This is a genomic window from Mycobacterium sp. 3519A, from assembly GCF_900240945.1.
GTDB lineage: Bacteria > Actinomycetota > Actinomycetes > Mycobacteriales > Mycobacteriaceae > Mycobacterium.
On the sequence record NZ_OESG01000012.1, the window covers coordinates 278,190 to 335,860 of the forward strand.

The following is a 57,671-nucleotide window of genomic DNA, read 5'->3' on the forward strand; positions in this document are numbered from 1 at the left end:
GGCGACGAACGCCTGCGCGTAGGCGGCCAACCCCTGTTCGGCCGCATCGCGCAGCGGCTGCAGCTCCGCCTCATCGACGACGCCGAGCGCGCGCATCAGTCGCGCCCAGATCTCGGGTTCGGGCAGCGTGCCCTCGAGCGGTTCGAGCAGCCGATGCCGAAGGTGGAATGTGTTGTGCGGGAACTCCAGGTTAAAGAACGTCGCCTCGCACTTTTCGTACTGACTGGCCGCAGGCAGCACATAGCTGGCCAACCGCGCGGTCTCGGTCATCGCGACGTCGATGACCACCATCAGCTCGAGTGATTCGAACGCCTTGCGGCATGCGGCCGAATCGGCAAGGGAGTGTGCCGGATTGCTGCTTTCCACGACCATCGCGCGGAACCGGTCCGGGTGATCGGTGAGGATCTCCTGCGGCACTGAATTGCTGGGGATCAGGCCGCCGACGATCGGCGCACCGGTCACCGGGGTGCGGCCGACGCCACGGGTGTGACGGAACAGCGGTCCGAACCACGAATGCAGATGTTGCCCACCGCGTTTGGCGAAGTTGCCGGTCAATATCCACAGCAACTTGTTCAGATACGAGCTCAGCGTGCTGTTGGGCGCCTGCTGGATGCCGAGATCCTCGAACACGGACACGCTTTCGGCGCCGGCGATGCGCCGCGCCGCGGTGCGGATCAGTTCCTCGTCGACGCCGCATCGCGCGGCGTAATCCGCGATCGGTACGTCGCGCAGTGCGGCACGTACGGGCTGGACGCCGTTGACGTGTTCGGCGAGAAATGTTTCGTCACAGAGGTTTTCCTGCTCGAGCACGGCGGCCAGCGCGGCGAGGCACCACGCATCGGTGCCCGGTCGCACCCGCAGGTGGATGTCGGCCATCTTCGCGGTGTCGGTGAGCACCGGGTCGATCACGATCATCGCGCGAGCAGGATCCTTGGCGATCTCGTTGAGCACGGTGCGGGCCCGCGGGAAACTCTGCGACATCCACGGGTTCTTGCCGACGAACACCGAAACCTCGGCATGTTCGAACTCGCCGCGGGTATGACCGCCGTAGAGGTGCGCGTCCACCCACGCTTCTCCGGTCTTCTCCTGCGCCAGCGCGTTGGAACGATAATGCGAACCGAGCGCGCCGAGGAAGGCGCCGCTGTATGCGCCGCCGAGATGATTACCCTGCCCGCCGCCGCCGTAGTAGAAGATCTTGTCGCCGCCGTAGCTGTCGGCGATGCGCTTGAATCCCGCTGCGATCTCGGAAATCGCTGTATCCCAGTCGATTTCCTCATAGCTGCCATCCGGCCGCCTGCGCATCGGGGAGGTCAACCGGTTGCCGCTGTTCTGATAGTGGTCCAACCGCAGCGCCTTGTTGCAGGTGTAGCCCTGCGAGGCGGGATGGCTCTTGTCGCCGCGGATCTTGGCGAACTTCCGGTCGTCCAGTTGCACGACGATTCCGCAGTTGCACTCACAGAGGATGCACGCGGTGGCCTGCCACTCAGCGCTCACGGGATTTCCTTTCCGACGTCGCGGCCGAAATCAGGTCGCGCAAATGGTTGTGGACGAGGTCGAGGGGTTTGACGTCGCGGGACGCGCGGGCGACGACGATCGCACCCTCGATCGAGGCGGTGATCAGCATCGCCAGTTCGGCGGCCTGCTCGGCTGAGGTGCCCTCCGACGAGAGTCGCTGGGCGATCAGGCCGGTCCACCGGGTGAAGGCGGCCGCGGCGCGGTCGATCACGGCTGACGCCTCGTCCGGTTTCGCCGGGTCGCCCGCCTCCACCGTCACGGCGACGACCGGACAACCGGCGCGGTAGTCGGAGCGAAGCAGTTGCTTGCGGTAGTACTCGACGAGGACGTCGAGCGCGTGTAGCCCGGATTCGGCATCGGTGATCTTGGCGGCGATGTAGTCGGCTGCGTAATCGATTGCCTCGCAGAGCAATTGCGTGCGTCCGCCGGGGAAGTAGTGATACGCCGAACCACGCGGCGCACCGCTGTGCTCCAGCACGTCGGCGATCGCCGTGGCTTGCGCCCCGCGTTCCCGGATCAGCAGCGCGGCCGAGATGACCATCCGCTCGCGGGGGCTGGGCATGCCGGGATCCCTTCGTCCGACCTGGCTATGTATGACACCTTACATAATGGGTCGGCGCGCCACCAGACCCCCTGCGGGCGGTTTCGGTCAGCCGGGCGGGGGAGTGGGCAGCCCCAACCGGTCCTTGATGTCGTCGATCTTGGCCTCGATGCGTTCGAGGTCTTCGGCATCGACACCGAACAACCAATGCTTGGCGCACCGCGGGTCAGACGCTCACCCAGAACGCGAGAAACGCCGACATGAGGACCAGACAGACCACGTGATCCAGACAGATCGCGCGCGCCAGCCGGGTCAGCTCACGTTGGCTCGCGGCGCCGGCTCCGAGTCGAACGGCGTTCGGCACGGTGCGGGTCAATGCCAGCATGATCGGCACCCCCGCCAACACGGTGAGCGCGACCATCAGCCATACCGGCTCACCCCCGGTCATCCAGTGAAACCCCAACGCGCCCAACAAAATCAGCATGACGACCGCGATGAGCAGGCTCATCGGCCGCGTGGTGGCGCGACGGTAATAACTGCTGACCGACGCAATCACGGTTTCAGGCAAGACGTCGGCGCCGCGGTGCCGGAGGACCTGACTGTCGAAGATCAGGTCCATCCACAACACGGCCAGCAGGAAGCCGGCCGACGCGGAGGCGATCAAACAGACGCAGCCTCGTTGAGTTCGTTCAGCGTGTTGGTCGCCTCGAGGTACTCCTGCACCCAGCGCTCGATCACCGCCGCGGACTTCTCCACCTTGGTGAACTGACCGACCACCTGGCCGATCGGGTTGAACGCGACGTCGACGCTCTCGTTCGGGTACTTGTGCGTGGCCGCGACGGCCATCCCGGACACCATGTACTGCAGCGGCATGCCGAGCGGCTTCGGGTTGTTCGGGTCCTCCCACGCCTCGGTCCAGTCGTTGCGCAGCATCCGGGCCGGCTTGCCGGTGAACGACCGACTGCGGACGGTGTCCTTGCTGGTGGCCTTCGCGTAGGCGGCATGCTGGACGTCGGTGTGCTCGGACTCCTCGACCATCACCCACTGCGATCCGGTCCACGCGCCCTGTGCGCCGAGCGCCAGCGCCGCGGCGATCTGCTGGCCGCTGCCGATGCCGCCCGCGGCGAGCACGGGTTTCGGCGCGACCTCCTTGACGACCTGCGGCCACAACACGATGGAGCCGATGTCGCCGCAGTGGCCGCCCGCCTCGCCGCCCTGCGCGATGATGATGTCGACGCCGGCGTCGGCGTGCTTTCGGGCCTGCGACGGCGAACCGCACAGCGCCGCGACCTTACGGCCGGTGTCGTGGATGTGCTTGATCATGTCGGCGGGCGGCGTGCCGAGCGCATTGGCGATCAGCGTGCACTTCGGATGGCCCAACGCGACCTCGACCTGCGGGGTCGCGGTCGCCTCCGTCCAGCCCAGCAGTTGCAGCGCATCGTCGTCGCTGTGTTCGACGGGCACCCCGTGGTCGGCGAGGATCTTCTTGGCGAAGTCGATGTGCTCCTGCGGAACCAGGTCGTTCAGCGTCTTCTTCAGCACCTCGGGATCCATGTCGGCGGAGTCCATGCCCTCGTACTTGTTCGGGATCACGATGTCCACGCCGTACGGGTGATCGCCGATGTTCTCGTCGATCCACTTCAGCTCGATCTCGAGCTGTTCCGGTGTGAAGCCGACCGCGCCGAGCACCCCGAATCCGCCGGCCTTGCTGACGGCGACGACGACGTCACGGCAATGGGTGAACGCGAAGATCGGGAACTCGATGCCGAGCTCGTCGCAGATGGGGGTGTGCATGCCTGCTCCTCGGGTGGGGCGGTCGCGAAACTGAAACGTGTTCTAGTTTAGTACGTCGCGGGCCATGATTTCAAAAGAGTCCAGGTCTGCGTCATCCGGCCAGTCCAGGACGAAGTCATCGATACCGATCGCCGCGAAGCTCGCGAACACCTCTTCGTAGGTGTAACGCCCCGCGGGCGGGTCCCACGGACCGAACAGCGTGTAGGAGCGGCGTATCGACGCGGGCTCCCGGCCGGCCCTTGCGGCGACGACGTCAATGGTCTGCGACTGTGCTGCGGTGGTGGCGAGGACTTCATCGGCCGACGCGCCCGGCCTGCCATGGGTGTTCCAGACATCGGCGCACTGCGCGGCGACGCGAATCACTGTCGGCGACTGCCCACCGACGGTGATCGGCAGCCTCGGGGTTTGCACAGGTCCTGCTTGGCCAATTGCGCTGGGGCGCGCAGGATCTGGTTGGCGACCAGGACGCCAAGCCTGATGCGCGACGTGTTCATCGCGCCCGCCGCGAGCACGGCCAGCTGTCGAACCACGGCGCTCGGCGGTCCTTCAGGTTGGCGCTGTGATCGGGAAGGAACACCTGATCGAAACCGAGACTTTCGAGCCAGACGATTCGCTCGACCAGCACGTCTATCGGTTCGTCGGGGTACAGCATGACGCCGAACATGCCCGGTGCAACACACCGGTGGCCGATTCGTTCCCGAAGTAGGGAACATGACATCCGTCATGTTCCCTACTTTCGGCCAGCGGGCGGCGCGGCTTACAGCGGCCGCGTCGAGTAGTACCCGCCGTCGGCGTAGTAGTCGCGGAAACCGTTGCCCTCATTGTCCTTGTAGTCACAGGTCGAGAAGCGCGTACCACCCTTGACGACCGAGGTGTACGTGCCACCGGCGGACTTGCATTCGCTCTTGATGGTCTTCTCCGAGATCTTCTCGGCGTTGGCGATGGGCGCGGTCGCAGATACCAATGCGCCCAACGCAATAGCGGCGGCGGCGGTCAATGCGCCAAGACGGGAAAAGTGCATGACGTGTCTCCTTGAGGCGGTGGCGGCCCGGCGGGCCACCCGGTGCAAGCCATTCTGGAGACCACGCGCATGCTGCGGGAATGGGGCGCGCACCGGCATTTGCCAACCCCGCATTGGGGATTGCCGACTGTGCACCGATAGGGGGATAGGGGCGGTCTAGTCGTAGCCGACCAATCGGCGCAAGGAGCGCCGCCTGCGGCCGCCTGTCCCGGTCACCTGCAGCACCGGCCATCCGTGTTCCGCCGCGGCCGCGGCCAGACCGGGCCGCGGGTTCACCGGGCGCGGCTGGCCGACCAGTTTCATCAGCGCCGCATCCTCGTCGCCGTCCGCATAGAAGTAACTGCGTTGCAACTCGACGTCGTTGGCGTCGCAGAACTGCGAGACCGCGGTCGCCTTGTTGCGGCCCCAGACAACAGGTTTGGCGATCCGACCGGTGAGCCTGCCGTCGTCGTCGACCTCGAAGTGGTTGCACAACACGTGACCGATCTCGAGGTAACGGGCCACCGGTTCGGCGTGGATGGTCAACGCCGACGAGCTCAGCACCACCGTGTGGCCGCGGGCCTGATGCGCCTGCACGATCTCGTGCATCGTCGGGAAGACCCGCGCCGCGACGCGTTCGACGAACAGCCGTTGGCCCAACTCGTCGAGTTCGGCCAGCGATTCGCCGCGCAGGTAACCGGCCGCCCGCGTCAACAGGTGCTCGAAGCGCATCCTGCCCAGTCGGTAGCGCATCGACGCCTCGATGACGCCGAGCACTTCACCGATGCGGGCCTGCCTACGTTTGATCCGGTCGCTGGCGTGTGCGGTGGCGGTGAACCCGTCCACCAGCGTGCCGTCGAGGTCGAAGAACGCGCCGATCTGCGGTCCGGCCTTGGCCGCGCTGATCTCCGCGATCGGGTCTGCTACCGGGGGCTCGACGGTCATCGCGCACCAGCCTACTTAGCCGGTGTACACACCTTTCCCTGTCACCAGCGGCATATCGAGTGTGGTCCGGATGCCCGGTGCTGCGGCCACCACGTCGGGAATGGCGTTCACGATCCGCCCGGCCGCCGCGAGGATGGCCGCGTAGTTGTGGTCGCCGTTGCGGCTGGTGGGGCAGATGTCCATCACGTACGACGGCTCGCCGGTGATCTCGACGCGGTACGACCCGCCGGGCTGCGCGGGCTGCGCCCAGTCCGGCCGCAGATCCGGACGTAACCGGGTGATGTGCTCGACGACGATCGCCGGCTTGCCGCGCACCATGCCCTCGATCTGGAAGCGGACCGCGGCGACGGTGCCCTTCTTGATGGTGCCGACGGCGACCTCGAAGTCCTCTGGCGCCGGCTCCTGTTCGACGGAGTCCTTGATCTCGTCGACGTCGATGCCAAGACCCGCCGCCAGCTGCCGGATGGCGGTGCCCCACGCGATGCTGAGCACGCCGGGTTGATAGAGCATCGGCAGATCGCCGATCGCGTTGCCGAAGCCCATCACCTCGAACATCACGGTCGCGCCGTCGTAGGTCGCGTAGTCGGCGATCTCCATCGTGCGCACAGCCTCGATGCTCTGACAGGTTCCGGCCAGCGCGAACGGCAACAGGTCGGTGGCGAACCCGGGGTCGACGCCGGTGAAGAACACCGTCGAATTGCCTTCTCGCGCAGCGTCTTCCACGCGCTGGATGTACTTGTCGGGGATCACCTGCCACGGGTACTGCAGGACGCCGAGGCCGGACCCGACGACGTCGATGCCCGCCGCGAGGATCTTGCGCACGTCGGCCATCGCGTCGGGCAGTCGGGTGTCGCCCATCGCGCAGTAGACGATGCAGTCGGGCTGGGCGGCGATGACCGCGTCCAGGTCGTTGGTCGCCGCGACACCGGTTGTCACGTCGAGCCCGGCCAGCTCGCCGGCGTCGCGGCCCACCTTGGCGTCGGAGGACACCCAGACATCGGTCAACTCGAAGCGCGCGTCGGCCACGAGTTGCCTCAGTGCGAGGCTGCCGCAGTTGCCGGTGCCGATGAGCGCGACACGGATCGCCATCCTGAGGGCTCCTCTCGCCCAAGAACTGGAACAGGTTCTACTTGTAGCACGCCCGCACGGTAGCCTGACCCCCCATGGGACGCGTGGACGGAAAAGTTGCACTCATCAGCGGTGGGGCCCAGGGCATGGGAGCCGCGGATGCCAAGGCGCTGGTCGCGGAGGGCGCCAAGGTGGTGATCGGCGACATCCTCGACGACAAGGGCAAGGCGCTGGCCGACGAGATCGGCGACTCCGCGCGCTACGTCCACCTCGACGTCACGCAGGCCGATGACTGGGAGGCCGCCGTCGCCACCGCGGTCAACGATTTCGGCAAGCTCAACGTGCTGGTGAACAACGCGGGCACGGTGGCGCTGGGCCAGATCGGCTCGTTCGACATGGCCAAGTGGCAGAAGGTCATCGACGTCAACCTGACCGGAACGTTCCTCGGCATGCAGGCCTCGGTCGAGGCGATGAAGGCCGACGGCGGCGGCTCCATCATCAACATCTCCTCGATCGAGGGGCTGCGCGGCGCCGTGATGGTGCACCCCTACGTGGCGTCCAAGTGGGCGGTGCGCGGGCTGACCAAATCGGCGGCGCTGGAACTCGGCCAGTTCAACATCCGGGTGAACTCGGTGCACCCGGGCTTCATCCGCACCCCGATGACGAAGCACTTCCCGGACAACATGTTGCGGATCCCGCTGGGCCGCCCGGGGCAGCCGGAAGAGGTCGCGACGTTCGTGGTGTTCCTCGCCAGCGACGAGTCCCGCTACTCCACCGGCGCCGAATACGTCATGGACGGCGGTCTGACGAACGACGTGCCGCACAAGTAGCGCTATCGGTGCAAGACTTCGGGTGTGCACGAGGTCGACCAAACCACCGAACAGATGGTGCGCAGTGTGCTGGCGTACGCCGAGAATCGGCTGCGGATGGATCCGGTGCCTCTCGACAAGGGTCTGCTGCCCGCCGACGAACTCTACGACCGGCTCGACGGGGTGATCCGTGCTCAGCCGCGGCCACCTGACGAGGTGCTCGGCGTCTACACCTCGGTGATCGCTCCAAGCGTGATCTCGGCCGACAGTCCACGGTTCCTCGGTTTCATCCCGGCCGCGCCGACCAAGGCCAGCCTGCTGTTCGACATGTTGGTGTCCTGCGCGTCGATCCAGGGCATCTCGTGGCTGGAGGCCTCCGGCGCAATCGCGGCCGAGAACAGCGTGCTGCGGGTGATCGCTCACGAGGCCGGCCTGCCAACCACCGCCGGCGGCTGCTTCGTATCGGGCGGCTCGGCAGGCAACCTGTCGGCCTTGGCCGTCGCGCGTGAGACCGCCAAGAAGCGCGGAGCCACCGGCAGGCTGCGCGTGGTGGTCGGCAGCGATGCGCATTCGTCGATCGTCAACACGCTGCGACTGCTGGAAATGGACGCGCTGGTGGTCGAGACCCCGGACCACCGGCTCACCGCGGACACCGTCCGCCAGGCGGTACCCGCCGATGCAACCAACGTCGCCGCGGTGGTGTGCACATCGGGTACGACGAATGCGGGCATCATCGACGACCTGGCAGGCGTCGGCGCATTGGCCCGTGAACGCGGTTGGTGGTTTCACGTCGACGGGGCTTACGGCGGCTCCGGCATCTTCGCGCGCTCGCTGAAGCCGAAGTACGTCGGCCTCGAGCAGGCGGACTCGTTCATCCTCGACCCACACAAGTGGTTGTTCACCCCGTTCGACTGCTGCGCATTGCTCTACCGCAACCCTGAACTGGCGCGCGCCACCCACACCCAAGACGCGTCGTATCTCGACGTCATCCATCCCGGGCAGGGCGAGTGGAACCCCTCCGACTACGCCTACCACCTGACCCGCCGCGCCCGCGGGTTGCCGCTGTGGTTCTCGATGGCGGTGTACGGGCTTGACGCATACCGGCAAGCCATCGAGGTGGCGGTTGCGCTGGCGAGGCAGACCGCCGAGCTGATCAAACAAGCCCCGCAACTTGAGTTGATCCGCGAACCCGACCTCGGGGTGGTGCTGTTCCGCAGGCTGGGGTGGAAGCCCGAGGACTACGACGCCTGGGCACAGCGGCTGCACGACGACCAGGTGGCCTTCATCCCGCCGACGAAGTGGGAAGGCGAAACGGTGGGCCGGTTCGCTTTCCTGCATCCGGGTACCCAGCTGGAGCTGGTGCGGGAGGTGTTGGCGCGCACGAAGTGACGGGCACCAATTCCGTTGCGCTGCTTGGCTGAGCCTGCACCACAGGCTGCAGGTACGGTGATGCGGTGGACGAGCAGAGGCCGGTGCGACGACGTCGACACATCGTCCTTCGAATCCTGCTGTCCATTGCGTTGCTGCTATTGCTCTGCGCGGCCGACTTCCCGGATTTCGCCAAGCCGGGACCCCCGCCGGGACAGATCGAGTTGGCCCGGGGCTGGAGCCTGGTCTCGGCGCGCGACGTGCACGCCGACGGCGCCGCACTGTCCCGGCCCGACTACAAGGCGACGGGTTGGCATGCGATTCCTCGGATGCCCGCGACCGTCCTGCAGACCCTGCAGCAGGACGGCACCTACCCCGATCTGTATTACGGCACCAACATGGCGACCGTCCCGCAGGACCTCTACAAGCAGGACTGGTGGTATCGCACCACGTTCGCCGCGCCCGCGGGTCACACCACCTATCTGCTGGAGTTCCCCGGCATCAACTACCGCGCCGAAATCTGGTTGAACGGGCACCTCGTCGCGGGCAGCGATCAGATTGTGGGCATGCACGTCAGCCACGAGGTCGACGTGTCGCGATGGGTGAACCAGGGGCAAGGCAACGCATTGGCGGTGAAGGTCACCCCCGAGCGCGCACTGCAGGACATCGACGGCGTGGAACTCGCCGACAGTTGGTACGACTGGATCAACTGGAACTACATCGGCTATCAGGGTCCCGGAAAGAATCCCGCGAACGGCAATTCATTCGTCCCCGACCGCAATGCGGGCATCTGGAAACCGGTGTACCTGAAGACCTCCGGCGCGGTGGTGCTCGGTCCTTCGACGGTCAACTCGCAACTTCCGCTTCCACGAACGGATTCCGCGAAGCTCACCATCTACAGCAGCCTGCGTAACGCATCGGCCCAGCAGGTGCGGGGCGTGTTGCGGGCAACCATCAGCAGGCCGGGCAAGCCCGATGTGGTGGTCGAGCAGCCCGAAACCCTTGGCGCAGGCGAACATCGCGACGTCAGCCTGACTCCCGACAAGTTCGCCCAACTCACAGTGCGCAAACCCGACCTGTGGTGGCCGTACACGATGGGCAGGCCAGATCTCTACGATCTGCGGTTGGAGTTCCGCCAATTCAATCGCCCGGTCGACACCAGCAGTCTGCGGTTCGGCATCCGCTCCGTACAGCAGTTCCGCGACAACGACGAGCAGTTCCCCGATGTCGGAAAGGGCGGGAACTTCTACCTCAAGGTGAACGGCAAGGACTTCCTGGTCCGCGGTGCGGCCTACACCCCGGACCTGCTGTACGCCAGCGACCCCAACCGCGACGCGGCGATCCTGGGCTACGTGAAAGACCTCGGACTCAACATGATTCGCCTCGAGGGCAAGTTCCCCGGCGACCGTATCACCGAGATGGCCGACGAGATGGGCATCCCGTTGATGTACGGGTGGATGTGCTGCAACCAGTGGGAGAAGTGGAACCAGTGGGACGACGAGGACAAGCGCGTCGCACAGGACAGCCTGCGGTCGCAGATCGAGGAACTGCGCAGCCACCCGTCTGCGTTCGTCTGGGCGAACGGCAGCGACGGCAAGCCGCCGCAGGACGTTCTCGCCGAATACCATGGCATCCTGTCGGATCTGCACTGGCCCAACGCGATCGTTGACACTGTCTCCTCATTGGCGGTCGACCCACACACCGGCGATCGCGACTGGGACGGCATACAGATGCTGGGGCCCTACAGTTGGCGGCCACCCAGCTACTGGTTCTCCGGCCGCTATCCGGCCGCCAGAGGGGCGACCGCAGAACAGGGCGACAACGAACAGATCCCGCCGTTCGCCAGCCTGAAGAAGTTCATCCCGCCCGACAAGCTCTGGCCGATCAACGACACCTGGTACTTCCACGCCGGCTCGGACGACAGGAACTCCAAGCTGACCAGCATCCGGCGCGCCGTCGACCGTAGGTACGGAACGGCCACCGGCGCCGAGGACTTCGCGCGCAAGGCGCAACTGGCGGACTACGAGTCGACCAGGGCCCAGTTCGAGGCGTTCGCCGCGGGCGGCTGGGACAACCACAAGATGACGATCTACTGGATGCTCAACAATCACTGGCCGTCGTTCTTCGGGCACATCTTCGACTACTACCTGCGGCCGGGCGGCGCGTATTACGGCGCGAAGAAGGGTTTGCGCCCGCTTTCGGTCGTCTTCGACTCGTACGCCACCGGCGACCACGACCACGCCAACGTCACGGTGGTCAACCAAACGCCAAGAGAACAAACGAATTTGACGGTGCGGGTGCGCACCTACGACTTACAGGGCCGGCTCCGTGACGACCGAAGCGCGGACAATATCAACGTGATCGCCGGGGGAGTGACACAAGCGTTGACGCTTCCGCGTCTGGCACGCGATTCCAGCGTGGTGTTCGTGCGCGCCCAGTTGCTCGACAAGGCCGGAAACCCTGTCACGGAGAACGTGTATTGGCAGTCCCAACAACTCGACGACATCGGCGATCCGAGTAACGATTTCGCGTTCGAACTGAAGCAGGCCAGTTGGGCCGACATGACCGGGCTGAATTCGATGCCGAAGGTGGCGCTGGACGTGTCGGCGTCCAGGGCCGCCGACCCGAGCGACAACCGGGTGACCATCCGCCTGCACAACCCGTCGCCGAACGTGGCGTTCTTCGAACGCGCCGAACTCGTCTCGACGCCCGACGGCGACGAAATCCTGCCGGTCGAATACAGCGACAACTACGTCACCGTATTCCCCGGAGAGACAGTCGAACTGCACGGCCAGGCGTGGACCGGTGTGACGCCGCACTGGGTGCGGGTGACGGGCTACAACACCCCGCCGCAACTGGTACCGGTCACCTGAGCCCGCCCTCGCGACGAACGTTCGTTACCGCTCGAAATTTTCGCGAAATTTCGAGCGGTACGGAACGTTCGCGCACAAGAAGTCAGTCCACCGCGGCGAAGTTGACCGTCGCTGTCGCACCGACCTCGTCGTCGTCGGCGCGGTAGATGTCGACCTGCACCACCACCGACCGCTTACCGGTGCGCAGGATCTTGGCGACCGCCCGCGCGGGACCGACCTTGATCGGGCGTAGGTAGCGGATGAACAGATCGGTGGTCGCGATGCCCATCCCGAACGAGGTGTACCTCGACGCCAGGTGGCCTGCCGTCACGTCGGCCATGGTCGCGATCAAACCGCCCTGCAGACCGCCTGCGGTGTTGACCGTGCGCTCATCGACCGGCATCTCCATCACCACGGTGCCGTCGGACGACGACACCTCCCGCAGGCCGAGCTGATCGAACAGCTCTCGAAGGGACTTGGGCGCCGTCACGGAGAACGAGGTTACCGGCCTACCGTAATGTCGATGACCGTGAGCGCACGCGCGGGCATCGTCGTCACCGGCACCGAGGTGCTTACGGGACGGGTTCAGGACCGCAACGGCCCGTGGATTGCCGACCGGCTGCTGGAACTCGGCGTCGAACTGGCCCACATCACGATCTGCGGCGACCGGCAGGCCGACATCGCGGCGCAGCTTCGCTTCCTCGCCGACGAGGGAGTGGACCTGATCGTCACCAGCGGTGGCCTCGGCCCGACAGCCGACGACATGACGGTCGCGACCGTCGCCGAATTCGCCGGTCTCGACCTGGTACTCGACCAGGCACTCGAGGACCGCATCACCGACATCCTCAAACGGCTGATGGCCCGCTTCGACAACGTCGACATCGACGCGGTGCGCGCGGCCAACCGCAAGCAGGCGATGATCCCGGTCGGCGCGCACGTGATCAACCCCGTCGGCACCGCGCCCGGCGTCGTCGTCCCCGGCAAGCCGACCATCGTGGTGCTGCCGGGTCCGCCCCGCGAACTGCAGCCGATGTGGCCGCAGGCGGTCGAGACCGAGGCGGTGCAGCGGGCGATCGCCGGACGCACCACGTACCGCCAGGACATGATCCGGATGTTCGGGCTGCCGGAGTCCGGGTTGGCGGAGACGCTGCGCGAAGCCGAGAACCGCATCGACGGCTTCGACCGGCTGGAGATCACCACCTGTCTGCGCCGCGGCGAACTCGAGATCGTCACGCGTTACGAACCCGACGCCGCAACGGTTTACGCGGACCTGGTGCAGCTACTGCGCGAGCATCACGGCCGCGAGATCTTCTCCGAGGACGGGTCACGGGTCGACGATCAGATCGCCCAGCTGCTATCCGGGCGCCGCATCGCGACGGCCGAATCCTGCACAGGCGGGCTACTTTCCGCGCGGCTGACCGATCTGCCGGGTTCGTCGGCGTACGTCGCCGGTGCGGTCGTGGCGTATGCCAACGACGCGAAGACCGAACTGCTCGGCGTGCCCGCCGACCTGATCGCCACCCACGGCGCGGTGTCGGAGCCGGTCGCAGAAGCGATGGCCGACGGTGCGCTGCGCCGCTTCGGCGCCGACACCGCTGTCGCGATCACCGGTATCGCCGGGCCGGGGGGCGGCACCGAGGACAAGCCGGTCGGCACGGTGTGCTTCACCGTGAAACTCGCCGACGGCCACACGTCCACCCGCACGCTGCGGTTGCCCGGCGATCGGTCGGACATCCGGGAACGGTCGACGACCGTCGCGATGCACATGCTGCGGCGGGCGCTGACCGGCTGACCCGGCGGTTTTTGTGGGTATCCCACTGGCGTCATGCCGCCAAACCACATCGCACAGCAGCTCGCAGACGTCGGTGCCGCTCTGCTGGCGCCTGCCGACCTCCGCGGCCTCCTGGGGTTCGACGACTGCGAGTGGGCGTCGTTCGCTGCGCACTGGGAGCACCTCGCGGCTGACCCCTACGCCGCGGAACTGGGTACCCGGCGGCTACGTCGATACGGCCACTTCGCGTTCCGCCCGGCCGAGCGCACATTCGACCCTGTGGCGTGCCGTGCGTTCATTCAGCCCGAGAACTCCAATCCGCTCTACATCGACACCGACCGCCACTTCGAATCCTTGACTGATGGGTTCGCGAAAGATCAACTGTTGCAACGGATCCTGGCGCTACTCGGCGATGTGGCCACGCCACTCGACGACGCGTCGACATGGGACGCCAAGGTGACGCCGTTTCGGGTGTTGGCGTCGACGGGCGACGCCGGTCAACCGACGCCGGAGGGGATGCACCGAGACGGCGTCACGCTGGTCACCTCGCTGCTGATCGGCAGGGACAACGCCGTCGGCGGGCGAAGCATCGTCACCGACATGGCCGGTGAGCCCATCCTCGCGACCACGCTGGCCGACCCCGGCACGCTGCTTCTCGGCGACGACCGGCGCACGCTGCACGGCGTCTCACCGATTCGGCCGCGCGACCCTTCGCGGCCCGCCCGACGCGACGTTCTGGTCATCACGTTCGCGCCGTCAGCGTGACCACGTCGTCGACCACGCCGACGAACGTGCCCGATTCCGCCAGCGACGCGCGCTGCCGATCGGCCCCCGTGCCCCGCCCGGCGAGCCTGCCGACGAACTCCCGCACCACCTCATCGTCACCGGCGCAACGCAAAGCGTCGCCGACATGATCGAGCAGTCGTTCCATCTGCACCGGCACCGGCAGGACCTGTCCGCTCAACGCATCGATGCCACAACCGGTCCAGCCATCCCTGGCCGCGCGCCAATACGCGGCACGCAACAACTCGCTGTCCGTCCTCGGGCCCGGATCGCCCGCGAGCACGCTGGCGGAGGCGGTCGCCACCAGCGCCCTCGTCAACACCGCGAGCGCAACGGTGTCGTCGATGTCGGCGGTGACGTCCATCGACCGGAGTTCCAACGTCGGCACGTGCGGGTTCGGCCGGATGTCCCAGAACGGCGTCGCGGCGTCGAGCATGGCACCGGAGGCGGCCATCGCCGCTGCAAGTTCCTCGTGGTGGCGCAGTGATTCGGCGTACGGCGGCGGGCCGAGGCAGGGGAAGCGGCTGCGAATGACCGCGCGCCAGTCGACGTATCCCGTGTCGACGCCGCGGTGAAACGGCGAATTGGCGCTCACCGCCAGCAGAAGCGGCAGCCACTGGCGCAGGTGATTGCCGATCAATACGGCGTGCTGACGGTCCGCCACGTGGACGTGGACGTGCAGTGAGCAGACCATGAAGTCATCGAGCATGGTTCGGTACTGGGCGATCCCGGCGCGGTACCGCGGATGGTCGCCGACGGCCGGAAAGCCACGGTGATCGAGCACCGGCGTCCCGGAAGCGCACAGCCGCAAGCCTTCTGACGCGGCCGCATGTACCGCGGCGGCCCGTGCGGCGGCGAGTTCGGCGCGCAGTTGCTTGGCGTCCTCGCACGCCCGCGTCTTGATCTCGACCTGATATCGGGTGAACTCGCCGGAAATCTGATCGCCGAGTTCGGCCGCGGCCCTGGCGACCACCGCGGCCGCGGCCGGTCGGGGCGCGCGGTCTTCGCAGTCGACAAGGAAGAACTCCTCCTCGACACCGATCGTCGCGACGTCGGTCACTGTGCCACGGCGTCGCGGAACGCGCGTTCGGCTTCGTCGCCGTGCACCGCGAACACCACCCGCTCGAGCGAACGCGGCCGGTGTGCGCGGGCGACGTCGACCATCAACCTGGCCGCCTCGTCGAGGCCGAAGCCGCCAACACCGGTCCCGAACGCGACCAGTGCCAGCGACCGGCAACCCAGCTCGTCAGCCTTGACCAGCGTCGCCCGCGTCGCGTCGGCGATGATCTGCGCCGAGGTCGGCCCGCCGAGTTCCATCGTCGCGGCGTGGATGACGTAGCGCGCGGGCATATCTCCTGCCGTGGTCTCGACCGCCTCGCCCAAGCCGATCGGCGCCTTGGCCGTCGACTCCCGCTGCACCGCAGGACCGCCAGCGCGCGCGATCGCGGCCGCCACCCCGCCGCCGTGCCTGAGCTGTGTGTTGGCGGCGTTGGCGATCGCGTCGACCTCGAGTCGCGTCACATCGGCCTGCCGAACCGCTAACTCGAGCATCGCTGTATCGTCTCACCGATGAGTTCCACCGACGAGCGGCATGCGATTGCCGAATTGGCCGAATTGGGCGGCTGGCACCGTCGGGATGTCGACCGCACCGACTACTACGCCAAGGGCATCGTCCGGGTGCAGGTGATCTGGCAGGGCGACCAGGCGATCAGCGGCAGTTCCCTCTACCACGACGACATCATGACCGCCTACACCCGCGACCTGAGCACCGTACAGAGCTGGCTCAAGCGCTGATCAGCTGAGCGCGGCCTTGGCCTCGGCCAGGTTGTCGGCCGCGAGCACAAGCCGGGTATTGGTCGCCAGGTAGACCGTGGTCAGGTTGACCTTCGCCGCTCCGAGTCGGTGCGCCACCTCGCCGAGCGCTCCCGGCCGGTCCTCCACATCGAGCACGATCACCTCCTGCTCGGCGGCGATCTTGATGCCTGCGCCCTGCAGCGCCTCGAACGCCGACGTGGCGTCCTGCACCAGGATGTGCACCTCGGCCTGCCCGCCACCGGTGGTCAGCGCGCACAGGCCCGCGATGTTGGTGCCCGCCTTGCCGAGCACGTCGCCGACCCTGGCCAGCTCGCCGGGTTGGTCGTCGAGATAGAGCGTCAGATCGGTCGCCATGACGATCGCTCCTTCCGTGCACGGCCCGCTCTTCCACGGTATCGGCTGAGCACCTAATTCGGATGCGCTCAGACATCGCTTTGTGGCACCGTCGAACCCTGTGCTCGCCTCCGAGACCGTGACCTCCGTGCCTGCTAAGACATCTCTGACCATCCGATCGGCCACCGACGCCGACTGGCCGGCGATCGCGTTACTGGACGCCACCTCCTTCGGCAGATTCGGCCATCCCGAATCACTCGCCGCGTGGCGGTCGCTGATGGCAGCCGACGGCACGGTCCTTGCCTGCGACGGACCCGAGGTCGTCGGCATGGCGCACTATCTCGATCTTCGGCTGACGGTGCCCGGCGGCGCGGTGCTGCCGATGGCGGGCGTCACGATCGTCGGGGTGGCGCCGACACACCGCCGCCGCGGCATCCTGCGCACCATGTACACCGAACTGCACAACCGCATCGCCGATGCGCGGTATCCGATCGCGGGCCTGACCGCCAGCGAGGGCGGCATCTACGGACGCTTCGGGTACGGGCCTGCGACCATCGAGCAGGAACTCACCGTCGACCGGCGCTTCGCGCGGTTCCGTGACGACGCGCCCGACCCTGGCGGCGTCCGCCTCGTCAAACCCGCCGACCACCGCGCCGAATTCCAGGACATCTACGAACGCTGGCGGCGGCGCACACCCGGCGGCCTGGTCCGGCCGAACGCGTTGTGGGACGAACTGCTGGCAGACCGCGAGTCGGTGCGGCGAGGCGGCACCGAGTGGTACGCGATGCTGCATCCCGACGGGTACGCCCTGTACCGGGTCTTCGGCGACGACCCGATGTTCGTCCGCGTCGGCGAGCTCATACCGGCGACCACCGACGCGGGCATCGCGTTGGCCAGAGCGTTGCTGGGCCTCGACCTGATGGAGACGGTCGCCTTCGGCACACATCCCGCCGACCCGCTGCCGTACCTGCTGACCGACCACCGGACGGCCAGGTTGACGCACTACGAGGACGACCTCTGGTTGCGGATCATGGACATCCCGACGACGTTGGAAGCGCGGACATATCACGCGGATCTTTCTGCCGTCGTCGAGCTCTCCGACGGATTCCGAAGCGACGGTGGACGTTTCGCACTCGAGGTGCGCGAGGGCAGGGCCAGCTGTGTGCAGACCGCGGCGGAGCCCGACGTCCGCATGGGCCTCGACGTCCTGGGCAGCCTCTACCTGGGCGCGCACAAGGCGTCTTCGTTTGCCAGTGCGAACCGGCTGCACGCACGTGAACCCAGCCTCATCACACAACTGGATGCCGCATTTGTCAGCACTGTTCCAGCCGCCCTGGGTTACGGTTTCTAGGGACCACTCCAACCGAATTGACGCGGTCCACGATTGCATACATGATCTGCCGGTCGAGGGATCGGACTTTGTCGAATCGGAGCGCGTATGGACCGTCGGACGTTCGCCGCAGCGGTGACACTTGGTGGCGCCGCAGCGCTGATCGGCGCGCAACGCGTGTCGGCGGCACCTCCGCCCAATCCGCCGCCGCAGGCGCGCAACGTGGTACTGGTGCACGGCGCGTACGCCGACGGATCATGCTGGGCCGACGTGATCCCGTATCTGCAGGCGCGCGGACTGAACGTCGCCTCCGTGCAGAATCCGTTGCAGACGCTTGAGGAAGACTGTGAATTCGCCCGCCGCACACTGGCATTGATGGACGGCCCGACTGTCCTTGTCGCGCACTCGTATTCGGGCATGATCGCCACCGAAGTGGGTGTCGATCCGAAGGTTACGGCGTTGGTGTACATCGCCGCACGGGCCCCCGACGCGGGCGAGGACTACACCGCGCTGGCCGCCCAGTACCCGACACCGCCCGCCAGCGCGGGTCTGGTGAAGGGCCCCGACGGATACGCGCAACTGTCCGAAGCGGCCTTCCTCAACGACTTCGCCCAGGACGTACCGGCGGCCAAGGCCAAGGTGCTCTACGCGGTGCAGGGCCGCATCTCGAACGAGTTGTTCACCGGCCGCACCACCAACGCGGCCTGGCGCGACAAGCCGACGTTCTACGCGGTGTCGAAGAACGACCGCACCATCAACCCGGATCTCGAACGGTTCATGGCACAGCGGATGGGCGCCAAGACAATCGAACTCGACGCCAGCCATCTGTCGATCGTGTCGAAGGCCCGCGAGGTGGCCAATCTGATCATCGAGGCCACCGGAGGGTGACCGCGCCGACGTGGGACCGCCGCCGAGCCGACAAACAAGTCAGGCTCGCAGCGGTCGACCGCTACGTCGACGGCAAGGTGATCGATCAGGCGCGGTTGCGCGAGGTGTTGGAAGGGCTGCTGCGGCCCGGCGACCGGGTCGCGCTCGAGGGCGACAACCAGAAGCAGGCCGACTTCTTGTCCCGCACACTGGCGCAGTGCGATCCTGGCAAGGTCAACGGCCTGCACATGCTGATCTCGTCGGTGTCGCGCGCCGAACACCTCGACCTGTTCGAGCAGAAGATCGCCGCGACACTGGATCTCGCGTATGCGGGCCCGCAGAGTGTGCGCATCGCCCAGATGGTGGAAGACGGCCAGGTGCACATCGGCGCCATCCACACCTACGTGGAGTTGTACGCGCGGATGTTCACCGACCTGACGCCCCACGTCGCGTTGTTGTGCGCGACGAAGGCGGACCGCGACGGCAACCTGTACACCGGGCCGAACACCGAGGACACGCCGACGATCGCCGAGGCCACCGCGTTTCGTGACGGGATCGTCGTGGTGCAGGCCGACGAGATCGTCGAGGCCGGTGCGTTGCCGCGCGTCGACATCCCGGCCGACTGGGTGGATCTCGTCGTCGAGGCCGACCGGCCGTTCGCGTTGGAGCCGCTGTTCACCCGCGATCCCCGGCTGATCGGGCCGGTGGAGATCCTGAAGGCGATGATCGCGATCCGCGGCGTCTACGAGCGACACGAGGTGATGTCGCTCAACCACGGGATCGGATTCGACACGGCGGCAATCGAATTGCTGCTCCCGACTTTTGGGGCGCAACTGGGTCTGAAGGGCCGGATCGCCAAGCACTGGACGCTGAATCCGCATCCGACGCTGATACCGGCGATCGAGTCGGGATGGGTGGAGTCGGTTCACTGCTTCGGCGGTGAGGCCGGTATGGAGCGGTACACCGCGGCCAGGCCGGACATCTTCTTCACCGGCCGGGACGGGTCGCTGCGGTCCAACCGGGTGCTGTGCCAACTCGCGGGACAGTACGCGGTCGACATGTTCATCGGGTCTTCGCTGCAGATCGACCGTGACGCCAACTCGTCGACCGTCACCGACGGCAGGCTCCCTGGCTTCGGCGGCGCGCCGAACATGGGGCACGACCCGCACGGCCGCCGACACTCGTCACCGGCCTGGCTGAGCCTCGCACATGGGGAGTCCTATGCCCTTCGCGGGCGCAAGCTGGTGGTGCAGATCGCCCAGACGTTCCAGAAGGGCGGCATCCCAACGTTTGTCGAAACGCTCGACGCCGTCGAGGTCGGCAAGCACGCCGGGATGCCCATCCCGCCGGTGATGATCTACGGCGACGACGTCAGCCACGTCGTCACCGAAGAAGGTGTGGCGTACCTGTACAAGGCGCCGTCGCTCGCCGACCGGAGGGCGGCGTTGGCCGCGATCGCGGGCGTGACACCCGTCGGACTAGGCGCCGATGCCGCCCGCACCGAACAGTTGCGCCGCGACGGGCTGGTCGCCTTCCCGGAAGACCTCGGAATCGGTGCGCGGCAAGCGGATCGGTCGCTGCTCGCGGCCCGCAGCATCGAGGACCTGGTCGCATGGTCCGGCGGACTCTATGATCCGCCCGCACAGTTCCGGGATTGGTGAGCATGACCACGATTGTCAATCTGTCGAGCGAACAGATCGCCGATACCGCTGTCGACGCCCTGATCGCGGAGGCGGTGCTGACCCCGAAGCCGGGATTGGTGGACGCATCGGGACGGCACAGCCACCCCGACATGAGCCTGGCGATGTTGACCGACTCCGCGCTGTCACTGCGGGAGCCGTTGCGGCAGTGCGCCGATGCGGCACGCACGATGCCATTGGGACCCGATCTGCGGATGCGGATCGGCGTCATCGGTCGCGACGGTGAGCGGCGGATGCTCGACGCGACCGGGGGAGTCAACACGCACCGTGGCGCGTTGTGGGCTCTCGGGCTGTTGTCGGCGGGTGTCGCGGGCAGCGAAAACCTCGCCGACGCAGTCGCTTTCGCCGCGCGGCTGGCGCGGTTGGCGGATCCCGCGAGAGGTCGACGGGCTTCGCACGGCGAACGCGCGAGGGTGCGCTACGGGGCCCGCGGCGCGGAAGGCGAGGCGCAGGACGGCTTTCCGCACGTCGTCGGGCACGGCCTGCCGACGCTGCGGGCATCCCGGATGCGCGGCGAGTCCGCCGACGCCGCAGCGCTCAACGCGCTGCTGGCCATCATGTCAGTGCTCGACGACACCTGTGTGCTGCACCGCGGCGGCGCCCGCGGACTGGCGTTCGCGCAACGGTCAGCCGCCGATGTGCTGCGCAGCGGAGGCTGCGGCAGGCCGGCGGGCCGGCGTCGACTGGAGGTGTTCTGCAGGCAGGCGGCCAGGCTCGGTCTTTCGACGGGCGGCAGCGCCGACCTGCTCGCCGCCACGTTGTTCCTCGACGCGGTGCTGCCGCAAGGAAGCTGATCGCCATGCAGACCCTGTCATACCGGTTCCCCGCCAACAGAACCCTGCGCCAGCGCACGCACATCGGCGTGGTGGCCTCCGGCGACCTCGAGGTGTTGCTCGACCACGCCGCCGACGCCTCCGACGCCAATGTTGCCGAGGTCCGGGTCCGTACCAGTGTCAACGGCTTCGACACGGTTTGGCGCGCCACGCTCGAGCGGTTCTTCACCCACACACCGCTGGCCGGGCGTTGGGAACTCAACGATTTCGGCGCCACACCGGCCGTCGTCACCCTGCGACTGCGGCAGGCCGCGGAGGCGGCGACGTGACGACCGACTGGCAGCAGATCCTCGAGCGGCACAGCTTCCTGGAGGGCGACGCTCTCGAACGCGCGACTGCGCTATTGGATCCGGGCAGCGCCCGGGTGTTGTGCGGCCCGTTCGACCGTCTCGAATCACCGTGGCTGGAACCGCAGGGCATCGTGCCGCAGGCCGACGACGGCGTGGTCGTCGCGTTGGGGACTCTCGGCGGGCAGCCTGCGGTGATCGCCTCCATCGAGCAGCGCTTCCAGGGTGGCGGCACGGGCGAGGTGTCGGGCGCGAAGATCAGCCAGGCTCTGCGACTGGCGGCCGACGACAGTCGGGCGGGCACCCCGACGGCGGCCGTGCTGCTGTTCGAGACCGGCGGGGTGCGGCTGCAAGAGGCCAACCTCGGCTTGAACGCGGTCGCCGAAATCTGTTCGGCGGTCTTGGATCTGCGGCCGCTGGCGCCGGTGGTCGGATTGATCTCCGGTGAGGTCGGTTCGTTCGGAGGGATGAGCATCGCCGCCGGGTTGTGCACCCGCCTGGTGATCACCCCGCAGGGCAGGATCGGGCTCAACGGCCCCGCCGTCATCGAGCAGGAGGCGGGGATCGACGAATTCGATTCGGGCGACCGCGCCCTGATATGGAGCATCGACGGCGGCGAACAACGCGCGGCGACCGGGTTGGCCGACACGCTGGTCGCCGACGACAGCGACCTGATCCGCGCCGCCGTGCTGGACGCCGTCGCGGCCGGCCCGCTTCCGGCAGGCAGCCACCGCAGCGAGCGTCTCGACGCCCTCGGGTCGCGGTTGGCCGGTATCGATCCCCGCAATCCGCCTGCGCCGCAGGATCTTCGGCAGTTGTGGGGATCAGCCTTCGAGGTCACTGAGTCGTTGCAGCCCGCAGCACCCCGCACGGCGACCGGGTCCACCAGTCGCGGCCGTCGCTGGCTGGCCGCGTTGGCCGGCACCGAACCCGTCGCCGTCATCCCGTCGGTCGTCAGGGCCGACACCGCAACCGCCACCTACCTGGCGGTGGTCCCCGATCCGCAGAACCCGTTCCACCGCGCGCGCAACGGTGAAGTCGGGCTGACCGAATCCTGGGCACTGGCAACGGCAGTCCAAAGCGTCATCGCCGCGGACACCGAGCGCGCCATCGTCGCCGTCGTCGACCTGCCCAGCCAGGCGTACGGCCGCATCGAGGAGATGGCGGGCCTGCACCACGCCATCGCCACGGCCGTCGACGCCTATCACCGCGCCCGCAACGCCGGTCACCCGATCGTCGCGATCGTGGTCGGACACGCGCTGTCGGGCGGCTTCCTCGCCCACGGTCTGCAGGCGCAGCAGATCCTCGCGCTCGACGATCCGGGCGTCGAAATCCACGCGATGCACAAGTCCGCCGCCGCCAGGATCACCTTGCGCACCGTCGACGAACTCGACGAGTTGGCGAAAACCATTGTGCCGCTGAGCTACAACGTCAGCGACTGGGCCCAGCTCGGGCTGTGCGACGGCCTGCTGACGGTGTCCGACGCCGACGATCCGACCACGGCCGACATCGAGGCGGTGCGCCGGGCCGTCGACGCCGCGATCGACGCCGCCCGCAGCGGCCCGCGTGACCTGTCGAACCGTCTGGATTCGCCGGGTGCGCTGACCAACCGCAAGGCGTCGAGAGCGATCCGCGACGCGATGTCCGCGCAATGGCACCGGAGCCCACGGCCATGACGGCTCCGCGGCCCCACGACCTACTGCGCATCACCTCGGCGGCGCAGTTGAGTCGGACGGGTCCGCACTGGGTGAAGTCCGCACTACACGCCGCGCCGTGGGTGGTGGTGCGCCGGGCCCGATGCGCTGCGGGGTATTTGCCGGTGGGGGTCCGCGGGCATGGCCGCGCACGCCGCCACGCAACATTCATCGAATCCTCCTGCATCGCAGAGGTGCTTCGCCCTACTGACCTCGTCGGCCGCATCGACGAACTGCCCGACGTCGCCGTCAAACACGCCCTCGCGGAGGTCACCGCGCTGCTCGCGCCGACCGGAATGCGCTGGGGACCTGGCGGCAGCGTCGGATTCACCTTGGCGACAAGGATTTGCGCGGTGACACGCAGCAGCGACCTCGACGTGGTCTTGACCGTGGACGAGGTGCCGCCCCTCGCGATGCTCGCCGAAATGAGGGAATCGTTTCGCAGGCTGCCCGCGCGGGTGGACTGCCAACTGGATCTACCGATCGGCGGAGTCGCACTCGACGATTTGCTCGGCCCCGCCGGGGTGGTGCTGGTGCGCACTGCCGACGGACCGGTACTGCAAAACCTTTGCCGGGAGGCATCGTGATCGCGTTCCTGTACCCGGGCCAGGGCGCCCAGCAGGCGGGCATGTTGGCCGCGCTGCCGGACAGCCCAGCGGCCCGAAGCACGCTCGACGAAGCGACAGCGCTCGTCGGGTCGATCCGCGACCTGGACACCGCCGAGGCGTTGGCGTCCACCACGAACGCGCAACTGGCGCTGTTGATCTGCGGGGTGGCGACAGCACGAACGCTGACCGACGACCACGGCGTGCGCCCCGATGTGGTGGCCGGGCACTCGGCCGGGGCGTTCGCCGCCGCGGTCGGGGCCGGGGTGCTCACGTTCGCCGAAGCGGTTGCCGCCGTGCGTGTTCGGGGCGACGCCATGGCGCAGGCCTGCGAAGCCGGGCAGTGGGGGATGGCCGCCCTCACCGGCTTGCGGTTGCGGGCGGTCCGCGACCTGGTCGACTCGCAAACCGACCCGTTGTGGATCGCCAACATCAACGCCGTCGACCAAGTGGTGCTCGGCGGCACCGTCGCCGCGTTGGACAGCGCCAGGCAGGCCGCCCAGCGCGCAGGCGCCCGCCGGTTCGAGATGCTCGACGTCGCCGTCGCGTCACACGGCCCGATTCAATCCGACACCGCACACGCGGTGACACAACAACTTTCGACAACCCCACGCAGAGAGCTGTGCGCGGCGTACATGACGAACGTCGGCGCGCGCAGGATTCGGCACGATGCGGCCGCCGTGCTCGACGACCTCGCCGCGGCCGTGATGCATCCGGTGCGCTGGTTCGACATCGTCCGCATGCTGCCGGAACTCGGTGTCGTCGCGACCGTCGAGATGCCGCCGGGCGACGTGTTGAGTCGCCTTGTCACCGCGACGACGTCGGCATTGCACGTCTTCAGCGTGACCGAGAGCGGCGTCGGCCCGATCAGCGCGCGGTTGCGGTCACCGCTGTTCGGTGTGGTCCCACAACCCCAGCATGGTGTCGAGGATCTCCTCGGCCCGACCTAAGCCGGCCAGGTGGCTTTCGCCGGGCAGGTGAGTCAACTGCGCATCGGGCAGCCGCGACACCACATGCTGGCCGTGCTCGAACGGAACGATGTGGTCGCGGTCGCCGTGCCACCAACGAATCGGCACCTTCACCTCGTCGAGCCGGAAGCCCCAGTCCCTGGCGAACACCACGACGTCGGCGAACGGCGCCGCGAGTTGTTTGCGACTGCCGTTGAGCAGGTCGTCGAGGAACATCGCCTTGAACTCGGGCCGGACCAACAGCTGACGGTCGGCCTCGGGCGAGACGCTGGCGTACGCGTACAGCGCAGGTTCGGCAACCGGCCGGATCAACCGGATCAACGTGCTGGCGGCCAACCGAAGCGGCGCCCCCGCGATCCGGACCACCGGTGCGGCCGCCGAAATCAACGTCGAGATGCCGCCGCTGACCGCATCCGTCCCCCGCACCGGGGCCACCCCGCCGAGCACACCGGCGGCCACCACGCGCTCGGGCATCGCGGCGGCGCAGGCCAGCGTGTACGGCCCGCCGCCGGACAGGCCGATGACCTCGAACTTGTCGATGCCCAGCGTGTCGGCGATGGTCCGAAGGTCCTCGGCGAACGCGAAGACCGTGTCGTACTGGAACGGGGTCGACGAGCCGATGCCCGGTCGGTCGACGCCGATCAGCCGGATCCGCCGCTGTTCGGCGTAGACGCGGGCCTCCATCGGGATCTGCCTGCGGGCGCCCGGCGTGCCGTGCAGCCAGAACACCGCGCGGCCCTGAGGGTCGCCGAACTCGGCGAACCCGATCTGGCGATCATCACCGACGGCGATGGTGCCTTCCAGCTTCGGGCGGGCGATTGCGACAGCCATGGCATGAGTGTCTCATCACGCCGATCGGAACAGATACGAGCCCACTGTCGTGACCCGACCGCCCAACCCCTCGTCGTACAACACCGTACGGACGGCGACGGTGCCGTCGGCGCCGGTCATCGGCTCGGTTTCGACGCGAAACGGGCCTGCCTTGCCACGCGCCATGAACATCACGTGCGACGAGACGCCCTGAATCCGGTCGGTGCCCGCGAGGGCGGCCGCGGCCTCGATCGCGGCGGTTTCGAGAATGACGAACTGCGGGCCGATGTGCAGGGCGGCGTCGGGGGAGGCGACCTCGACGGCCAGTTCAGGCAGCGCCCAGCGGCCATCGGGCCTGCGCTGCCCGCCGAACACCTGCCACAGCGGCGGCAGATCCGGTGAGTCGACGACCTCCAGCGGGTTGGCCTCCATTCGCTGCAAACCCTCGGGCGGGACGCCGATACTGATGCCCTGACCCTGGGTCAACGCGAGCACCCGATCGGGGTGGTCGGCGTCGACGATCTTCGATCGGCTGTAGCCCATCTGTCGACCGCGTTTGAGTTCCTCGGACACCATCTCGATGCGTCTGACGTCGCGGCCGGGGTCGAGGATCTGGCAGGAATGGATGACGGGATTGGGCACGGCCTCGAGATCGGACATGTGCCCGCCTTCGGGCGAGGCGATGCCCAACACGGCCAGCAGCAGACCACCCGCACCGTTGCGCATGTCGCGCCGGACGGTGACGGTGTTGTCCTCCGGGCCGAGATCCATCTGCGCGTAGCTGCGGCCGATGTAGCGGTAGCTCAGCAGCCCGCCCCAGCGCCTGCGCAGTTCCTCCGCGTAGGCCTCGGGGGAATCGGTCAGCTCACGGATGTCGCGCACCATGCCGCGACATTACATACTGGGCCGCCGTTGTAACCATGGCATCGCGTTCTCGAGTTGCGCGGCGAGTTGCAGCAGGATGGTCTCGTCGGGCGCCATCAGCTGAACCCCGATCGGCAGGCCGTCGGCGGTGACGCCCAACGGCAGCGAGATCGCCGCCCAGCCAGTGACATTGGCCAGCGACGTCCAACCGGTAGTGGCGAACTCGACGTCGAAGAACGCCCGCGTCGTGCCGCGCGGTCGATCCAAAAGCTGGTACGGCGGTGGCGGCGTCAGCAGCGTGGGCACCAGCAACACGTCGTATCCGGTCATTCCCGTCACGAACCGGCGCGTCTGCGCGTGCACCGCACCGATCGCCTCCGCGTACGCCAGGCCGGTCGTCGTGAATCCTTCGCGCACCATCACCCAGGTGCTCGGCTCGAATTCGTCCTCGTGCGGTTCCCGCCCGAGGTGCGCCGTCGCCAATGCGTGCAATTGCGCGTTGCTGACGTTGTGCAGGACGGCGATCGCGTCGGCGACGGCGTCCGCGTCGATGGTGGGCGCACCCGAATCCACGACATGACCGAGACCCTCGAGGGCGGCGCCCGCCTGCTCGACGGCGGCGACGACCTGCGGGTCGGTGGCGGGTCCCGGAAACGGTGACGAGGTCGCCAGCAGGATCCGCGTCGCCGGTGGCTGCTGCGTAATCGCTTGCAGGAAGGGCACATTTGGAGGCGGAGCGGTGTACGGGTCGCCCGGCGCGGAGCCGGCGACGGCGTCGAGGAGTGCGGCACTGTCGCGTACGGTCCTGGTCAACGCGTGCTCGTTGACCAGACCCTCCAGGCCGTGGCCCGCGCCCGGCGCGAACGAGGTGCGGGCGCGGCGGGGTTTGAGGCCGACCAGGCCGCAACACGATGCGGGCACGCGGATCGATCCGGTGCCGTCGCCGCCCGACGCCGCGGGCACCACGCCCGCCGCCACCGCCGCGGCCGAACCGCCGCTGGATCCGCCCGGCGTGATCGACGGCGACCACGGGTTCACCGTCGGGCCGAACAGTGAGGGCTCGGTCGTGCAGTGGTTGCCCCATTCCGGGGTGTTGGTCTTGCCGAACACCACGAGACCCGCAGCCAGGTAGCGATCGACGATCCAGGCGGATTCGGCGGCGACGTGCGTGCGCAGGGCGCGGGACCCCATCGCTTCCGGCGCGCCTGCGAGTGAGGCGCCAAGGTCCTTGAGCAGAAACGGAACTCCCGCGAGCGGACCCGTGGCGGTCAACGTCGCGGCTTGCTGACGACCGCGATCGAAAAGGTCCGCGATGACGGCGTTCAGGGAGCGGGTGGCCTCGACGCGGAGGATGGCCGCCTCGAGCAGTTCCGTGGCCGTCAATTCGCCAGAGGCGACCAATTCGGCCTGGCCGACGGCATCGACGTCGGCGAGCGCGAAAGCATCTGTGGTGTCCATTGGCACGGATCATTCAGCGCACCGCATCGCGCGGCAACTCGAACGCGGTGCGATGTCTGTTCGGGCGAAATTCTTCGGCACCCGCGGCTTGGTCAAGGTCCGCGGCACTGTCGACGGTCAGCCGTTCGTCAGCTCGTTCATGGCGCTTGGCGACGGCAGGCCCAAGCTGCCTGTGAAGAGTGATTTGCGCCGGTGGATAGGAAAAGAGGCAGGGGACGAGGTGACGGTGCCCCTGGAGGAGCGCATCCGCTGATCTGTCGTGTCAGAGAATGGGGCGGCGGGGTGATCTACCCATCTCGTAGCCGGTGGGGAAGGACATCTCGATGACCCGGAGCTGGTCGTTGGCTTTGGATTCCAGCTCCAGCACGACGCAGCCGCCGCCGAGGACTTTGGATTCCAAAACGATGTAGTGCGCGCCGCCACCGTTGACGTCGGTGACGTGTTCCCCCGAGCGCAGCGCCTCTACGGGCACAAGCTCGGGGGCTTGCAAATGGTGTGGTTCCACCTTGGCCACCGTAGGCGAATCGGCGACGCCGGTGGGCGGGTTTCGACCGACCCGGCTCAGCCGCCGACGGCGATCGAGTAGCCGACACCGCCAAGCGCCACCGCCACCCCGCACAACAGCAGTGTTGCGAACGCAAACGGCCAGCCGGGTTTGCGCCGATACAGCTGGACCACGGTGATCACCAACCCGGCCACGCCGATGCCGAATGCGGCCAGCAATGCTGTGCCGACGGCGGTGACGGCACCGTCGATGCTGCAGGTTTCCGGCGGGCAGTGGTCCAGAAAGGCGAGCAGGAACAACCCCATGACCGCCGCGACCGCCCCGAACGCCACCGTGAGAACGAGGACGACGATCGAAATGGACAAGTCGGCGGCGGAGATCGGCGGCTTCGGCGCCGGTGGCGGCGGATAACCGGGATACGCCATGTCACGGATGCTAATGGGTACTGCCTGCCATGATGGGGCAGGCGACCATGGGGGTGGACATGCAGAGCACGATGCAGGATTTCCCGCTGACCGTGACGGGCATTCTCCGGCACGGCACGAGCTGGCACTCGAACCGGCGCGTCACCACCGCCACCGGTGACGGGTACCGCGACGCCAGCTACGGCGAGTTCGGAACGCGGGTGGCGCAACTCGCACACGGGCTGCGGCAACTCGGCGTCGCCGACGGGGATCGCGTCGCGACATTCATGTGGAACAACCAGGAACACCTCGAAACCTACTTCGCCGCACCGTGCATGGGCGCGGTACTGCACACACTGAACATCCGGCTGGCCGGTGAGCAGATCGCCTTCATCGCCAACCAGGCAGAAGACCGCGTCGTGGTGGTGAACATGTCGCTGGCGCCGCTACTTGCCGATGTGCTGCCGCAGCTGACCTCGGTGCAGACCGTGATCGCGGTCGGCGACGGCGACCTGGCGCCGCTGACCGTGTCCGGTAAGGACGTGATTCGCTACGACGATCTGCTCGACGGCCAGCCACTGGAGTTCGGCTGGCCCGATCTCGACGAAAGATGCGCCGCCGCAATGTGTTACACGAGCGGCACCACCGGAAATCCGAAGGGCGTGGTGTACAGCCACCGCTCCAGTTACCTGCATTCGATGTCGGTGTGCACCGCCAACGGCCTCGGCCTGCGCGACGGCGACCGCGTCCTTCCGGTCGTGCCGATGTTCCACGCGAACGCATGGGGTCAGCCGTATGCGGCGGTGATGGCCGGGTCCGACCTGCTGCTGCCGGACCGCTTTCTGCAGGCCGCACCGCTGGTCGACATGATCGAACAGCGCCGCCCCACCGTAGCCGCCGCGGTGCCGACCATCTGGAACGATGTGCTGCAATATCTGCACGCCAATCCCGGCCGCGATATCTCGTCGCTGCGGATCGTGGCCTGCGGCGGTTCGGCTGTCCCCGTCGGGTTGATGAAGGAATACGAGCAGTCCTACGGCGTGCACATCCGGCAGGCCTGGGGCATGACGGAGACCTCGCCGCTGGCAGCGATCGCGACACCGCCGCCGGAGGCCACCGAGGCGGACCACTGGACCCTGCGCGCCACCGCGGGCCGGGTGATCAGCGGAGTCGACGTCCGACTCGTCGACGACGCCGGATGCGTGCTGCCCAACGACGGTAAGGCCGTGGGCGAGATCGAGATTCGCGGACCGTGGATCACCGGTTCGTACTATCAGAATGCCGATCCCGCGAAGTTCGACGACGGCTGGCTTCGTACCGGGGACGTCGGCCGTATCGATCCGCAGGGTTTTATCACGCTGACCGATCGCGCCAAGGACGTCATCAAGTCGGGCGGCGAATGGATTTCGTCGGTCGAATTGGAATTGCTGCTGGCCGACCATCCCGCGGTGCTGGAGGCGGCGGTGGTGGCGGTGCCCGACGACCGGTGGCAGGAACGACCGTTGGCGGCGGTGGTGGGCAAACAGGATGCTGCGGTCACCGCGCCTGAATTGCGAAAGCATCTCTGCGACAGGGTGGCTCGCTTCTGGCTGCCGGAGCGCTGGACGTTCATCGACGAAGTGCCGAAGACCGGCGTCGGCAAGTTCGACAAGAAGGTGATCAGGGCCCGCTATGCCGACGGCGGCTTCGACGTTGTCGAGTGTCGGGACTGAACGGCAGTCATCGCCCATCGGATACCGCCGACCACCAGACGCCCGGCCGTCCGGATGACGGTGGCCTCGATCGGCGGGAAGTACGGCAGCAGCAATGGCATCCTGGCCCAACTCGGCAGCATCGACACCGACGTGGCGGCCAGCAGACCGTAAGGCGCCCGCGCAGCGACCGGTAGCGGGGGAGTCAGCAGCAGGAAACGGGCGGCGTCACGCGCCGCCGGCGTACCCGTGAGTTCTGGGCGGTACGCCTCGATCCGGTCGTGTAAGTCAGATTCCGTCAGTGGCGGGTCGGGTACGCCGAGCGCCTTTGCCACACAGGCGGTGTCGGCAACGTATCCGTCGCGGCCGTCCTGGTCGAGTGGTTGCGCACCGTAGAGCCGGTGGGCGAGCAGGAAGCTGTCGACCTCGGCGATGTGGACCCATTCGAGCAGATGCGGATCCGACGCCCGGTACGGCCTGCCGTCCGGGGCGATGCCGTGCACGCGTTGGTGGATGCCGCGCACCCGGTCGACGGCGCGTTGCGCATCGTCTGCGGGCCCGAAGGTGGTCACCGCGAGGAAGGTGCTGGTGCGCTGCAGCCGGCCCCACGGGTCGCCGCGGTAGTCGGAGTGCTCGGCAACGCCCGCCATCGCCAGGGGGTGCAGCGACTGCAGCAGCAGAGCGCGAAGGCCGCCGACGAACATCGACGCGTCGGCGTGCACTCTGCGGATCGGGCGGTCCTCGGCGAACCAGCGCGGGCCCGGTGTCTCGTGAATGCGCGCGCGGTTAGCGGGACCGTCGGGTCCCGCCACCATGCCGAACAGGCTGCGCCCCAATGACTGGCGCATCACGCCGAGATCGGGCAACACCGTCATGGCATCGACGGTACGCGAACGGATCTGTCGGTTTGGCCGTCCAACAGGGCGTCAATTATTAGTGTCGAGGCACGCAGGCACCGACGAACGGCAGGTGGCAACGATGCGGCAACGCGTTCTGAACACCGTGGCAGCGATGGTCATGGCGATGCCTGCGATATTTGCGGTAGGTAGCCCACCGGCGAATGCCGACGGGCCCACCGGGGGCGCGACGGGCGGCGGCGGAACCTTCCTGGCGTTCGCGCAGATCTTCCGGCGGTGCGACTTCAGCGGCAACACCCACATCGGGCCGACCGGGTATGCCGGACCGACCGCAACCGTGCGGCGCGCGGGCGGCGAGGTGGTGGCCGACGTGCAGGTGGTCAGGGCGATCCCGGGCACCGTCTACGTGGTGGGCCTGGTGCAGATGCCGCATTCTTCCGCCGTCGGCTGCAATCCCGGCGATCCCGGCGTGATCTCCGGTGTACTCACCGCCGACGGCTTGGGCAACGGCAGCGTGACCATCAGGGGACCGATCGCGTCCGGCACCACGGGTGCGTGGATGTATCTCAGTCGGCCGGGCTATCTGTCCCAGACCCCGGAGGAGTTCTACACCTCCGACTTCGTGGCGAAGCTCTAAGGCCACCGGTAGTCGAGCATCGGTTCCTCCTTGACCAGCGCGCCACCCGCGGTGACGCGGAGTTCGGTTTCAGACACCGAGTAGGTCACGCTGGCGTGCCGCGCGACGAACCTGTGCGGTTCGGTGTTGCGGGCCGTGGTGGCGAGCACCGCCTCGTCGCTGAGCCGAACCCCGCGGTACCCGTATCGACCACTTTCGTCGCCACAGATCACGACCAGCGATCCGGACGTCCTGCCGATCGCGACGGCGGTCTGGGCGCCGTCGCACCGAGCGGGGGAGTTGAGGAAGCCTTTCGCGTCAGTCGCGAAAGGGATGGGCGGCGCCGGGGTCGGGGTCGGTGGCGGCGGCGGAATGACCACCGCCGGCGGGGCCGGCGGCTTGGCGAGCGAACGGGGAACGGATTCGTGGGTTGCCCACTTGACCACCGTGCCCACCGAAACGATCAGTGCCGCAAGCAGTGCCGCCGACCCGCCCAGTGCCAGTCGCCTGCGCAACACCAGTTGTCGGGGCGAAGGCGGCTTTCGGTGCCGGCCGCGGGTTACCGAAGATCGCGTCAGATACCCCGAGCTGGTGGCCAAGGTCGCTCCCGTCATGCAACATCGTGCATTGTGTGTGCGGACATTCTGCACCACGGCGCCGCTATGGAAAATACGCCGCCGGCGATGCGAATCTTGTTGAAGCACTGGGCAATTTGCTAGCTACCCGTTGACGCTCGCGACAGTAATATTAGGGTGGCCGGGTGACCGTCTTCGCCATCGCACAACTGAAGTTCACCGACCGCGACGCCTACAACCGCTACCAGGCGGCGTTCATGGATGTGTTCTCCCGGTACTCGGGCACGCTGTTGGCCGCAGACGAGGCGCCGCAGGTGATCGAAGGCGAGTGGGACGGCGACAAGGTGGTGATGATGAGCTTTCCCGACGAACAAGCTTTTCGGGATTGGGCGGAATCACCTGACTACCAACGTATTTCAGAAGACCGACGGGCGGGCGCCGAGACAGCGGTGCTGTTGGTGCAGGCTATCCGGGGATGACCACGGTGAGCTCGTTGCCCTGACGTTCTACCTGCATGCCTGCCCGCCGCGCCACGCTTGCCACCTGCGTCGCATCGCCCGGTTCCGAGCGAGTGGTGGCCAGCACCCTGGCCAGCCGACCCTTGTGCGCTTTGTTGAAGTGGCTCACCACGGTGCGTTTACCGTCGGAACGCTCGGCCACCACGTCCACCTTGACGGCGTCTGGCAACCGTCCCAGCGCGGCGTAGGAACCCGAACGCAGATCGACGACCAATTCCTGCGACGCGATCTCCTTCAGCACGGGTTCCAGCAGCGGCCGCCATCGCGACGCCAGCGTCGGCTGGCCGGGCAGCTTCGAGGTCGCGGAGAGCCGGTAGGCGGGCACCGGATCATCGGCCCGCAGCATGCCAAACAGTGCGGAGCCGACCGCGAGTCGGCCGCGGGCGCGCGCAGCGGATGCGCCGCGCAGCGAGCCGATGTCCAGGGCGTCGTAGAGCACCCCGGTGTAGCGGTCGATCGCGGGCAACGTCGCCGCAGTGCGCAGGGCAGCGTTGCGCTCGATCTCGGCATGCTGGGACGCGGAGATGCCGAGCGCCTTGCGGCACGCGTCGTGGTCGCCCGCAAGCGCGACGAGTTCGTCGATCAGCGACGCACGCAACGGCTCGAGTTCCGGGTAGCTGAGCGCAGCCAACCTCAAGGGCGGACCCTCACCCCCGGCGCGCTTGGTTTCCGACGGCGGCAGCAGCACGATCACGATCGAGACGCTAGCCGAGCGGTGGATCAGGCAGGCGGAGGGACGTCCCCGGGCGGTGGCGGCGGTGCGAACGGATCGAGCCATCTCCGGCGGCGGCGCGGCCTCACCAGCCATCATCACCACCGGCGCCTCGGGCGCGGGCGGCGGCGCCAGCTCCGGCGGCGGCGGCGCGAACGGCATCATCGGATCCGGCGCGGGCGTCGCCTCGGGTGCAGGCCCCTGGTCGACCGCGATCGGCAAGAACATGTGGTGGGTGAACTGCCTCTGGTAGGCGCCGCCACCACCGACTCGCACGCCGCCGCCCTCACCGGAAGAGACCGGGGTGCCGTCGGGCAGCGTCGCGGCGGTGTGACCACCGTTCCAACCCACATTCAGGGCGCCTGGCTGCGTCCCGTACTTGAAGCCACGGGCGAGGAGCGCCCGTTCGATGTTGCCGGTGTTGAACCGATCGCCGTAGATCGGCCGGCCAGTTGCTGCGTTAGCGACCCACGAAACCAGGCCCGAGCAGTCCGTGCCACGGGGCGTGTCGCCGCCTGAGACGTACGGCGTGCCCGCAACCGAGTTCACGAGCGTCAAAAGCGTTACGGTAGCAAACATGCGGCCGGACGCTACTAGAGGGTTTTGTAACGGGCCAAAATCTGTGACGCCCTTCACAACTCGTCGCTCCGACGGCTCAGTTCACGAAATGTCATGAGCTGCCAAACAATTCAATACGGCACTGCTGCTTCAGATTTCGCAGATACCCGCTGGTAGTCACGGGTAATTTCATGCGCAATCACGGACGCGCGATGGCGATTGGATATGAAAGCGTTGCGAGTTCGTAGCTCATACAGCCCTTTTGACGCACACGTAAGGTCGCGGACGAGTGGCCGGTATCACAGTTTACGGCGGCGAAATGTGTCCTGCGCCACACCGGATCGGTGGCGAAAATCCGCGCTGAGGTGGGTTTTTCGGTACCGCGGGTACCGGTCTGCGCCTTCGTGATTCCTGAGCGGTAACCGGAAAGTGACTGAAAATTCAGGCGGTACTCAAATGTGGCACTTAATGTTGCTTTACAGCAGGGCGATTCATGATTGATGCGCTCGAATACGCTGTGTTGCAATGCTTTCCGTTGTCACCCATACGCAAGGAAGAGAGGGATCTGCTGCTCGGCGGACGTCAGCGACCCGTGCTGACCGACGAGGGCCGACAACAGAGGTTCAACCGTGCGTCGCATCAAACCCGTTGCGCCACGGGCCGCGGCGACAACATCCCCGATGCGGAACCGGGCATCGTCGCTGACCCTTTCCCCGAACCAGCCGGCCGCGATCGCTTCGTCCCGGGACGCCACCCACGCGTGTTGCGACAAAGATTCCCGCCACGTGGTGAGCACCGAGTCGAGGGCGCCGTCGGCGACATAGACGTGCCTGGCGCGCGGCTCGCCGCCGAGGGCCTCGACCCCGTCCAGCAATGACTCGGAGGCGTCAATGTCGATCGACTGCGCCGCGTCAACCGCGACCATGCCGTGATCGGCCACCACGGCCAGCAAGCTCCCCGGCGGCAGGCCATCGACGATCGACTCCACCAACCGGTCCACCTGCCGCAATTGCATCCGCCACGCAGGCGAACCGGGCCCGTAGATGTGGCCCACCATGTCGAGATCGGCGTGATAGCCGTAGCAGAACCCGCCGTCGGCAAGCGCCGATTGCACACAGGCTGCCAGGTCGCCCATCGCGTGCACACCGACGTAGCGCGCCCCGCGCAACACCGCGCGCGTCAACCCCGAGTCGCTGAACTGCGCACTGGAGACAACGCTGACCGCCATCCCGGTCGCCGCCGCCCGCTCGAAAGTGGTGGGCGAAGGTTGCACCTGTTCCGGCACCACGGTGTCGCGCAAGTCGCCGCCCCATGGGTGCGGCCGCCACCCGAGCGCGTTGACCACCTCGGCGCCAGGAAGCCGGAACGACAGGCCGACCATGCCGTGTTCACCCGAGCGGCAACCGGTGCCGATGGCGGCCAGACCGGCCACCGTCGTCGACGGGAAGCCAACCTGCAATGTGCCGCTGCGCAGTGCGGCCAACACCGGAGCGTCGTCGGGGTGGGCGTCGACAAGCTCGGCGCCCAGTCCGTCCACCAGCAGCACGCACGCGCTGGCGATGTCGTCGCGCAGCGGAATCGGCCCGTCGAAGCCGGCGGCACCCATCGCCGACAGCACGGACGGCACCACGTCGGCGAGGTGCGCAAGGCCGTGATCCGGCGTCGGCAGGTCCACAGCCCGAGCCTGCCACACAGGCGGCTACTGGCCTTCGAGCGTCTTGCGGATGGCGGCGATGCCCGCAGTCATCATCGTGTCCACATTCGGGGCCAACTCGTCGGGCAGCAGGTCGGTGGTCCAGACGAAACGAGTGCCGTCGACGTCCTCGAAGACCTGCGCCGCACCGTTGTAGTGGTGAAACTGCTGGCCGACGATCGCCCACGCGACCCGGCGGGCGGACTCGTCAACCGCGACGATCTCCTCCCGCGCGACCACGCCGTTGGCGAAGGTGACGACGCGGGTGTTGCCTTCCATCACAGTGTGGGTGACGAATCCGGTGGCAAGCCGGGTGTGCAAGGCACCGACATCGCGCAGCGCCTCCCACACTCGGTCCGGCGGGGCGGCGATAGCTACTTCTTTATGGATGGTGGCCATGACGACATCCTGCAGCGGCCCACCGACACCTTTACTCGACCTTGACCGGAGTTTGAATCGGGTCTCTGACGATGCCGAGGTGAGTAACCTTCAAACGGTGGAGCTGGGGGTTTTAGGGCCTCTACAAGTCCGGCAGTACGGCCTGCCGGTCGGCATTCCCGGCGCCAAACCGCGGGCCATCCTCACGATGCTGGGGTTGCACGGCGGCGCTGTCGTTCCCGCCGACACGCTGGTGGAGCTGCTGTGGGGGACCGATCCGCCCCGCACCGCAGCGAAGGCGTTGCAGACACACATCTCGGCGCTGCGGCGCACGCTTGGCGACGGCTTCGTGCTGACGGAGGGCACCGGCTGGACTCTGAGCACCACCGAGATCGATGCGTCGCGCTACAAGTCGGCAGTCAAATTAGGCCGCGAGGCGGTCGCGGCAGGCGATGTCAGCGAGGCCGTGGAACGCTTCGACCAAGCGCTGGCGCTGTGGCGGGGAGTCCCCGAACTGCCGGACGGGCCGCGCGGCGGGTCCGAGAAGACGCGGTGGGTCGAGGGCCATGCCGCGCTGGTCGAGGATCGAGCCGACGCACTGCTGGCGACCGGCCGCGCCGCAGAGATCATCGGCGAATTGGAAGCCGCGGTCGCCGACGCCCCACTGCGCGAAAGGCGTTGGGGCCAGCTGATGCTCGCGCTCTACCGCGCCGGTAGACAGGGGGAAGCCCTCGGCGCATACCAGCGGGCGCGGGCGCTGCTGGCCAACGACCTCGGCGTCGACCCCGGCCCAGAGCTGCGCCGGCTGGAAGCGGCCATCGTCGCTCAGGACGATGCGCTGGAAACCCCTGTGTCGCAGCAGCTCTCGGTGGTGACGCGAGCAGTGACCTTTCTCCTCACCGACATCGAGGGGTCGACGGCGGCGTGGGAGGCAGACGCCGACGCGATGGCGGTGGCGCTGGCCAGACACGACGAGATCGTCGAACAGGTCGTCACCGCGCGCGGCGGGCGGCTGATCAAGACCCGCGGTGAAGGCGACGCGACATTCTCGGTGTTCGATCGGCCGTCAGCGGCCGCCGCGGCCGCCATCGAACTGCAGAGCGCTGTCCGCAACGAACCGTGGATGCTGGCCGACCCCATGCGCATTCGCGTCGCGCTGCACACCGGCGAGGTCGAGCTGCGCGACGGCGACTACTTCGGTCGGGCGGTCAACCGCGCCGCCCGGCTGCGGTCACTCGCGGCCGGCGGCCAGATCTTGTGCTCGGGAGCGACAGCCGAACTCGTCATCGACTCGCTCGCCGACGATGTCGTATTGGCCGATCTCGGGACGCGCCAATTACGCAATCTCCCACGACCGGAGCATGTCTTCGAGCTCCGGTTGGAGATCGACGACGAATCCCGCGCTGTCGCAACCGATACCCCGATGGCGCGGCCGCCGCTGCCCGCCGTTCTCGCCGCTCCGGGACCGTTCGTCGGCCGTGGCCAGGAACTCGAACTGCTGCTGTCGACATGGCAGACCACGTTGACCGCGGGCGCGCACGCTGTGTTGATCGCCGGCGAACCAGGCGTCGGAAAGACACGCCTGGCCGGCGAATGGTCCCGTTTGGCGTACGACCAAGGCGCCGTGGTGCTGTACGGGCGCTGCGACGAGGATCTCGGTGCGCCGTACCAGCCGTTCGCCGAAGCGCTACGTTCGCTCGTGCCGTGCGTCGGCGCCGACCGGCTTCGGCAACTGCGCGGCGTCGAAGCACTTCTTCCGCTGGTGCCCGGATTGTCCGACGTCCTACCCGATCTCGCTGCGCCGCCGCGGGCGGACCCCGATACCGAACGCTACGCATTGTTCGACGCCGTAGTCGCGCTGCTCGGTGCCGCGTCGACGTGCGCACCCGTCGTGCTGATTCTCGACGACCTGCACTGGGCGGCCAAGCCCACGCTGCTGCTACTGCGTCACCTCCTGCGGTTCGGTGAACAGGCCCGCGTGCAGATCGTCGGCACCTACCGCAGCACAGACCTCGACCGGTCACACCCGCTGGCGGCCATGCTGGCCGATCTTCACCGCAACGGTTCGGACGACCGCCTCCACCTCCGTGGGCTCGGAGAAGACGATGTCAGTACCTACGTCGCCGAGGCGGGCTACGACGACGAGGAACTGGCCAGGGCCTTGGCGTCGGTCACCGGCGGCAACCCGTTCTTCCTGATCGAAGCGCTGCGTCACGTGGCTGAGAGCGGCGGCCGATGGGACCCCGACACCCTGCCCCAGGGGGTACGAGAAGCGGTGAGCCGCAGGCTTTCCCGGCTCTCCGCGGAGACCAACAAGGCCCTTGCCGCGGCGGCGGTGGTAGGCAGCCGGTTCGCGCTGGAATTGGTGGAGCAGGTAGTCGGTGACGACCTCGTCGATGCGTTCGACGAGGCGTGCAAGGCCGGCATCGTCGTCGAAGAGCCCGGCGGGTGCTACCGGTTCAACCACGCGATTGTCCGCCAGTCGCTGCTCGCCGAACTCGCGTCGGTGCGGCGGATGCGGTTGCACCAGCGCATCGCCGTGACGCTGGAGGCGACGCCAGGTGCGGAACACGAACTCCTGGCCGAGCTTGCCTACCACTACTTCGAATGTGCATGGGCGGGCAACGCGGCCAAGGCCGTCGAATACTGCAGGAGCGCAGCAGACCAGGCGATGACACGGTTGGCTTACGAGGGCGCGGCCGAACTCTACGACCGTGCGCTGCATGCGCTCGAGGAACTCGACGACGAGTTGCCTGACCGTGACGATGTCCAAGCCGAACTGTTGGTCGCGCGCTGTGAGGCGCTGCTGGCCGCCGGTGACGTCACGTCGGCGGTCGGTGCGGTGTCGCAATTGCAAAGCGCCACAGGAGATTCACGGCGTCTCGCCGCATGGGGTGCGTGTTTCGACGGTCAGCTGTCGATGCTGACCCATCCCGAGCGGCTGGACGAGATCGAAGCCGCGGTCCGGTCGGCGGCTGACGAACTCGCGGAGTTGGACGACGCGGCGGGGGAGGCCAAGGCGCATACCGTGCGGGCCGGATGTCTCGCGCGTCTCGGTCGAATCGCCGACTGTGAAGCAGCGCTGGACCACGCGCTCACTGCGGCACGCCGTGCGCGTGAGCACCGGCGAGTCAACGCGGTGCTGGCGAACGCGCCACTGGCCGCGCTGTGGGGTCCCAATCCGGTGCCACGCGCGGGCGGGCGGTGCCTCGATGTGGTGCGGCTGCTGCGTATCACGACGGGATCGCCCGTGGTGGAGGCGACCTCGACGAGGTGTCAGGGCGTGCTGGATGCATTTCGCGGACGCGCCGCGGCGGGACGCACCCTGATCGAGAGCGCCAGACGTACGCTCACCGATCTGGGCCTGCGCCATGCCCTCCTCGAAGTCGACCATTTCGCAGGCATCGTCGAGTTGGTCGCCGACGATCCTGCCGCAGCCGAGCCGTATCTGCGGCGGGCCTACCTCGGCTTCCGGCGGATGGGCATCGACACCGACACGGCCGAGACGGCCGCACTGCTGGCGCGCGCTTGTCTCGCCATGGACAGGGACGGCGAGGCCGACGAATTGTGCACGGAGAGTCAGCGTCTCGCGGGTCACGCGTTGCGGGCGTCGATCGCCTGGCGCACTGTTCGGGCACAGCTGTTGGCGCGCAGCGGCGCTCACGACGAAGCGAGGCGGGTGGCGGAGGAGGCTGTCGCGATCGCGAGCCGGACGGATGCGTTGGTCGACCACGGTGATGCCTGCCTCGCGCTGGCGACGGTGCTGGAGGCCACCGGGGACACGACGGGCGCGCGGGCCGCCGCCGAGCAGGCGGCGGGGTTGTACGAGCGTAAAGGTGCTGCGGCGCTTGTCGAGAAGGCGCGCACACTTCTGGGTGCGCGTGCCGTCGCATCTGGGCCCGCCCCAGAGGAGTTGGGCAATGCCGTTCCGGTCAATGCCTGCGTGCGGGTGGGCAGCCGGGTGATCGATGCCGTCAATCGCGAAGCGTGGAGCGAGGTCGAGCAATTGCTTGCCCCGCAGGTATCAGTCGAAAGCCGCAGGAAGATCGTCGGCTTCCCGCGGATCGATGTGCCAGCGGGGCGTTGGCCGCAGGACATGCGAGCTTTCCTCGACGCCGGCATCGTGCGGTACCGCGACGTGCCCGTCGCAGTGCGCGGGGAGCGCATCGCCCTGACGCGACTCGAGATGAGCACCACGGATTCGAGTTCTGGTGCACCGCAGGACGAGATGCTCCACGTGGCAGGGCTCGACGAGAACGGTCGAGTCGCCTTGCAGGTGTGGTTCGACGTCGAGGACATGGAGGCGGCGGTCGCGGAGTTGGACGCTGCACACGCCAGGTTGGCGCGGCGGCACTCGCTCGAGAATGTCGCCAGCCGGGCCGACGCAAGGTTCAACGCGCTCTTCGCCGACAGGCAGTGGGATGAGATCGGCGAATTGTTCACCGACGACATCCGTGTCGAAGACCGGCGTCGAGGAGTTCAGCAGTTCGGTACCGGCCGAGCCACGATGATGGCGGAGGTACGGGCGACTGCTGACGTCGGGACGGCGACGATGACGTCTGAGGTCGTCGCGGTCCGCGGCGAGCGACTCGCCCTTGTCCGCACCCTCTACCGTGGCCGAGACCCACGGCCCGACGCGTTTTACGGCGACGTGCTGCGCATCACTGAGATCGACGCCGACGAGCGGATTGCCGCTTTCATTGTCCTCGACCTCGACGAGATCGATGCTGCCTTCGAGGAGCTCAATGCTCGCTACCTCGCTGGCGAGGCCGCACCGTATGCGGAAGCCTGGCAAGAGATCGTGGATGGCGGCCGCATCCTCAACCGCCACGAACCGGGCGCGATGGCGGAGAAGATATCTGCGTTCGTCGATCATCGGCGAATCCCGTTCGCGCCGGACGACATAGCGCATGCGACCGACAGGCTGTGGGAGCTGCTGCCGGAAGCCCGCTATCGCATAGCCGCGGTGCACGCGCTCGACAGCTACGGTGCGGTCCTCACTCTGGTGATCGAAGGTACCGATGCCGGCGGTACTGAACTGCTCTGGTCCGCTGTCGATGTCGTTACGTTCGAGTCCGCGCAGATACGGCTGGAGGTGTACGAGGAGGACGACCTCGCCGCCGCGCTCGCGCGCTTCGCAGAACTGCGCCCGCAGCAGCGGCGGATCGACAACGCGGCCACCAGAGTGGTGGAGCGCTATCTGGCGCACTTTGCGTCCCGCGACTGGGATGCGATCCGGGAGGTGCTGGCCGAGGACTTTGTGGCTGATGATCGCCGGCGCATCGTCAACGGGATCCGGCACGGTAGGGATGCCGAAATCGCCAACGAACGAGTCAGCGCCGAACTCGGGTGTACAGAGGTGCTGTCGACCGTCATCGCGACGCGTGGGGACCACTTGGTCCTGGAGCACCACGCTTTCGCCGTCCAGGACCGCTCTGCTCCCGTTGTCGGTGAAGCGCTCGACGTTGTCGAGATCAACGCCGACAAGAAGATTGCGGGTCCGGTCGTGTTCGACACCGCTGATTTCGATGCCGCCGTGGCAGAACTCGACGCCCGATATGAAGCCGGCGAAGCGGCCGCGCATGCGCGCACATGGTCGGTGATTCGCGATGGCTACGCGGCACTCAACCGGCATGAGGCGCCCGCCACGACGTCCGATTTCGTCAGCGTCGACCATCGGCGCGGCGTCACATTCGCCGCCGGTGACCTCATCCCGTGCATCCATTCCGCGTTTGAGCTATCGCCGGAGATCGACATCCACATCGAGGCTGTGCACCAACTGAGTGACGCCGGGGCGGTCATCACACATGCGGCACGGGGGACGTCACCCGATGGCTTCCGCGCGGAGTGGCGAGAGGTCAACCTGCTGACCGTTGACGGTGACGCGGTCAACCGCTGCGAGATCTTCGATGAAACCGACCTCGAGACGGCGCTGACCAGATTCGAACAGCTGACCCGGCTGACGCCGCGACTGGAAAACGCGGCAAGCCGGGCGTTCGAGCGCTTCAACGCCTGCCTCGCTGCGCGCGACTGGCCCGCGATGGCGCAGATGATCACCGATGACGTATGCCATGACGACCGGCGTCGCGTGGTCAGCGGCGGACTGCATCGCGGTAGGGATGCCCAGATCGCGAACCTACGTGCCGTTGTCGAGGTCGGCGTCAAGAATCTCGAATCGACTGTCATCGCCACCCGCGGCGAGCGCCTCGCACTCGCCCGTAGCCGGGTATCGGGCAGCGCTACGCGCTCGGATGCCTTCAACCTCGAGATGCTCACCCTCATCGAGACGGACGCCGACAACCGGATCACGGCGGGTATCAATTTCGACCTCCAGGACCTGGACGCGGCTTTCGAAGAACTCGACGTTCGCTACCTCGCAGGCGAAGCGGCAGCCCATGCGAACACATGGTCGGTCATGGCGAAGGCGTACGCAGCGTTCAACCGCAGAGAGCCACCCCGGACGACGCACGACTTCGCGAGCCTCGACCACCGGCGAGTCACGGGTTTCGCAGCCGGCGAACTGATCCCGTACATCTACGCCACGTGGGACCTCGCGCCCGATATCCGCCTTTACGTCGAGACGGTGCATCAGCTCGGCGACCTCGGGGTCGTGGTCACTCACGCTGCCCGTGGCACCTCGGACCAGGGCTTCGACGCCGAATGGCGGGAGACAGTGGTTTTCACCGCTGACGGTGACTCCATCAACAGCTGCGAGATTTTCGAAGAGGCGGATATCGATGCCGCCCTGGCCCGATTGCAGGAATTGAGCTCAACGACCCGGCGGCTGGAAAACGCGGCAAGCCAAGTGGACGAACGCATCTTGGCGTCTTTTGCGGAGCGTGACTGGGCCGTCGCGGCCGAGATGCTGGCCGAGGACTTCTGCATGGACGACCGCCGACCGGTCGTCGGCGCGGGAGTACGGCATGGCAGAGACGCCGAAATCGCAAACTTCCGCGCGGTAGCCAACCTGGGAACCACGAAGGCCACACCGACCGTCGTTGCCACCCGCGGCCAGCGCGTCGCCCTTACCCGTTTGCACTTCTCAGGCCACAGCGATCGGCCAGAGGCGTTCCACACCGACGTGCTGGCCGTCATCGAGATCAACGCCTCCAATCAGCTGGCGGCGCGCACCGTGTTCAATGTCGACGACATCGAGACTGCAATCGCGGACCTCGAAACCCGTTTTGTCGCTGGCGAAGCAGCTGCGCACGCGCACACCTGGTCGCTCGTGGCACACACGTTCGCGGCACTCAACAAGCACGAGGTTCCGGCGACGACCCCTGACTGGGTGCACATCGATCATCGCCCGATCCCGATGTATGAGGTGGGCGATTTGCCGACATACCTCGGCGCCACATGGGACCTCACACCAGAATCCACCACCTACGTCGAAGCTGTTCATCGGCTGACCGATTGCGGAGCCGTCGTCACCAATGTGGCGCGGGCGATCTCCAAAGAGGGCTTCGAAGTCGAATGGCGCGAGGTCAGCCTCATCACGTTCGAAGGCGACGAGATCAGTCGGGGCGAGGACTTCGATGAGGCCGACCTCGACGCCGCGCTCGAGAAGTTCGACGAGCTCACTGCCGCAACGCATCACGTCGGAAACCCCGCGACACAGGCAAGAAGACAGCTGGCTGACGCCTTCAATCGACGCGACGTGGACGGCTTTGGTTCTCTCCACGATCCGGAGGGCGAATACGACGACCGGCGGAAAGGGCTGCGTGATACGGGGAAGGCGGAGTCAAAGGTCGTACAAGCGGTGCTCGATGCGCCGAAAGGCTGGCGGATGGAAGTGGAACCCGTCGCTATCAGAGGCTCTCGGCTCGGGCTCACCCGCGAGCGATGGCGCGACACCGATGACGCAGACCAGCCGGTCACCGCCGAGGCTCTGATGCTGGCCGAACTCGGCGAGGTCGGACTGATCTGCCGCACAGTCCTTTTCGATCCCGACGACATCAACGGCGCGATCGCTGAACTCACCGCCCGCTGGATCGCGTCAGGGGAGGTCGCGCATCCAGCGGTCATCGAGGCAGCCCGCCAGGAGAACGAGGCCTACAACCGTCACGACTGGGATGCCATCGTCGCGATCGAAGCCGACGCCACCTACGTCAATCACCGGCAGTTGGCCACCGAGGAGCCGGAAACGATTGCGGGCCACTGGCGATCGATCCGCGCGCTGGCATCGCTGATCCCCGACATGTGGGTAGACCCCGCCGAGATACTCGCGTACTCGGCGACCAACATCATCAGTCATGTCATCGTCAGAGGCACGACAGCTGCGGGCGCCGCGATTGAGCTGCCAGCCATCGTTCTGATCGTCTTCGACGGAACTCGAGTGATCCGGATGGAGGCGTTCGATCTGACACAGCGCGATGCGGCGCTCCAGCGTTTCGAAGAGCTCAACACAGCTCCGGAACTCGCAAATGCCGCTACCCGGACATGGACGCGGATTGTCGACGCCTGCAACCACCGCGACGCGGACAGCTTTCTTGCCCTGACATCGCCGCACGGCCAGTTGGAGGACCGTCGAAAAGGTCTGCACGCATCGCACGTCGAAGTGGCGCGGCGGAGGGCAGCTGAGTCGATGTGCCGAGCGCCCGAGAGGTGGCGTATGGAGGTAGAGACCGTCGCTATCAGAGGAAATTGCCTCGGGCTAACCCGCGAGAGATGGCGAGACACCGGAGATGCCGGGCAACCCGTGACTGTCGAGACTTTGACGCTGACTGAAGTGACGAGTGACGAATTGGTAAACGACACAGTCATTTTCGACCCGGACGACATCAACGGCGCGCTCGCTGAACTCACCGCCCGGTGGATCGCATCGGGCGACGTCGCGCATCCGGACATCGTCGAGGCATATATGAGGGTCTTGGGGGAACTGAACCGACATGACTGGGAGGCGTGGAGGACAAGCCTTGCCAGCGCCACGCACATCAACCACCGGCAACTGGGCAGTGGTGAGACCATCGCCGATTTCACCGCATCCGTACACGCGGTGGCCGCACTCATTCCGAACGTGCGGGTGGAGCCCGCACGATTCCTGGAGTGCTCAGCCTCCGCCGCGCTGACGGAGGTCATGGCAAGGGGCACATCGGCCGACGGCGCCCCGGTGGAGATCCCGATGCTGATGCTGGGGCGGTTCGACAGTGGCCGCCTCACCCACTTCGAAATGTTCGATCCTGACCAGCGCGATTTCGCGATGGCCCGATTCCGGGAACTCGCCTAGCTGATCCGTTGACATGCAGCTGATCGGCTGCATATAGTCGGACATGCAGCCGATCAGCTGCATATAACGGATATGGCAGAGATGGACGAGGTATTCAAGGCGCTGGCTGACCCCAGCCGACGCCTGCTGCTCGACAGCCTCAACGCCCGCAACGGGCAGAACCTGCAGGAGTTGTGCGCGCGGCTGTCGATGGCGCGGCAGTCGGTCAGCAAGCATCTCGCGGTGCTCCAGGCGGCCAACCTGGTCACCACGGTGTGGCGGGGGCGGGAAAAGCTGCACTACCTGAACGCGGAGCCGATCAACGCCATCGCCGACCGATGGATCAACCAATACGACCGTGCGCGGGTTCAGACACTCGCGGACTTGAAGACAGCATTGGAGAGCGAATCAATGAGCGACACCAGGCAGTTCGTCTACACCACCTACATCCGCACCACCCCCGAGAAACTCTGGCAGGCGATCACCGACCCCGCCTTCTCCCACCGATACATGGGCCACGCGATGGTGTCCGACTGGAAGAAGGGCTCCACCTACGCGTGGGAGGACCACGGCCTGAAGATCGAACACCCGGATCAGGTGATCCTGGAATCCGACCCCTACCGCAGGCTGGCGTTCACCTTCCACACCTTCATTCCCGAACTGGCCACGGCCGTCGAAGGTCTCGACGAGGAGACGGTCGCCACGTGCGCTGCCGAACGTCGGTCCAAGGTCTCGTTCGACCTGGAACCCGAGGGCGAGATGGTCAAGCTGACCGTCATCCACGACGACTTCGACCAGGACAGCACCGTGCTCGGTCTCATCTCCGGCGGCTGGCCGTGGAAGCTGTCCAACCTGAAGACCGCACTCGAGCGGTCATGACCATGAACACACCACCCGTCGTGTCGGCGCAGGAGTGGGATGCCGCCTGGCGCGAGATGCTGGTCAAGGAGAAGGAGGTTCAACGCGCTCGCGACGCCCTGGCCGCACAACGGCGCCGGATGCCGTGGCTCGCGGTCGAGAGGGAGTACGTATTCGACGGGCCGAACGGTAAGGCCAGTCTGCTCGATCTGTTCGACGGCAGGCGCCAGTTGATCGTCTACCGAGCCTTCATCGAGCCCGGCACCGGCGACTGGCCCGAACACGGTTGCACCGGTTGCTCTTTGATGGCCGATCACGTGCCCAACCTGGCCCACCTCAACGCGCGAGACACGACGTTCGTCTATGCGTCGCGCGCGACGCAATCCGACCTCGAGCGGATGAAGGCGAAGATGGGCTGGCGGCACCCGTGGTACACCATCACCGACGATTTCGACAAGGACTTCGGTTGCGATATGTGGCACGCCACCAACGCGTTCATCCGCGATGACGACGGCCACGTGTTCCGCACCTATCTCATCAACGGCCGCGGCGACGAAGTCTTCGTCAACACCTGGAACCTGCTCGACATGACCGCTTTTGGGCGACAGGAGGATTGGGAGGACTCACCTGTGGGTTACCCGCAGACCCCACCGTATGAGTGGTGGAGCTGGCACGACACCTACGCAGAGCACACGCCGTGGCGGTGGTTCGGCGACCCCGACCCGAACGACCCCAACGATCAGCGGCCACCGCGCAAGAACACCTAGTCGCGAAAGCGACGGTATCGATCGATCCGGTCGATTCGGTATCGTCGCTCCATGAGCACTTCGCGCGCGACAGACCGTGCCGGCGACACGTCGCCATTCGCGCTCGGATTGGCGCTGCGTCGCGCCCACTGGCACGCGGCCGCAGTGATGTCGGAGGCCTTCCGGCCGCTCGGCATCGAGTTGCGGCACTTCGCGGTGCTGCTGGTGCTCGTCAACCGCGGACCCACGCCCCAGCGCGACCTCGCTGCCGCAACCGGCTCGGACAAAGCGGGAATCATGCGTGTCGTCGACGACCTCGAACGGCAGGGCCTTGCCGTGCGCAAGGCGGTGCCGGGGGACCGGCGCATCCGGGCGGTGGAAATCACCAAGAAGGGACTCAAGGTCTTCGACGCCGCCCATGTGGCCGCAGAGCCACTGGCCGAACAGCTCATCGCCCCGCTCAAGCCCGCGGAAGCCAAACAGCTCACCGAACTCCTCAACCGGATCTCGGCTACGCGCTGAGGGGGAAATAGTATCGATCAATACGGTGTTGAATGATACTGTAAGGATCGAAACGAAGAGGGCAGTGAGATGGTGGACGTCTATGAGGCGGTCGAGAGCAGGCGGGCCGTGCGCGCCTTCACCGACCAGCCGGTATCGCGCGACGTGATCGAACGTGTGCTGACCGCCGCGGCCTGGTCACCGTCGGGATCGAACATTCAGCCGTGGAACACCTTTGTGGTGACCGGCGCGCCGTTGGCGGAGCTGAAGAAGCGCGCCACCGAACGTGTCGCCACCGGTGTCCCGTGGGACGACCGCGAATACGAGATGTATCCGCAGCCAATGAAGTCGGTCTATCAGGAGCGCCGGGCCGCCTTCGGCAAGGAGCGCTACAGCGCACTCGGCATCGCCCGCGACGACTGGGAAGCCCGCCAACGCGCGGCAATCGCAAACTGGGATTGCTTCGGCGCGCCCGCAGCGCTGTTCGTCTACATCGACCGGGACCTGGGCGTGGCGCAGTGGGCCGACGTCGGCATGTACCTGCAGAGCGTCATGCTGCTCCTGCGGGCCGAGGGGCTGCATAGCTGTCCGCAGATGGCCTGGTCTCAGGTGCGCGAAACCGTCGCCGACGTCGTCTCGCCCCCCGAAGGGCTGATCCTGTTCTGCGGCATGTCGATTGGCTACGAGGACACCACCGTGAGTCTTCCTCGAACAGGTCGGGCGCCGCTCGACGAGACGGTCACCTTCATCGACGGGTAGTTCAGGACGGGACGGTCTTCAGCGCCTCCGCGACGCACCGGCTCCAGCGGCCGTTGTCGACCGACTCGATCGCCGTGTCGCCGCCGAACGCGCTGGAGATGACCATATTCGGCTGCACCGTGGCAAGTACCTCGAGGCTGGACCGCAGGTCGGCGGCGCTGCCCCGGCCGGGCGGCAGAAACGTCGCCCACGTACCGTCGGCCGTCGGGAACATGGTGTCGCCGGTGAACAAGTACATTTCGCCGCCGACACCTTCGGCTAGGTAACAGGTGCTGCCATCCGAATGTCCTGGCGTGGGAACCACATCGACGCCGTTCTCGTCCACATGGCGGCGAGCCGCAACGGGCACGTCGACTCTGGCGTGGCGGGTGATCGCGTCCAGTTCGGCGGCCGGCGCGTGCAACCGGGAGCCGAATTTCTCGGCGACACGCGCCAGCATCGGGCCCGCCTCGTCGAGATGGGAAAGGTACTGCGCGCTCACACCGCCCAGGTCCTCGATGGCGTCGAAGTCCGCATCAGAGGCCGGGCTGTAGAACAGGATGTTTCCGGTCGGCCGCCGCCACAGATACGCGTGTGTCTTCAGGCCTGGGAAGGGGGATTCGGTGCGGGTCTGCCAGAGATCGTCTCGGATCTGGGTCATCTCGGAACTCATGGCTCCAACCGTGCGCCCTCAACCATTGTTGAGGTCACCCCCCGCCGCAGACGCGATGCGCCCGGCCACGTCGGCGGCGACCGCCAACACCGCAGGGTCGTCCGACGGGAGATAGCGATCCCCGGCGCGGTCGAAGGTGGCGCCGGCGATCGCGCCGTGGTCGGTGGCCAACTCGACGTACTCGACGGGCCAACGGCTGTCGCGCAGCGTCGCAGCGAACGACCGGCTCACCTCGACCGGCACCACGTCGTCGGCGGTGCCGTGCAGCAGCGTGAACGGCGAAATCCCCTGCGCGGGAAGCTCGGTCGGCAGCGCGGCACCGGTGACAGGGTTGCGTGCGATGAACGCGCCCGCCAGACAGACAGTGTGTGCCACCGGGACATCGAACTGCCCGGCGTTGATGGCCACTCCGGCAGCGGCCGCACCGCCCAGCGACCAGCCGACCAGGACAAGCCGGTCGACATCGGCGCGCTCACGGACGAACTCGAGCGATCCGAGCAGATCAGCGCGACCGCCGTCGGCGGCGTGGGAGTCCCAATCCGGCATCACCACCGTGAGGCCGTGACCGGCCACCAATTCGGCCAGCGGTCGCATGGTGCTACGCGCATCGGTCTGCGCGCCGTGCCACATCAGCACCACAGGACCTGCCTCACCGATCACGTCGACGGCTCTGCCCGGGGCGTACTCCAGCGTCTGCATGTGAGCAGTCTGCCCATCGGACACCACCGTTAACCCCGTGAGCGACGGGAGTCCTGTGTGTACGCCGCCCAGGTCTGCGCCTCACTGGGCAGTGGGAGGTACGTGTGCCCGCAGTCCAGCAGCCAGGCACCGGGGCCGGCCGTCCGGGTCAGCCGGTATCGATTGCAGTAACGACAGTGCGCCATGACTTCGACGTTATGGACTCGCGGCGAGCGCCGAAACGGGTCGCACGCCCCCGGGCCGGAAGCGCCGCCGGGGCATCTGCGCGGGTGTGACGTTGGGGGATTAGGGGCTACTTGGTGCCGAAGATGCGGTCCCCGGCGTCGCCGAGGCCGGGCAGGATGTAGCCGTGCTCATCGAGCTGGCGGTCGATGGCCGCTGTGTAGATAGCCACGTCGGGATGCGCGGCCTGCATCGCGGCGATGCCTTCCGGACAGGTGAGCAGGCAGACGAATTTGATTGATTTGGGACCACACTCCTTCAACCGATCCACCGCGGCGACCGCCGAGTTGCCGGTCGCCAGCATCGGGTCGACGACCACCACGTCGCGTTCGTGGAGTTCGCCGGGCATTTTGAAGTAATACTCGACGGCGACAAGTGTTTTGGGATCGCGGTAGAGGCCGATGTGGCCGACGCGGGCGCCGGGCACCACGCTGAGCATGCCGTCCAGGATCCCGGTGCCCGCCCGCAGGATCGACACGAAGACCAGCTTCTTGCCGTCGATCACCTTGCCGGTGGTGCTTTCCAACGGCGTATCGATCGCGACGTCGTGCAGCGGCATGTCGCGCAGCACCTCGTAGGCCATCAACGCCGAGATCTCCTGCAGCAGCTGACGGAAACTCTTGGTGGACGCGTCTTTTCGGCGCATCAGCGTGAGTTTGTGCTGCACCAGCGGATGGTCGATCAGTTGCACGGCGGCCATGGCGCTAGAACACCGTCCCGTCGCTGACGATGGACAGCGGGGGGCGCCCGTCGTGCAGCCGCGCGGCGAGCGCTCTGCCCGCCGCCCACGTGCCGCCCTCGAGCACGCACGCCAGCGGCATCCGGTCGGCGTCCACACCCAGACGGGTGCGCACCAGCGGGGCGAGCTCGTCGAGCAGGGCCACGGTCAGCGCCCGCCACTCAATCACCAGCTCGTCGCCGACGTCCCAGCTGCGCGCCGCCCAGTCCGGATCGCGCAGCCGCAGCACCTCGGTGTCCAACAGCAGGCCACCGTTGCGATATTCGGGCAGCCCGGTCAGCTCGTCGAGGCCGTCCACCTGCACACCCGCCGATTGAAACGGTTCTGTCAGCGAGTAGGTCAGCCACTGCGACAGCTTGTGAAACGGCATCCAGCCGTCGGTCAGCCCCGCGCCCGGCACGGCGTCGTGGCGCCAGCAGTCGCCGAGGGCTTCGTCGCCGATGTTGTTGGGCGCCAACCAGACTCGCGACAACGACACCAGCACCCGGGTGAGGATGTCGTGTGCAGCGATGCGCGATCCGACGTCGAAGAGGTCGGCCGGTCGGGTGTGCGCTCCGAGTGCGTCGGCCAGTCGGTGCAGCACCGCCACCCGGCCCGGTAAACCCACCAGCGGGTTCTCGGGTCCGCACTGGAATACGTCGGCCAGTCGGTCGACGGTGACGGCGCGCAGACCCGCGGTGTCGACCTGTGGCCGGGCATCGCCGGAGAACAGTCCGCTACAGAACGCGTGCCAACTGGCCACGCCGAGCCCTTCGGACCGGCTGAACCGCTGCCCGGTCGCCGCTTCCAGGTACTGCCACTGCGGCCCGGCGCCCGCGTCGAGCAACACGCTGACCACGGTGAGGTCGACCATCGCCGCGAGGTCGAGGTCGGCCTTCCGCTCCACACCGCCCGCTTCGAAGTGCCGCCAGCGACTGTGTAACGGAACGCGCAGATCGGGATAGCGAGTGCGGGTGACCTCAGCGACGTTGTCAGCGGCCACGGGCAGCGAGTCGTCGTCGACGACGAACCAGGGCGAGTCGCCCGCCCGCGCACGGTTCAGCAGAAACTGCGCGCGCTCGCGGATCGCGGTTGTGCTGCGCAGCGCCGCCGCCGCACCCGCGGGACGGTTGACGTCGTGCTCGGCCCGCACGCCGGCCACGCTCATCCGTCGAGCCCCCGGCCCTTCGCCTTGCGCAATTCCTCGGCGTCGGGCACCGGTCCGGGGGTGAAGTAGCCCGCCGCCGTCTTCGCGTCGATCTCCACCCGGGCGTCGGGCGGGATCAGCGCGTCGGGGATGTTCACCCGCTCGCCGACCTCGATGCCCGACGCGGTGATGGCGTCGTACTTCATATTGCTCATCGAAACCAGTCGATGGATCTTGCTGATGCCCAACCAATGAAGCACATCCGGCATCAACTCCTGGAAACGCATGTCCTGCACGCCGGCCACACACTCGGTGCGGGTGAAGTACGCCTCGGCGGTGTCGCCGCCGACCTGACGCTTCCGCGCGTTGTACACCAGGAACTTGGTCACCTCGCCCAGCGCGCGGCCCTCCTTGCGGGAGTAGGCGACCAGGCCGACGCCGCCGCGCTGGGCGCCGAGGATGCACTCCTCGATCGCGTGCGTCAGATAGGGGCGGCAGGTGCAGATGTCCGACCCGAAGACGTCGGAACCGTTGCATTCGTCGTGCACCCGTGCGGTCAGTTCAACGCTGGAATCGCTCAGGTCGCGGGCGTTGCCGAAGATGTAGACGGTCTGCCCGCCGATCGGCGGCAGGAAGACTTCCAGGTCCGACCGCGTCACGAGTTCGGGATACATGCCGCCGGTTTCCTCGAACAGCACGCGGCGCAGGCTCGTCTCGCTGCAGCCGAACCGCTGCGCCACGCCCGGCAGGTGCCAGACCGGTTCGATCGCCGCCTTGGTCACCAGCGCGGCGCCGGTCGGCAGCAGGATCCGGCCGTCGGGTACCAGCCGGCCTTTTTGAACGGCTTCGATGATCTCCGGCACGATCACGTGTGCTTTGGTGATCGCGATCGTCGGCCTGATGTCGTGGCCGGCGGCGAGATCGGCGGCATAGACGTCGGCCACCATCGCGCCCCACGGGTCCAGGCTGACGATCGCGCCTGCTTCGCCCCATTTGGAATACGGGCCGATGTCGTCGGTGGGCGCGGTGTCCGTCAGATCGGCCCTGTGCTCACGCGACAGCGCGCCGGACGCCACTGCCAGGGCTCGGTAGACGCTGTACGACCCGCTGTGCGTGCCGATCACATTGCGGTGGGCCCGCTTGGTGGTGGTGCCGATCAGCGGTCCGCGTTCGGCCGCGGTCGGCGCACCCCAGCGAATCGGTGGCGCCTCCAGGCCGCCGCTGTGTGAGGTCAGTCTGATGTGCCGCGAGCCGCCGTTCGACGTCGCAGGCGATGGCGCGTCGGCACCGGTATCAGCAGACATAGTCGTCCTCAGTCGAGAATGCGCAAGCATATCCACTCTGCCCTTTCGGCGCCGGTCGTGCAGAAGCATCGGCCGCGACACGCCACAGCAAACACCAATTCGGCGACAACGCGTCCCGCCGGCAAACGTCGCGCGTACCATCACGGCATGCTGCGGGAGGACGTCTCCGGCCGGTTCGACTACCTGTTCGAGCCGCTGGAAGCCGACGAGTCGGCCGGTGACGGCGACGACGCGGCGACCTCTGCCTTTCCGCAACCTGCGGACGACGGCCGCTGGTCACGGCGGATCGTCCTCACCGGCGTGGTTCTAGCAACGCTGGCCGCGGCGGCGGCGACGGTCGTCGTCCTGCTCCAACCGGCCCGGCCGACCCGGCCCGTCGTCGCACCGACCGATGCGACACTGCTGCCGATGGCGACGTCGACCGCGCCATCTGCGGCGATGCCGACCCCGACAGAATCGCCCGTGCCCGTGCTGCCTGCGACCGTCAGCACCTCCGCGGCCCGCCCGCCGTCCCCATCGCCGAGTGTCGCCGCACGCCGCCAAGCCCCGCTCCGAGCGCGCCGCCGGCCACCATGCCGCCGCCACCGACCACCCGCGCGCCGATCAGCGTCAGCCCCCAGACGCGTGCGCCGTTCCCGCACCAGAATCCGCCTCGGAAGAACGACGGCGGCGGCGGACTCCTCGGCGGGCTCGGCGGGCTTTTGTAGTTCGCGACCCTGTAGTTCGCGACACGCGGGTTTTACAGCAACCACACAGCATTCGGTGCACGGCAATCGGCCGATGGCGCTGTTATTCTGCCAACGCCGGGGGGTTGCGCCGCCGGCGTCGTGGTCCGAAACAGCAGAGTCCCTCACGAAAAGAGTTTTGTGCGCACCGGAGAGATCAAAGCCCTATCCGGCTTGCGCATCGTTGCCGCAGTGTGGGTGGTGCTGTTCCACTTCCGGCCGTGGCTCGAGGTGTCGGCACCCGGTTTCAAATCGGCGTTGGCGCCGGTGATCAACTGCGGCGCCCAGGGCGTCGACCTGTTCTTCATCCTCAGCGGATTCGTGCTGACGTGGAACTACCTCGACCGGATGGGCGAGTCGTTCTCGATGCGGGAAACCCTGCATTTCCTGTGGCTGCGACTGGCCAGGGTGTGGCCGGTCTACGTGGTCACGCTGCACCTCGCGCTGGCATGGATCATCTTCACGCTCTATGTCGGCCACCTGCCATCACCGGTGGCCGATCAACTCAGCGCCGTCAGCTACGCCCGGCAACTGCTGTTGGTCCAGTTGTGGTTCCAGCCGTTCTTCGACGGCTCCAGCTGGGACGGCCCGGCCTGGTCGATCAGCGCGGAGTGGCTCGCGTACCTCATGTTCGGCGTCTTGATCTTGGTGATCTTCCGGATCGCCAGGGCCACCCGGGTCAGGGGCTTGCTGGTGCTGGCGGCCGTGGCGTGCCTGCCGCCGACGCTGCTGCTGCTTGCGACCGGCCACTTCTACACCCCGTGGAGTTGGCTCCCGCGCATCGTCATGCAGTTCACCGCGGGGGCGCTGGCATGCGCCGCGGTCCGCAAGATGCGGCCGTCCGACCAGACTCGCATACGCGCCGGATACCTGTCGTTGGCGATCGGCCTCGGCATCATCGGCATCCTGTACTTCCTCGACGCACACCCGGTGCCCAAGGTGTCGGATTCCAGCGGGCTGGTCGACGTGCTGTTCGTTCCGTTGGTGGTGACGCTGGCCATCGGAGTCGGCGGCCTGCCGCGGCTGTTGGGCACCAGGGTGATGGCGTACGGCGGCTACATCTCGTTCAGCCTGTACATGGTCCACGAGATCGTGCACACCGCGTGGAACTGGTTCACCGCTCAGTTCGAGATCGTCCTCACCCCGAGTTGGTCGGCGAAGTTGATCATGGTCGGCGTGTTCGCGGTCGCCATTGTGTGCGCGGTGCTGCTGTACGAATTCGTCGAAGAACCGGCGCGCATCTGGATGCGCAGGATGGTCAAGGAGCGACGACTTCCGGTGGCCGACCCGCATTCCGAGGAACCCGACCCGACGCAGAACAAGCTGCAAACCATCCACGGCTCCCGACAGGTGCCCGCGAAGACCGTCTCCGCGCGCGCCGGCTGATTTGGCGAATTCGATTGCGCGCGACCACAATGCAGCGTTTTCATAACGTGTTGCCTACAATTGCGACCCGCTCGGCGATTCCCAGGATCGAATCGTAGGCTGTTCCGGTGAGTCGTCTGTTCACGTTCGTCGTTGCGATCGCCCTGCTGGTCGGCATGTCGATTTCGGCGCCAACGCCGGTGAGGCACAACGAGATAGTGACGCTGGACGCCCCGCTCAATCGCATCGCGGTGATCGGGGACTCGTACACCACCGGCACCGATCTCGGCGGGATGGGCGCCAAGGGATGGACGACCCGCGCCTGGCAGTTGCTGGCGCGCGACGGTGTCCGGGTGGCACCCGACGTGGCCGCCGAGGGCGGCGCCGGCTACGGCACCCGCGGAAACCACGGCAGCGTGTTCGAGGACCTGACGGCTGATGCGGTCAAACCCGACGACGCGTTGGTGGTGTTCTACGGTTCGCGAAACGACATCAACGTCGACCCGACACAGCTGTCGATCCTCGCCTGGGGCACCTACCAATTGGCCCGTCGCACAGCACCATCGGCGAAGTTCCTGGTGATCGGTCCGCCGTGGCCGACCGCCGATCCGCCCGGATGGATGCTCGCCATCCGCGATGCGCTGAAGTACCAAGCCGGGGTGGCGGGCGCGACGTTCATCGATCCGATCGCGCTGGGGTGGTTCGTCGGGCGACCGGACTTGATCGGCAAGGACGGCGTGCATCCCACCGACGCCGGGCACGCCTACATGGCCGAGAAGATCGCGCCGCTGATCGGCGCGCAACTGACGCGGCAGATCTGACGACAACGCCCCGCAAGCCGATTGACTTGCGGGGCGTCGCCGTTGGTTCGATCAGGCCAGATCGAACCTGTCGTTGTTCATCACCTTGACCCAGGCAGCGACGAAGTCCTCGACGAACTTGCCCTTGCTGTCGTCCTGGGCGTAGACCTCGGCCAGTGCGCGCAGCACCGAGTTCGAGCCGAACACCAGATCGTTGGCGGTGGCCGTCCACTTGATCGCCCCCGAGGAACGGTCCCGTCCCTCGTAGACGTTCTCGGCGGTCTCCGACGGCTTCCACTCGGTGCTCATGTCGAGCAGGTTGAGGAAGAAGTCGTTGGACAGCACGCCCGGCTTGTCGGTGAACACGCCGTGCTTGCTGCCGCCGTGGTTGACGTTCAGCACACGCAGACCGCCGATCAGCGCCGTCAACTCGGGCGCCGTCAGGTTCAGCAGGTAGGCGCGCTCGACCAGAAGCTGCTCCAGCGGAGCCTTCTCGCCGGGCCGCGCGAAGTTGCGGAACCCGTCGGCACGCGGTTCGAGCACCGCGAACGACTCGGCGTCCGTCTGCTCCTGCGACGCATCGGTGCGGCCAGGCGCGAAGTGGACGTCGATCTCGAAGCCGGCGTCGCGGGCCGCCTTCTCGACCGCCGCGGAGCCACCGAGCACGATGATGTCGGCCAGCGACACCTTCTTGCCTCCGGCGGCCGAGCTGTTGAAGTCCTGCTGGATCTTCTCGAGCACCGGCAGCACCTGAGCCAACTCGGACGGCTCGTTGGCCTCCCAGTTCTTCTGCGGCTCAAGGCGAATCCGCGCGCCGTTCGCGCCACCGCGCTTGTCGGTGCCGCGGAAGCTCGACGCCGACGACCACGCGGTCTTCACCAACTGCTGCACCGTGAGGCCAGAGTCGAGCAGCTTGGCCTTCAGCGCCGCGATGTCGGCCTCGTCGATCAGCTCGCCCTCGACTGCGGGCACCGGGTCCTGCCACAGCTGCGGCTCTGCCACCCACGGGCCGAGGTAGCGCGAGATCGGGCCCATGTCGCGGTGCATCAGCTTGTACCACGCCTTGGCGAACGCCTCGTTGAGCTCCTCGGGATGGTCCAGCCACCGCCGGGTGATCTCGCCGTAGATGGGGTCGACCCGCATCGAGATGTCGGTGACCAACATCGTGGGCTTACGCGGCGGCCCGCCGAACGGATCGGGGATGGTCGCCTCGGCGTCCTTGGCCTCGAACTGCCACGCGCCCGCCGGGCTCTTGGTCAGCTCCCACTCGTTGCCGTAGAGGATTTCCAGGTAGGCGTTGCTCCACTTGGTCGGCGTGTTGGTCCACACCACCTCCAGGCCGCTGGTGATCGTGTCGGGACCCTTGCCTGAGCCGAACGGGCACTTCCAGCCGAGACCCTGCTGCTCGATCGGCGCGCCCTCGGGCTCGGGTCCCATACCGTCGTCGGGGCCC

General features: G+C 67.2%; 56 protein-coding genes (2 of these 56 cut by a window edge). 26 read left to right on the forward strand and 30 right to left on the reverse strand.

Annotation, left to right across the window (positions count from 1 at the left end):
* From C1A30_RS03555 to C1A30_RS35520, 6 genes are all read right to left on the reverse strand, one after another.
* On the reverse strand, positions 1-1,494 hold the 5' portion of the coding sequence (locus tag C1A30_RS03555; RefSeq protein ID WP_101946888.1) for a molybdopterin-dependent oxidoreductase. It extends 753 nt beyond the left edge of the window; only the first 1,494 of its 2,247 coding nucleotides appear in the window; its start codon is at positions 1,492-1,494; the stop codon falls past the left edge of the window.
* Positions 1,484-2,077, reverse strand: a complete 594-nt coding sequence (locus C1A30_RS03560; RefSeq protein ID WP_101946889.1) for a TetR/AcrR family transcriptional regulator — start codon at positions 2,075-2,077, stop codon at positions 1,484-1,486. Before C1A30_RS03560 ends, C1A30_RS03555 begins: the two co-directional genes overlap by 11 nt.
* Before the next feature lie 205 nt (positions 2,078-2,282).
* Positions 2,283-2,720, reverse strand: coding sequence for a hypothetical protein (locus C1A30_RS03565; protein ID WP_235009635.1), 438 nt, complete (start codon positions 2,718-2,720; stop codon positions 2,283-2,285).
* A complete protein-coding gene (locus C1A30_RS03570; protein ID WP_101946890.1) occupies positions 2,717-3,850 on the reverse strand; it encodes a nitronate monooxygenase in 1,134 nt (377 codons plus the stop codon). The genes C1A30_RS03565 and C1A30_RS03570 overlap by 4 nt, the downstream gene beginning before the upstream one ends.
* Positions 3,851-3,892: 42 nt before the next feature.
* The gene (locus C1A30_RS03575) at positions 3,893-4,261 is read right to left on the reverse strand and encodes an LLM class flavin-dependent oxidoreductase (RefSeq protein WP_160112680.1); all 369 of its coding nucleotides are present in this window, start codon (positions 4,259-4,261) and stop codon (positions 3,893-3,895) included.
* Entirely contained in the window at positions 4,210-4,380 is a 171-nt protein-coding gene (locus tag C1A30_RS35520; RefSeq protein WP_160112681.1) for a hypothetical protein, read from the reverse strand. Before C1A30_RS35520 ends, C1A30_RS03575 begins: the two co-directional genes overlap by 52 nt.
* A 29-nt stretch (positions 4,381-4,409) precedes the next feature.
* On the opposite strand from C1A30_RS35520, the gene C1A30_RS35525 reads away from it, so the two are divergent.
* Positions 4,410-4,556 (forward strand): hypothetical protein, encoded by a 147-nt coding sequence (locus C1A30_RS35525; protein WP_160112682.1) that lies wholly within the window; start codon positions 4,410-4,412, stop codon positions 4,554-4,556.
* A 51-nt stretch (positions 4,557-4,607) separates the two neighbouring features.
* On the opposite strand, the gene C1A30_RS03580 is transcribed toward C1A30_RS35525, so the two are convergent.
* From C1A30_RS03580 to C1A30_RS03590, 3 genes are all read right to left on the reverse strand, one after another.
* On the reverse strand, positions 4,608-4,871 hold the full coding sequence (locus tag C1A30_RS03580) for a hypothetical protein (RefSeq protein WP_101946892.1): 264 nt from the start codon (positions 4,869-4,871) through the stop codon (positions 4,608-4,610).
* A 156-nt stretch (positions 4,872-5,027) separates the two neighbouring features.
* Positions 5,028-5,795 (reverse strand): HAD family phosphatase, encoded by a 768-nt coding sequence (locus tag C1A30_RS03585; protein WP_101946893.1) that lies wholly within the window; start codon positions 5,793-5,795, stop codon positions 5,028-5,030.
* A 15-nt stretch (positions 5,796-5,810) separates the two neighbouring features.
* Positions 5,811-6,884, reverse strand: coding sequence for a diacylglycerol kinase (locus C1A30_RS03590; RefSeq protein ID WP_101946894.1), 1,074 nt, complete (start codon positions 6,882-6,884; stop codon positions 5,811-5,813).
* 74 nt (positions 6,885-6,958) lie between these two features.
* Between C1A30_RS03590 and C1A30_RS03595 the strand changes: the two genes are divergently transcribed.
* From C1A30_RS03595 to C1A30_RS03605, 3 genes are all read left to right on the forward strand, one after another.
* A complete protein-coding gene (locus tag C1A30_RS03595; protein WP_067803424.1) occupies positions 6,959-7,693 on the forward strand; it encodes a glucose 1-dehydrogenase in 735 nt (244 codons plus the stop codon).
* 24 nt (positions 7,694-7,717) lie between these two features.
* The gene (locus tag C1A30_RS03600) at positions 7,718-9,061 is read left to right on the forward strand and encodes a pyridoxal-dependent decarboxylase (RefSeq protein ID WP_101946895.1); all 1,344 of its coding nucleotides are present in this window, start codon (positions 7,718-7,720) and stop codon (positions 9,059-9,061) included.
* Between the two features lie 83 nt (positions 9,062-9,144).
* Entirely contained in the window at positions 9,145-11,913 is a 2,769-nt protein-coding gene (locus C1A30_RS03605) for a sugar-binding domain-containing protein (protein WP_369974102.1), read from the forward strand.
* Between the two features lie 82 nt (positions 11,914-11,995).
* Here C1A30_RS03605 and C1A30_RS03610 read toward each other — a convergent pair whose 3' ends face one another.
* Complete coding sequence (locus C1A30_RS03610; RefSeq protein WP_101946896.1) at positions 11,996-12,382, reverse strand: PaaI family thioesterase; 387 nt, start codon at positions 12,380-12,382, stop codon at positions 11,996-11,998.
* A gap of 39 nt (positions 12,383-12,421) precedes the next feature.
* Here C1A30_RS03610 and C1A30_RS03615 point away from each other — a divergent pair, with 39 nt between their 5' ends.
* Together C1A30_RS03615 and C1A30_RS03620 are read left to right on the forward strand one after the other, a co-directional pair.
* Positions 12,422-13,684: a competence/damage-inducible protein A gene (locus C1A30_RS03615; protein WP_101947607.1), complete on the forward strand. Its 1,263-nt coding sequence runs from the start codon at positions 12,422-12,424 to the stop codon at positions 13,682-13,684.
* Between the two features lie 33 nt (positions 13,685-13,717).
* Positions 13,718-14,428 carry a 2OG-Fe dioxygenase family protein gene (locus C1A30_RS03620; RefSeq protein ID WP_101946897.1) on the forward strand — a complete coding sequence of 237 codons (711 nt, stop codon included), beginning with the start codon at positions 13,718-13,720 and terminating at the stop codon, positions 14,426-14,428.
* On the opposite strand, the gene C1A30_RS03625 is transcribed toward C1A30_RS03620, so the two are convergent.
* Both C1A30_RS03625 and C1A30_RS03630 read right to left on the reverse strand, forming a co-directional pair.
* On the reverse strand, positions 14,406-15,506 hold the full coding sequence (locus tag C1A30_RS03625) for a glutamate--cysteine ligase (protein WP_101946898.1): 1,101 nt from the start codon (positions 15,504-15,506) through the stop codon (positions 14,406-14,408). The two genes, C1A30_RS03620 and C1A30_RS03625, sit on opposite strands and share 23 nt — an antisense overlap.
* The gene (locus C1A30_RS03630; protein ID WP_101946899.1) at positions 15,503-15,997 is read right to left on the reverse strand and encodes a macro domain-containing protein; all 495 of its coding nucleotides are present in this window, start codon (positions 15,995-15,997) and stop codon (positions 15,503-15,505) included. Before C1A30_RS03630 ends, C1A30_RS03625 begins: the two co-directional genes overlap by 4 nt.
* 18 nt (positions 15,998-16,015) lie before the next feature.
* On the opposite strand from C1A30_RS03630, the gene C1A30_RS03635 reads away from it, so the two are divergent.
* Positions 16,016-16,240 (forward strand): hypothetical protein, encoded by a 225-nt coding sequence (locus C1A30_RS03635; RefSeq protein WP_101946900.1) that lies wholly within the window; start codon positions 16,016-16,018, stop codon positions 16,238-16,240.
* On the opposite strand, the gene C1A30_RS03640 is transcribed toward C1A30_RS03635, so the two are convergent.
* Positions 16,241-16,615 (reverse strand): amino acid-binding protein, encoded by a 375-nt coding sequence (locus C1A30_RS03640; protein WP_101946901.1) that lies wholly within the window; start codon positions 16,613-16,615, stop codon positions 16,241-16,243.
* 127 nt (positions 16,616-16,742) lie between these two features.
* Here C1A30_RS03640 and C1A30_RS03645 point away from each other — a divergent pair, with 127 nt between their 5' ends.
* The 8 genes from C1A30_RS03645 (at position 16,743) to C1A30_RS03680 (ending at position 24,860) form a co-directional block, all read left to right on the forward strand.
* On the forward strand, positions 16,743-17,945 hold the full coding sequence (locus C1A30_RS03645; RefSeq protein ID WP_200828148.1) for an enhanced intracellular survival protein Eis: 1,203 nt from the start codon (positions 16,743-16,745) through the stop codon (positions 17,943-17,945).
* An 87-nt stretch (positions 17,946-18,032) separates the two neighbouring features.
* Positions 18,033-18,812: an alpha/beta fold hydrolase gene (locus C1A30_RS03650; RefSeq protein WP_101946903.1), complete on the forward strand. Its 780-nt coding sequence runs from the start codon at positions 18,033-18,035 to the stop codon at positions 18,810-18,812.
* Complete coding sequence (mdcA, locus tag C1A30_RS03655) at positions 18,809-20,452, forward strand: malonate decarboxylase subunit alpha (RefSeq protein WP_101946904.1); 1,644 nt, start codon at positions 18,809-18,811, stop codon at positions 20,450-20,452. Before C1A30_RS03650 ends, mdcA begins: the two co-directional genes overlap by 4 nt.
* Before the next feature lie 2 nt (positions 20,453-20,454).
* A complete protein-coding gene (locus C1A30_RS03660; RefSeq protein ID WP_101946905.1) occupies positions 20,455-21,285 on the forward strand; it encodes a triphosphoribosyl-dephospho-CoA synthase in 831 nt (276 codons plus the stop codon).
* Positions 21,286-21,290: 5 nt separating this feature from the next.
* Entirely contained in the window at positions 21,291-21,593 is a 303-nt protein-coding gene (gene mdcC / locus C1A30_RS03665) for a malonate decarboxylase acyl carrier protein (protein ID WP_101946906.1), read from the forward strand.
* Complete coding sequence (gene mdcD / locus C1A30_RS03670; protein WP_200828149.1) at positions 21,590-23,287, forward strand: biotin-independent malonate decarboxylase subunit beta; 1,698 nt, start codon at positions 21,590-21,592, stop codon at positions 23,285-23,287. Before mdcC ends, mdcD begins: the two co-directional genes overlap by 4 nt.
* Positions 23,284-23,892, forward strand: a complete 609-nt coding sequence (locus C1A30_RS03675; protein WP_101947609.1) for a malonate decarboxylase holo-ACP synthase — start codon at positions 23,284-23,286, stop codon at positions 23,890-23,892. Before mdcD ends, C1A30_RS03675 begins: the two co-directional genes overlap by 4 nt.
* Positions 23,889-24,860, forward strand: a complete 972-nt coding sequence (locus tag C1A30_RS03680) for an acyltransferase domain-containing protein (protein WP_255413186.1) — start codon at positions 23,889-23,891, stop codon at positions 24,858-24,860. Before C1A30_RS03675 ends, C1A30_RS03680 begins: the two co-directional genes overlap by 4 nt.
* On the opposite strand, the gene C1A30_RS03685 is transcribed toward C1A30_RS03680, so the two are convergent.
* Genes C1A30_RS03685 through C1A30_RS03695 form a run of 3 tightly spaced genes read right to left on the reverse strand, consistent with a single transcriptional unit; the run spans position 24,795 to position 28,010 of the window.
* Positions 24,795-25,709: an alpha/beta fold hydrolase gene (locus tag C1A30_RS03685; protein WP_101946907.1), complete on the reverse strand. Its 915-nt coding sequence runs from the start codon at positions 25,707-25,709 to the stop codon at positions 24,795-24,797. The two genes, C1A30_RS03680 and C1A30_RS03685, sit on opposite strands and share 66 nt — an antisense overlap.
* Positions 25,710-25,724: 15 nt before the next feature.
* Positions 25,725-26,573 carry a hypothetical protein gene (locus C1A30_RS03690; protein ID WP_101946908.1) on the reverse strand — a complete coding sequence of 283 codons (849 nt, stop codon included), beginning with the start codon at positions 26,571-26,573 and terminating at the stop codon, positions 25,725-25,727.
* A gap of 9 nt (positions 26,574-26,582) precedes the next feature.
* Entirely contained in the window at positions 26,583-28,010 is a 1,428-nt protein-coding gene (locus tag C1A30_RS03695; protein WP_101946909.1) for an amidase, read from the reverse strand.
* A 52-nt stretch (positions 28,011-28,062) separates the two neighbouring features.
* Between C1A30_RS03695 and C1A30_RS03700 the strand changes: the two genes are divergently transcribed.
* The gene (locus C1A30_RS03700; RefSeq protein WP_101946910.1) at positions 28,063-28,263 is read left to right on the forward strand and encodes a DUF1905 domain-containing protein; all 201 of its coding nucleotides are present in this window, start codon (positions 28,063-28,065) and stop codon (positions 28,261-28,263) included.
* A gap of 9 nt (positions 28,264-28,272) precedes the next feature.
* Here the strand turns inward: C1A30_RS03700 and C1A30_RS03705 are convergent, their stop codons facing one another.
* Positions 28,273-28,515, reverse strand: coding sequence for a hypothetical protein (locus tag C1A30_RS03705; protein ID WP_369974091.1), 243 nt, complete (start codon positions 28,513-28,515; stop codon positions 28,273-28,275).
* 56 nt (positions 28,516-28,571) lie between these two features.
* A complete protein-coding gene (locus C1A30_RS03710; protein ID WP_101946911.1) occupies positions 28,572-28,940 on the reverse strand; it encodes a hypothetical protein in 369 nt (122 codons plus the stop codon).
* A 59-nt stretch (positions 28,941-28,999) separates the two neighbouring features.
* Here C1A30_RS03710 and C1A30_RS03715 point away from each other — a divergent pair, with 59 nt between their 5' ends.
* Positions 29,000-30,631: a fatty acid--CoA ligase gene (locus tag C1A30_RS03715; RefSeq protein WP_101947612.1), complete on the forward strand. Its 1,632-nt coding sequence runs from the start codon at positions 29,000-29,002 to the stop codon at positions 30,629-30,631.
* On the opposite strand, the gene C1A30_RS03720 is transcribed toward C1A30_RS03715, so the two are convergent.
* Entirely contained in the window at positions 30,589-31,485 is an 897-nt protein-coding gene (locus tag C1A30_RS03720; protein WP_101946912.1) for an oxygenase MpaB family protein, read from the reverse strand. The genes C1A30_RS03715 and C1A30_RS03720 overlap by 43 nt on opposite strands.
* A 103-nt stretch (positions 31,486-31,588) precedes the next feature.
* Here C1A30_RS03720 and C1A30_RS03725 point away from each other — a divergent pair, with 103 nt between their 5' ends.
* Positions 31,589-32,104: a hypothetical protein gene (locus C1A30_RS03725; RefSeq protein ID WP_235009636.1), complete on the forward strand. Its 516-nt coding sequence runs from the start codon at positions 31,589-31,591 to the stop codon at positions 32,102-32,104.
* On the opposite strand, the gene C1A30_RS03730 is transcribed toward C1A30_RS03725, so the two are convergent.
* Complete coding sequence (locus C1A30_RS03730) at positions 32,101-32,697, reverse strand: hypothetical protein (RefSeq protein WP_142392537.1); 597 nt, start codon at positions 32,695-32,697, stop codon at positions 32,101-32,103. The two genes, C1A30_RS03725 and C1A30_RS03730, sit on opposite strands and share 4 nt — an antisense overlap.
* A gap of 146 nt (positions 32,698-32,843) precedes the next feature.
* Here C1A30_RS03730 and C1A30_RS03735 point away from each other — a divergent pair, with 146 nt between their 5' ends.
* Positions 32,844-33,137 carry a DUF1330 domain-containing protein gene (locus tag C1A30_RS03735; protein WP_101946914.1) on the forward strand — a complete coding sequence of 98 codons (294 nt, stop codon included), beginning with the start codon at positions 32,844-32,846 and terminating at the stop codon, positions 33,135-33,137.
* On the opposite strand, the gene yaaA is transcribed toward C1A30_RS03735, so the two are convergent.
* The 3 genes from yaaA to C1A30_RS03755 form a co-directional block, all read right to left on the reverse strand.
* Entirely contained in the window at positions 33,124-33,870 is a 747-nt protein-coding gene (gene yaaA, locus C1A30_RS03740) for a peroxide stress protein YaaA (protein WP_101946915.1), read from the reverse strand. The two genes, C1A30_RS03735 and yaaA, sit on opposite strands and share 14 nt — an antisense overlap.
* 1,114 nt (positions 33,871-34,984) lie before the next feature.
* On the reverse strand, positions 34,985-36,121 hold the full coding sequence (locus C1A30_RS03750; protein ID WP_101946916.1) for an alkaline phosphatase family protein: 1,137 nt from the start codon (positions 36,119-36,121) through the stop codon (positions 34,985-34,987).
* 24 nt (positions 36,122-36,145) lie between these two features.
* Entirely contained in the window at positions 36,146-36,538 is a 393-nt protein-coding gene (locus tag C1A30_RS03755; RefSeq protein WP_101946917.1) for an SRPBCC family protein, read from the reverse strand.
* Positions 36,539-36,635: 97 nt separating this feature from the next.
* On the opposite strand from C1A30_RS03755, the gene C1A30_RS03760 reads away from it, so the two are divergent.
* The 5 genes from C1A30_RS03760 (at position 36,636) to C1A30_RS03780 (ending at position 48,586) form a co-directional block, all read left to right on the forward strand.
* The gene (locus tag C1A30_RS03760; protein ID WP_255413203.1) at positions 36,636-45,743 is read left to right on the forward strand and encodes a BTAD domain-containing putative transcriptional regulator; all 9,108 of its coding nucleotides are present in this window, start codon (positions 36,636-36,638) and stop codon (positions 45,741-45,743) included.
* A gap of 81 nt (positions 45,744-45,824) precedes the next feature.
* The gene (locus tag C1A30_RS03765; protein WP_101947614.1) at positions 45,825-46,601 is read left to right on the forward strand and encodes a metalloregulator ArsR/SmtB family transcription factor; all 777 of its coding nucleotides are present in this window, start codon (positions 45,825-45,827) and stop codon (positions 46,599-46,601) included.
* Positions 46,602-46,603: 2 nt separating this feature from the next.
* Positions 46,604-47,347, forward strand: coding sequence for a DUF899 domain-containing protein (locus C1A30_RS03770; RefSeq protein WP_101946919.1), 744 nt, complete (start codon positions 46,604-46,606; stop codon positions 47,345-47,347).
* Positions 47,348-47,398: 51 nt separating this feature from the next.
* On the forward strand, positions 47,399-47,848 hold the full coding sequence (locus C1A30_RS03775; RefSeq protein ID WP_101946920.1) for a MarR family winged helix-turn-helix transcriptional regulator: 450 nt from the start codon (positions 47,399-47,401) through the stop codon (positions 47,846-47,848).
* Positions 47,849-47,920: 72 nt separating this feature from the next.
* Complete coding sequence (locus C1A30_RS03780) at positions 47,921-48,586, forward strand: nitroreductase (RefSeq protein ID WP_101947615.1); 666 nt, start codon at positions 47,921-47,923, stop codon at positions 48,584-48,586.
* 1 nt (position 48,587) lies between these two features.
* Here C1A30_RS03780 and C1A30_RS03785 read toward each other — a convergent pair whose 3' ends face one another.
* From C1A30_RS03785 to C1A30_RS03810, 6 genes are all read right to left on the reverse strand, one after another.
* A complete protein-coding gene (locus tag C1A30_RS03785) occupies positions 48,588-49,238 on the reverse strand; it encodes an MBL fold metallo-hydrolase (protein WP_101946921.1) in 651 nt (216 codons plus the stop codon).
* Between the two features lie 18 nt (positions 49,239-49,256).
* Positions 49,257-49,937, reverse strand: a complete 681-nt coding sequence (locus C1A30_RS03790; RefSeq protein WP_101946922.1) for an alpha/beta hydrolase — start codon at positions 49,935-49,937, stop codon at positions 49,257-49,259.
* A gap of 292 nt (positions 49,938-50,229) precedes the next feature.
* A complete protein-coding gene (upp, locus tag C1A30_RS03795; RefSeq protein ID WP_101946923.1) occupies positions 50,230-50,859 on the reverse strand; it encodes a uracil phosphoribosyltransferase in 630 nt (209 codons plus the stop codon).
* Between the two features lie 4 nt (positions 50,860-50,863).
* Positions 50,864-52,045 (reverse strand): DUF1688 family protein, encoded by a 1,182-nt coding sequence (locus tag C1A30_RS03800; protein ID WP_101946924.1) that lies wholly within the window; start codon positions 52,043-52,045, stop codon positions 50,864-50,866.
* Positions 52,042-53,328: a GTP cyclohydrolase II gene (locus tag C1A30_RS03805; RefSeq protein WP_101946925.1), complete on the reverse strand. Its 1,287-nt coding sequence runs from the start codon at positions 53,326-53,328 to the stop codon at positions 52,042-52,044. The genes C1A30_RS03800 and C1A30_RS03805 overlap by 4 nt, the downstream gene beginning before the upstream one ends.
* Positions 53,329-53,507: 179 nt before the next feature.
* Entirely contained in the window at positions 53,508-53,819 is a 312-nt protein-coding gene (locus C1A30_RS03810; RefSeq protein WP_101946926.1) for a hypothetical protein, read from the reverse strand.
* A 375-nt stretch (positions 53,820-54,194) separates the two neighbouring features.
* On the opposite strand from C1A30_RS03810, the gene C1A30_RS03815 reads away from it, so the two are divergent.
* Together C1A30_RS03815 and C1A30_RS03820 are read left to right on the forward strand one after the other, a co-directional pair.
* A complete protein-coding gene (locus C1A30_RS03815; protein WP_101946927.1) occupies positions 54,195-55,439 on the forward strand; it encodes an acyltransferase in 1,245 nt (414 codons plus the stop codon).
* Between the two features lie 107 nt (positions 55,440-55,546).
* Positions 55,547-56,239 (forward strand): GDSL lipase, encoded by a 693-nt coding sequence (locus C1A30_RS03820; protein WP_101946928.1) that lies wholly within the window; start codon positions 55,547-55,549, stop codon positions 56,237-56,239.
* 51 nt (positions 56,240-56,290) lie between these two features.
* On the opposite strand, the gene katG is transcribed toward C1A30_RS03820, so the two are convergent.
* On the reverse strand, positions 56,291-57,671 hold the 3' portion of the coding sequence (gene katG, locus C1A30_RS03825) for a catalase/peroxidase HPI (protein ID WP_101946929.1). Its footprint extends 866 nt past the window's final position; only the last 1,381 of its 2,247 coding nucleotides appear in the window; the start codon falls outside the window, past its right edge; it ends in the stop codon at positions 56,291-56,293.

Excerpts from the sequence above, each read along its gene's own strand:
- C1A30_RS03560 (WP_101946889.1), bottom strand. The coding sequence starts at position 2,077 with ATGCCCAGCCCCCGCGAGCGGATGGTCATCTCGGCCGCGCTGCTGATC.
- C1A30_RS03570 (WP_101946890.1), bottom strand. The coding sequence starts at position 3,850 with ATGCACACCCCCATCTGCGACGAGCTCGGCATCGAGTTCCCGATCTTC.
- C1A30_RS03580 (WP_101946892.1), bottom strand. The coding sequence starts at position 4,871 with ATGCACTTTTCCCGTCTTGGCGCATTGACCGCCGCCGCCGCTATTGCG.
- C1A30_RS03585 (WP_101946893.1), bottom strand. The coding sequence starts at position 5,795 with ATGACCGTCGAGCCCCCGGTAGCAGACCCGATCGCGGAGATCAGCGCG.
- C1A30_RS03590 (WP_101946894.1), bottom strand. The coding sequence starts at position 6,884 with ATGGCGATCCGTGTCGCGCTCATCGGCACCGGCAACTGCGGCAGCCTC.
- C1A30_RS03595 (WP_067803424.1), top strand. The coding sequence starts at position 6,959 with ATGGGACGCGTGGACGGAAAAGTTGCACTCATCAGCGGTGGGGCCCAG.
- C1A30_RS03620 (WP_101946897.1), top strand. The coding sequence starts at position 13,718 with ATGCCGCCAAACCACATCGCACAGCAGCTCGCAGACGTCGGTGCCGCT.
- C1A30_RS03630 (WP_101946899.1), bottom strand. The coding sequence starts at position 15,997 with ATGCTCGAGTTAGCGGTTCGGCAGGCCGATGTGACGCGACTCGAGGTC.
- C1A30_RS03635 (WP_101946900.1), top strand. The coding sequence starts at position 16,016 with ATGAGTTCCACCGACGAGCGGCATGCGATTGCCGAATTGGCCGAATTG.
- C1A30_RS03640 (WP_101946901.1), bottom strand. The coding sequence starts at position 16,615 with ATGGCGACCGATCTGACGCTCTATCTCGACGACCAACCCGGCGAGCTG.
- C1A30_RS03650 (WP_101946903.1), top strand. The coding sequence starts at position 18,033 with ATGGACCGTCGGACGTTCGCCGCAGCGGTGACACTTGGTGGCGCCGCA.
- C1A30_RS03660 (WP_101946905.1), top strand. The coding sequence starts at position 20,455 with ATGACCACGATTGTCAATCTGTCGAGCGAACAGATCGCCGATACCGCT.
- mdcC (WP_101946906.1), top strand. The coding sequence starts at position 21,291 with ATGCAGACCCTGTCATACCGGTTCCCCGCCAACAGAACCCTGCGCCAG.
- C1A30_RS03675 (WP_101947609.1), top strand. The coding sequence starts at position 23,284 with ATGACGGCTCCGCGGCCCCACGACCTACTGCGCATCACCTCGGCGGCG.
- C1A30_RS03685 (WP_101946907.1), bottom strand. The coding sequence starts at position 25,709 with ATGGCTGTCGCAATCGCCCGCCCGAAGCTGGAAGGCACCATCGCCGTC.
- C1A30_RS03690 (WP_101946908.1), bottom strand. The coding sequence starts at position 26,573 with ATGGTGCGCGACATCCGTGAGCTGACCGATTCCCCCGAGGCCTACGCG.
- C1A30_RS03695 (WP_101946909.1), bottom strand. The coding sequence starts at position 28,010 with ATGGACACCACAGATGCTTTCGCGCTCGCCGACGTCGATGCCGTCGGC.
- C1A30_RS03700 (WP_101946910.1), top strand. The coding sequence starts at position 28,063 with ATGTCTGTTCGGGCGAAATTCTTCGGCACCCGCGGCTTGGTCAAGGTC.
- C1A30_RS03710 (WP_101946911.1), bottom strand. The coding sequence starts at position 28,940 with ATGGCGTATCCCGGTTATCCGCCGCCACCGGCGCCGAAGCCGCCGATC.
- C1A30_RS03715 (WP_101947612.1), top strand. The coding sequence starts at position 29,000 with ATGCAGAGCACGATGCAGGATTTCCCGCTGACCGTGACGGGCATTCTC.
- C1A30_RS03720 (WP_101946912.1), bottom strand. The coding sequence starts at position 31,485 with ATGACGGTGTTGCCCGATCTCGGCGTGATGCGCCAGTCATTGGGGCGC.
- C1A30_RS03725 (WP_235009636.1), top strand. The coding sequence starts at position 31,589 with ATGCGGCAACGCGTTCTGAACACCGTGGCAGCGATGGTCATGGCGATG.
- C1A30_RS03730 (WP_142392537.1), bottom strand. The coding sequence starts at position 32,697 with ATGACGGGAGCGACCTTGGCCACCAGCTCGGGGTATCTGACGCGATCT.
- C1A30_RS03755 (WP_101946917.1), bottom strand. The coding sequence starts at position 36,538 with ATGGCCACCATCCATAAAGAAGTAGCTATCGCCGCCCCGCCGGACCGA.
- C1A30_RS03765 (WP_101947614.1), top strand. The coding sequence starts at position 45,825 with ATGGACGAGGTATTCAAGGCGCTGGCTGACCCCAGCCGACGCCTGCTG.
- C1A30_RS03770 (WP_101946919.1), top strand. The coding sequence starts at position 46,604 with ATGAACACACCACCCGTCGTGTCGGCGCAGGAGTGGGATGCCGCCTGG.
- C1A30_RS03775 (WP_101946920.1), top strand. The coding sequence starts at position 47,399 with ATGAGCACTTCGCGCGCGACAGACCGTGCCGGCGACACGTCGCCATTC.
- C1A30_RS03785 (WP_101946921.1), bottom strand. The coding sequence starts at position 49,238 with ATGAGTTCCGAGATGACCCAGATCCGAGACGATCTCTGGCAGACCCGC.
- C1A30_RS03790 (WP_101946922.1), bottom strand. The coding sequence starts at position 49,937 with ATGCAGACGCTGGAGTACGCCCCGGGCAGAGCCGTCGACGTGATCGGT.
- upp (WP_101946923.1), bottom strand. The coding sequence starts at position 50,859 with ATGGCCGCCGTGCAACTGATCGACCATCCGCTGGTGCAGCACAAACTC.
- C1A30_RS03800 (WP_101946924.1), bottom strand. The coding sequence starts at position 52,045 with ATGAGCGTGGCCGGCGTGCGGGCCGAGCACGACGTCAACCGTCCCGCG.
- C1A30_RS03805 (WP_101946925.1), bottom strand. The coding sequence starts at position 53,328 with ATGTCTGCTGATACCGGTGCCGACGCGCCATCGCCTGCGACGTCGAAC.